The organism is Sunxiuqinia sp. A32, assembly GCF_052690465.1.
Genome location: NZ_JBQYLI010000027.1, coordinates 1 through 57,671 on the forward strand (window position 1 = coordinate 1; position 57,671 = coordinate 57,671).

The following is a 57,671-nucleotide window of genomic DNA, read 5'->3' on the forward strand; positions in this document are numbered from 1 at the left end:
AAAAATAGAACCAGGAAAAAACCAAATGAGAAAGAAAAAAAAACCGTCCCAAAAACTTGTTTTGAGACGGCCTCTTTCTTTTGAATGGAGCACAATTTAACTGTTCCAAAGAATGTAAAAGAGTAATTTGGGGAATAAATACCTATTTATTGGTAATTGGAAAACATTGTCGTTAAACGAATCTGTAGAATTATTCTGTTAAGTCTTGCCTGTTGAGATGAAGTTCTCTTTCTTGGTAAATCAGATCTCTTAAATTGATATTCGCCTATTTATATATTGCGTAATCTCAAATTTATATTTTACTTTTATCCCGGAGCTTTACTTCGGATATGAAAGATTTTCAAGCAAGTCAAAAAAATAACATTAATGATCTTCAGCTAATTGAAAAAATTAGAAATGGGGATTATCGTGCTTTTCGATTATTGTTTGAAACTTACCATACTCCTTTGTGTAATTTTTCAGTCTCTTATGTCAGTCAATATGTAATAGCTGACGATATCGTTCAGGAGGTATTTATAAAGATATGGGAAAAGAGGAGAAAGCTTTTTATTTCTGGTTCCGTGAAGTCTTACTTGTATACTGCTGTAAAAAATCATAGTCTCAATCGCTTAAAATCCGAAGCAATCAGGCAGGAACACACCCATTTGTTTTCGGTTATCCAGGATGAATCTATTGTTGATTCTGAAATTGAGCTGGAAGAATTCAGAAATTATCTTTTTCAATGTATCGAACAATTGCCACCTCGGTGTAAAGACGTATTTCTGGAAAGCCGTTTTAAGGGATCTAAACAGGAAATGATTGCTAACACTTACGACATTACAGTTAAGACGGTTAAAGCACAAATTGGGAAAGCCCTAAAAATGTTAAAAGACTGCCTTCAAATTTCCTACCCTGAATATTTTTAATCAAATAATTCCTATTGGTTTACCATTTGATATCTTTTTATTCTCCCCTGAATTGGGACAGAGAGGTGAGATAATGAAAATTCGATTTTTAATCTTTTTCGCAGAAATAATCCCGAAATTTATAGAGGCGTACTAGTCTTAGGTTTTAACACGGGGATAGTCTAGGATTTGTTCAATCCGAAATAGATTTCCTAATGCTTATTCCGAGTTCAATATTCTGGTTGAAAAGAATAACAATGTCCATTCGGCGCATGCCAGCAATTGTCCTTTTTGCAAAGCTATCCCGTGCACCTGAGATAGATCATTTATTTAATCCCGGGGTTACACTCCTAGGTCGTTTACCCCGGGCTACAAATATTTCACACCGCTGGTGTGATTAATACTTCGAACGTTATCGCATTGAAGTTAGAATTTTGCTTTTGAGTTGGTCGCAGGGATGGCCGTCAAAATGCCGGGACAGAATTGGAGGGAACGATTTTTTGCGGGGATTCAGGGATGTGAGCCAGAAAGAAAAAATCGTGAGGCGGGCTGAAGGTTCATTTTGACAAGATTTTTTCATCCTTTTCATCGACTGGAAAAGGATGAGCCCATCTGGCTTGAAGATTTTAAAAAATATTGGACTTTATATTAGTAGAATACCTATTCCTTCTATTATAGTAGTGGTCTCAATATTCATGAATGGAATTTACAATCCACTCTAATGTTAGATTGATCCATAGTCAACTTTAAGAGTTTTTTTATTTTTTTTCGAGTAGACGTACGACCTTTTCTTTTTAGAACTGTCATAAAGGTAAAGTGACAGATTAATACAATGAAAAAATTCGAACTTATTTACTCAATTCTTTCTGAAACTGCTTCCAGCGAAGATAAAAAGGATTTTCAGAACTGGGTGTCGGATGAAAATAATCTTGAATTATTCGAGCAGATCAAGCGAATTTGGCAAGAGAGCCCAAAAGTAAAATCATACAAGAAACACCATGCCGTTCAGTCTTTCTATCAAATGAATAAAAAGATTGAGTCCCGAAGGCAACTTCAAAGACGGTATTTTATCACCACACTTTCAGGAATAGCAGCTGGTTTATTAATTATGTTTGGATTATTCAAATTTGTTGGTACGGAGATGTTACAGCCAGAAACAACACAATTGGTTCATATGCAAACCGATCTTGGTAACCGCACTCTGGTATATTTACCCGATGGAAGCAAAGTGTGGCTGAATGCAAAAAGTGATTTAAAATATGCTTCGAATTTTGATGCCTCAACACGCGACGTTTTTCTTCAAGGCGAAGGGTATTTTGAGGTTGAAAAAGATACAAAGCCGTTTATTGTCCATGCAAATGATTTCAAAGTAAAAGTATATGGCACAAAATTCAATGTGTCTGCATACAATGATGATCGTCTGGTACAAACATGCCTGGAAAGTGGGAAAGTGAGTTTGCAGGAAAAAGATGGTAAAGAATATTTTATAAAGCCGGGTGAACTCGCCCTGTTTGACAAGACATCCACGGAACTAAAAATTAAAAAGGTGGATCCACGGGAATATACGGGATGGATGGAAAACAAATTGTACTTGCACAATGAACCTATTGGAATTCTTGCAAAAAAGTTAGAGCGTCAGTATAAAGTCACGATTGGATTTACCCCTTCTAATATTGGTGAAAAAATTCACTACACAGGAGTGTTCGGTAATGAAAGTCTCGAAGAGATTTTGGATGCAATTGCCGTAGCGAGTGAATTGAGATATAAAAAAGAAGGCACCCACTACCAAATTATCCAGTAATTGAAAATTTTAAAACGAAGTAATATGAAAAATAAAAAAACAACCGGCGGAAGGTGAGAGCTCCGGCGGCTGTTCAAACCCTAATGAAAACATTAGGATAGTTAATAATTAAACCATTTCAAAAGTATGAAAAAAAAACTAAACGTGGGGATTTTTAAAAGTCTCCATCTAAAAAAAATGTTGGTAATCATGCGGTTAATTGCAGTATTTATTTTGATTGTAACAGTACATGTTTCTGCGAACGTTTATTCACAGCAAACAAAGTTGTCACTGGACTTTAATAACGTGACGATTCGGGAAATACTAAACCAGATCGAAAAACAAAGTACTTACAAATTCATTCTTCAAAATGAATTGCTTGACATTGACCAGAGAGTATCTATTAATGCCAAGAATAAAACAATTGATCTGATCTTAGAGGATATTTTTTCAGATCAGAAAGTAGATTTTGTTATTACGGAAAAGAATTTAATTATCATCCGGCCAGATTCAACTGGGAATTCGTTTCAACAAACAACTACAGTAAATGGCATAGTGACCGACTCTTCCGGCTCACCTCTGCCAGGTGTAACTGTATTGTTAAAAGGAACAACTCAAGGAACAATTGCAGACGGTGATGGAAATTACTCTCTGTCTGACATTCCATCTGACGCTACACTGGTCTTTTCATTTGTTGGGATGAAAACTCAGGAGATTCCTGTCTCCGGAAAGGCAACCATAAATGTTGTCCTGGCAGAAGATGCCATTGGAATTGAAGAAGTCGTTGCCGTTGGCTATGGTACACTTTCAGGAAAAGAAGTAACCAGTGCAATCTCTAGTGTAAGGTCTGAAGATTTTATGGAAGGGGCGATAACAGATCCGGCCGAACTCATTAGGGGACAGGTCGCAGGATTGCAGATTGGCAAACCGGGTGGTCGTTCAACAAACACTTCAGAGATATCGCTACGTGGTGTATCTACCTTAAGCTCCAGTTCAAGCCCCTTGATTGTTATTGACGGGATACCGGGCAGCTTAAATGATGTGGCCCCGGAAGACATTGAAAGTATCGATATTTTGAAGGATGGATCGGCAGCTGCGATTTATGGCACACGTGGTACCAATGGCGTGATTTTGATCACAACAAAAAAAGTGAAAGACACAAAGCCTAAAACAACGGTGGAGGTCAATTCATACTATGCAGTATCTCAGACAACTAAAAAAGTGAATGTGATGAATGCAAGCCAATATAGAGAAGCCATGACAGAAATTAATGGACTGTATGGAACAGATGAAGGATATTCTACTGACTGGCAAGATCTCGTATTACGAACACCTTCTACTTATAGCACCAACTTAAGTATACGCTCCGGCAGTATCGAATCAAATTTTATAATGAATATTAATTATAAGGACATTTCTGGTATTGTGCTTAATGATAATACTAAAATACTGAACACTCGTCTCGAAGGCAATTATTCAATGTTTAACGGAATAATAAGGGTAAACGGAAATTTGGCAATGCGTAGCCAAAACAGCAATACAGGTGATTTTGAAAGCGCCTATTTCAACTCATTAATATATAATCCGACTGATAGACCCAAAGATGACAATGGCAATTGGACACATCGTCCACTTAACAATTATGCCAATCCAATGATGTTATTAAATGAAGTGACTGGAAATGACCAGAATGAGACTGCAAGGATGTTTGGAACCCTTACAATTAATCCTTTCGAGGGACTAACTGGCAAAGTGCTTGTTTCTCGAGATTCATATAACGACTTGTCTGGATGGGCACATTCTAAGCAACATGAAAGCACTACCAAAGATAATATTAATGCACAAGCGGGAAGGAGTAGTAGTAAATGGATTACTGAGTTGGTTGAAACGACAATTGCATATGATAAAACCTTTGGTGCTCATAAAATAAACGCCATTGCAGGTCACAGTTATCAAACTAGTGTCGGCGAAGGATTTAATGCTTTTAACAAGGACTTTCCAACTGATGGTATTACCTACAATGATCTTGGTGCCGGAAAAGCTTTGATAGACGGAGAAGCCGGTATGGGAAGTTGGAAAACAGGAAACAAACTGGCGGCATATTTTATAAGGGTAAATTATAACTATAAATTTAAATACATGCTAATGTTGAGCATGCGTCGCGAAGGTTCCTCTAAGTTTGGTACTAACAACAAATGGGGTAATTTCCCAGGTATTTCGGCTGGTTGGAATATTAAAAACGAACCGTTTATGGAAAACGTAAGCGTTCTTTCTCAAGCAAAATTGAGAGCTGGTTTTGGAATAACCGGTACATTGCCAAATGATAATTATGCGCAACTGTCAAGAATGAGTTTTGGTAATAAGATATATATCAATGGCGAATGGATTCCAGGAATGGCTCCAAGTTCCAATCCAAACCCTAACTTGCAATGGGAAACAAAACAGGAATATAACATCGGGCTGGATGCCGGACTGTGGGACAATCGCCTGACATTAAGCGTGGACTGGTATAAGCGTATCACCAACGATATCCTTTGGAACTACCCGGTTCCTTCGCCTCCTTATGTGTATCCATACATCTTGGCCAATGCTGGTACTATGATTAACGATGGATTCGAAATAAAACTATCAGGCACCCCGGTTCAAACAAAAGATATTTACTACAACACTTCTTTAGTTTTTTCAACCAACAACAACAAGCTCACAAATCTGAGTAAAGGAGAATTCCAAAATGCTAATGGTTATATTAACCTGGGAGTAACTGGAGAGCCGATTCAAACCTATATTTTCAGGTTACAGGAAAATGGTCCGGTAGGTGATTTCTACGGGTGGAAATCCATAGATGTTGACGAGAATGGCTATTGGATCGTAGAGAATGAAGCCGGAGAGCCTATTCCGATTTCCCAAGCTACAGAAAATGACAAAAAAGTTATCGGGAATGGTACGCCTAAGTATTTTGTAAACTGGAATAATAATTTCTCTTACAAACAGTTTGATGTGGCAATTAATGCTCGGGCAGTACTCGGTTTTGATATACTTAACATGTCCGATATGTTTACAGGTGTTCCTTCTGGTATGTCAAGGGGCAATATCCTGGAAACAGCCTTTGATCCAAGGATGGATGGCAAGACTCTGAATGTTATGCAGAATCAGTATTATGTGAGCGAGTTTGTACAAGATGGATCATATGTTAGGATAGACAATATTACCTTGGGGTATACATTTGATTCTTTATCAAATATACTAAAAACTGCCAGGGTATATTTGAATGGTGGTAATGTGTTGACCTTTACAAGATATAAAGGGATTGATCCTGAAGTAGGTGTTTCAGGATTACAGCCTGGTATTGATAACCGTATCAGGTATCCGCAACAGAGAACCTTCACATTGGGTGTTCAACTTACATTTTAATTATTAAGAATTAAAAATATTTAATATTATGAATAGGATTATAAAATATCTAAGTATATACATTGGAACACTCCTGTTGGGTGTATCATGCTCTGACCTTGATCAGAATATATATTCTGAACTGGCAGTAGACAGTTATAATTTTACTGCTGACGACATGAACAAACTAATTGCTCCTGCTTACTCAGGTTTTGCCGATGTCATCTTAGGCTTTCACCCGTCATTAACACAGGCAATATGTACTGATCAGATAGCCATTTGTTCAAATGCAAGTGGATGGGATGATGGCGGTGTTTTTAAACGTATGCAGCTACATACATGGAATCCAGAACAATCGCATGTCTCTGCTGAATGGTATTCATATTACCAGTCCATCACTAATGTAAACAGGGTACTCGACCAATTTGAAAAAATGGATGCACTCAGTGATGAGCTTAGGTTGGCATACACCAGCGAAATGCGTGCCGTACGTGCATATTCTTACTGGCGCCTTGTTGATCAATTTACGGAGATGCCCCTCGTAACCTCATTTACAGACACAGAGCTGCCGTCTCCGGTTTCGAGGCAGGATGTGTATAATTTTGTAGAAAGTGAATTACTGGAGGTCATTCCTAACCTTTCAGAAGAAAGTAATGCTACCACTTATGGGAGATTTAACCAATGGGCAGCCCGTGCTGTATTAGTTAATCTCTATCTTAACGCAAAGGTATATACCGGGACTGCGCAATGGTTCAAATGTACCGAGCAGTGCGATGCCATCATCAATTCCGGCAAGTACTCACTGGAGCCTGACTTTAAAAACTGCTTTAAAGTGAATAATGAAGGGTCTAAAGAATTGATTCTAGCGATACCTTGTGATGATGCTATCAAAGGAACCGTGATTCATATGACTTCTCTTCATGCACAAATTAAGTTTAAATATGATATGGATGCTACCCCATGGGGAGGTGGTGGGGCCAAAGGTATTACTCAGTGGCTGGACACTTACGATGAAGCAGATAAAAGGTTGGCAGCTACATGGGAAATGGGGCCTCAATTTGCAAAGGACGGTTCTACACTACTCGGACTATACGAGCAAAAAGGTCAGCCTTTAATTTTCTCAAGAGCCATTCCAAATAGTTTACGTACCGATGAAATGGCAGGCTACCGCCTTGGGAAATATGAGATTGTAGCTGGCACAAAATCCATCTTGAGCAATGATATCCCGGTATTCCGCTATGCTGCTATACTGCTTGCCAAAGCCGAATGCCTACTTCGGACAGGACAAGCTGGCGCAGGCGTACTGGTAACCCAGGTAAGGAATAGAGATTTTGATAATGCAGCTGATGCCGTTGTTACCGATGCCGAACTTGCACAAGACAGTAAATATCGTTACGGATATTATGAGAAGGATTTTGGATATGATGTGGCACTTTGGCTCGAAAGTGGTAAATCAGATAGTGCAAAAAGGCCCTATGGTGTTTCTGATGATGTGTATGCAGCAGCAGCGAATGCGAATGTATCAGATTATTTTTATGAATCTGAAGCAGACCTTCAGGATATAGAATTTGGGCGGATGCTTGATGAATGGGGATGGGAAATGGCCTGGGAGCATACCCGCAGGATGGATCTTATACGCTTTGGGGTATTTACCACAAAGCAATGGGCATCACATAAACCCAATGGAGATTACAGAACTACCTTCCCGATTCCTCAATCGGCTCTTGATGCTAATACCAACCTAAAACAAACAGCAGGTTATTAAATATTAAATATCGGAAGGGATGAAATTTATTCCTTCCGGTATTATTACTTAATTCGTTTTCCATCGAATCTATTAGCAAGATTCTAATTTTCAATATTGATTTTATTTCCAGATACAACTGGTACCTTACCTCAACAAAAAGTAAACATCATATTCGTTTTGAGAGATTCATATGAATAAGGATCTAGATGAATTCTGGCATTAGAAATATCACAATTCATTTGCATTAGCTCAGGGAAAAGGAAAGCTTAATGGAATGAGTTTGATTGAAACCAATATTGATAGGGAGTTACTAACTTTTATCCCATACATTTTATGGGATAACCGTGATGCCAGAACTATGAAAGTGTGGATTAACTTTAATAACGAAACCACATTATATTGATAAAAATGAGAACACAATATATTCTATTTTTTGTTTTATTAAGTAGTATTCTACTATTTTTAAATGGGTGCAAAAGTAAAAGCTTTCCTGTGAATGATACTGAGAAAATGTCTGTTGAGAATGTTCTTGCATGGAATAATTTCAGCATCTACATCTCAGAATTCAATGAAAAGGATGAAGAGATATATGCGAATTATATTCCCAACAGTGATGCAGAACTGTTTCTAAAAGAAAATATCCCATATTTCAATTGTCCCGACAAGGAATTGGAAAGAACGTATTATTTTAGGTGGTGGATTTTTCGTAAACATATAAAAAAGAGTCCGGAAGGTTTCGTGATAACCGAATTTCTTCCAGAAGTCCCATGGGCTGCGAAATATAATACGATCAGTTGTCCAGCCGGACATCATTTTTATGAAGGCCGCTGGCTGCATAATTCCTCTTATTTACATGACTATGCCAATTTTTGGTTTAAAGGAGGGGGTGAGCCACGGAAGTACAGCTTTTGGGCTGCCAATTCAATTTTAGCATTTGCCTGTGTTCACCAAGATAAAGATTTGCTTATTAATTTACTTCCATACCTTGATAAAAATTATCAGGAATGGGAAAAAGCGAATTTGTGCGATGATGGTTTGTTTCAACAAATTGACGACCGCGACGGAATGGAAGTTTCAATTGGCGGGTCAGGTAAAAGGGCTACAATTAATTCGTATATGTATGGTGATGCTAAAGCCATAGCCGTTATTGCAGGGCTTGCCGGTGATATTTCTATGGGAAAAGCGTACAACGAAAAAGCCTCCATGCTCCAAGCGCTAATCCTGAACAAATTATGGAATGTTGAGGACAATTTCTTTGAAACGCTTCCTCTAAATTCAGATAAACTTGTTAATGTAAGGGAACTTCATGGATATACTCCATGGTACTTCAATATCCCTGAAGAAAAACACGCTATTGCTTGGAAATATTTATTGAGTAACGAGGGGTTCAAAGCCCCTTATGGGCCTACATCGGCAGAACAAAGCCACTCCGGGTTTAAGATTTCCTATGAAGGACATGAATGTCAATGGAATGGCCCGAGTTGGCCTTTTGCAACATCTATAACTTTGAAAGCAATGGGTAACCTTTTGCGAAACAATAGCCAGTCAGTAATAACAAAAAAAGATTTCATGGAACAGTTACTGACGTATTCGAACAGTCATCGGAGAGTGAATGAGAGAGGGGAAAATGTTTGCTGGATAGATGAGAACCTTAACCCATTTACTGGTGACTGGATATCAAGAACAATATTGAAAAGTAGGGGAAGCGAGCCTAAACAGAGAGGGAAAGATTACAATCATTCCGCTTTCTGTGATTTAATTATTAGCGATTTGATTGGAATTCAACCTTCAATGGGAGATAAGCTGGTTGTATGTCCCTTGATTTCGGTTGATTATTGGGGCTGGTTTTGTTTGGATCGGGTTAAGTATCATGACAAAATAATTACAATTATATGGGATAAGGACGGGACGAAATACCAAAAAGGAAAAGGATTCTCTGTTTTTGTCAACGGCGAGTTAATGAAAAATTTGCCAACAATAGAAAAGTTAGTATTAGAAATCTAACATTTTGAAGAACCTGTTTTAAATTTTTAATATTTCCTTTTTTGTTTGTGGCATCCTCTTCAAATTTTTAATGTACTGAAGAATGTCAAGATTTCAATGAGGCAAGGAGCGTATTCCAAAATCAATGCTTGCATATACACTAATTATGTGCCAACCCAATCCGTTTCGAATTTACTTGAATCAGGGAACCAGCTGAAAAATGACTGCGAAATTGTGTTTTCAGGAATGGAGAATGGGATGCAGCATTTCAGATCAAGTTTCGTGATTCTCGAATTTAGTTAGATATAAATTATTTAGGTATAAATCAAAAGTTATAATATGAATAAAATCATTTTGTTTTTTCTTATACATATCTCATTGTTTAAGGTTTACGCGCAAGATTTTGAGAGATACAATAATTTTAATTCGAGTTGGAAATTTCATTTGGGTGAAGTTTCCGGGTTCATGACTCCCAATTTTGATGATCAGTCGTGGCAGGTTCTTCAGTTACCGCATGACTGGGCAATTTCGGGTACTTACAACGAGCAGAACCCAGCAGGAGAATCCGGCGGATTTTTGAAAAACGGGATTGGTTGTTACAGAAAAGCCTTTAGTGTTCCTGAAACCCTTAAGGGAAAACGCATATCGATTCGTTTTGATGGAGTTTACATGAACAGCAAGGTATATATCAATGGCATTTATCTTGGTAACCGTCCATATGGGTTCAGTACATTTGAGTATGACCTCACTCCCTATTTGAAATACGGACAGGAGAAGAACCTGATTGCCGTTAAAGTTGATCATTCGCTGGAACCAAGTTCGCGATGGTATTCCGGATCGGGGATAAACCGAAACGTTTACCTGCTGGTGAAACCTCAGCAACATTTTAAGTCTAATGGTATCTTTTTTCAGACGGAGGCCCTTTCGGATCGCAAGGCAGAGGTAAAAATAGATGTGGACTTGATTTCTAATAATTATCAGGAGAGTCAAGTCGCCAATTTTCAAGCTAAGCCAGAAGATATTAATCGAATAGTTAAATCTTGCCGGATTGTCTCGATACTTATTGCTCCGGATGGGCAAATAAAGTCAAAAGCTGAGACGAGCACGAACCTTTCTGATTATACCACATTCCATTGTTCGCTTAAAATGGAGGTAACTGATCCGGAATTGTGGTCCCCAGTTAATCCCTTTTTATACAAGTTGAAAAATCAAATAGTGATTGATAATGAAATTGTTGATGAAGAAATAATCAATGTAGGCATACGTCAAATTAAGTTTGACAATGTTAACGGAATGCTGGTTAATGGGCAAAAGACGATTATAAAGGGCGTTTGCCTTCACAAAGATGCCGGATCATTTGGTACGGCTGTTCCGAAGGATGTCTGGAGGTATAGGTTGCGGAAGTTGAGAGAAATGGGTTGTAATGCGGTACGTGTACATGGTCCGGCAGATCCTGTATTTATTGATGTCTGTGACGAGTTGGGCTTTTTGATGATGTCTGAAGCATTTGATGAGTGGAACAACACCTGGCAATGGGGACTCTCGGAAAATCCTGAAGGGAAACGTCAGTACGGTTATCACCTTTTCTTTAACCAATGGGCAGAAACTGATTTGAAAGATATGGTTTGTCGGGATCGGAATCATCCTTCGGTATTTATTTACTCAGTGGGCAACGAAATACCGGATCAGCGGATTCCCGACGGTCCGCATAAGTTAGCAAAACTAAAATCGTGGGTCAAGCAAGTAGATTCAACCCGACCAGTGGTGGCTGCCTGTGACTGGGCGCCCTTTGCGAATCAGTCAGGTTTTCTAGATACTATGGATCTGGCTGGATATAACTACATCGACCGTTATTTTTCAAATCTTTACGCAGATGAACACAAAACTCATCCTAACAGAATTTACTTGGGAACTGAGACCTTCCCGAACCTCAAAAACTGGTTGGCAGTGCGCGATAATCCATATGTAACTGGCGAATTCCTTTGGGTAGGAATTGATTATATGGGAGAAGCAATAAAATGGCCAAGAAAAGGCTGGGAGTGGGGGCTAATCGATATTGCAGGTTTTGAAAAACCGACTTATTATATCCGTCAGAGCTATTGGTCTGAAAAGCCGATGGTGCATATCACTGTAAACCTTAAAGAAAAGTACAATTTTCCATGGAATTGCTATGATGTAGCATCGCACTGGAATTTCAAAAAGGGTGAAGTTGATTCCGTTTTTGTTTATAGTAATTGCGACGAAGTTGAGTTATTTCTTAACAATAAGAGTCTTGGTAAAAAGAAGGTGGATAAAGATACTTATTACGCATTATACCATGTGGAATATAAGCCTGGAACATTGAATGCGGTAGCCATTAATAATTCTACAAAAGTGGCGGACCATGTAATCCGGACATCAGGGGCTCCGAGTGGCTTGGATATAGTTTCCAATAAAGAAGAACTCGAATTGACCAGTGGCGAGTTATTGTATCTTCCCATTGTGGTTCAGGATAAAAATGGGATACGTTGCCCGAAAGCGACGAATAACGTTCAGGTGACTGTTGAAGGCGCAGGCGAGTTAATTGGGCTGGATTCGGGAGATCAGTCCAGTCACGAGGTTTATAAAACGAACCATCGAAATGCCTTTGAAGGGCGTATTCTTGTTACAATTAAACCACTAAAACAAGGGAAAATCAAGATAACAGCACATTCTGACGGATTGAAGCCTGATGTGGAGGAATTTGTTGTCAAATAGTTTATTAAAAACTAATACTATAGGGTCTTTATATTGAAAATTAATCACACTCACAATGAAAATAAACATAAAAAATATTTTAACTTATTTGGCATTAAATGCTGTTTTAAGTTTTAACTGTATTGCTGAAGTTAATCTACCTGCAATTTTTAGTGACAACATGATATTGCAACAAAAGTCCGAAGTTGCCATATGGGGATGGGCGAAAGCTAATACTAAAGTTATTGCGACTGGTTCGTGGAATAAAAGGACTATTTCAACTAAAAGTGATGCAAAAGGATATTGGAAATTGAGTATGCAAACGCCACAGGCTGGCTATACCCCTTATACACTCACCATTAGTGACGGGAAGGCTGTTGTTTTGCAAAATATTCTTATCGGAGAAGTTTGGCTTTGTTCAGGACAGTCTAACATGGAAATGCCGATGAAGGGGTATCCTGGCCAACCTGTTGACGGAGGTCCGGAGGCAATTGTGAACTCATCAAACAACGGAATAAGATGTTTTACTGTAAAGCATGTATCAATATCCACTCCGCAAGACGATTGTGAGGGTACATGGGAGATAGCTGGGCCAGAAACAACGCCTGATTTTTCAGCTACTGGTTACTTTTTTGGCAAGATGATTAATAGGGTGTTGAATGTGCCAGTTGGATTGGTCCATACTAGTTGGGGAGGTTCACGTATTGAAGCCTGGATGACACCATATTCATTGAAAGATATCCCAGAAAAGGAAATACCCGAATCGGATAGAGACATAAAAATACCTAATGGAACACCAACTGTCTTGTTCAACGGTATGTTACACCCGCTTGTAGGCTACGGAATACGGGGTGCGATATGGTACCAGGGGGAGTCAAATCGTGAAGAGTCGGCGCTTTATGTGAAAATGTTTGATAATATGGTTCATGAGTGGCGCCAGTTGTGGGGAGTTGGAGAATTTCCATTCTATTATTGTCAGATAGCCCCTTATGATTATGGAGATAATCTTAATTCGGGTTACATTCGTGAAGCACAGACAAAAGGCATGTTGACGCCGAATACAGGCATGGCCGTTCTAATGGATGCCGAAAGCCCTGATTGTATCCATCCACCCAAGAAAAAGGACGCAGGAGAGCGTATGGCGCTTTGGGCGTTGGCTAAAACTTACGGTATGGGAAAGATGCATTACCGCAGCCCGGAAGTTAAAGCTCTCGAAATAGAAGGACGGGTAGTCGTCGTTTCGTTCGATTATACAGGATCAACCGGACTTACAACATACGGCAAAGAAATTACGAGATTCATAGTTTCAGGCCCAGACAAACGTTTTTTTCCGGCAAAAGCGGCTCTAGTAGGAGACAAGGTCTACCTTTTCTCTCCATATGTGGCCCAACCTGTTGCCGTGCGTTATTGTTTTGACAATTCATCGGCGACAGAAATATTCACGGTGGAAGGCAATTTGCCATTACCGTCATTCCGCACTGACGATTGGTAAATATTCACATTGCATCTTCTGCGTTAGAAACAGAACCTAATTTAACTGGGCACAGATGCATTGTTTATAGCGAAGGTTGAGAGTTATCAAGTAGTAAAATAATATTTTAAAGATTATGAAATACTTTTTTATCGTTCTTTTCTTTTTGTCAATTTCTATGTGCGGGAATAGTAAGATTATTAAAATGAAAATCCCGGACAAGCTTGTTGTTCTTACGTTTGATGATGCTATTGCCAGTCATTTTTCGTTTGTCGCTCCCTTGTTAAAGCAGTACGGATTTGGTGCCACATTCTACGTATGTGAATTTCCTCCAAATTTTAACGATAGCACAAAATATATGAACTGGAGGCAGATAAAGCAACTTGATAGAATGGGATTTGAGGTTGCAAACCACACTCGCGATCATCCACTTTTATCGCATTTAAATTCAGTGCAGATATCCGATCAGTTAGAATATATTGAGCAAAAGTGTGACTCTTTGAAAATTATGAAGCCTGTGACTTTTGCCTATCCAGCTTACGATCTAAATCAGCAGGTGTTGAGGATATTAACGGAAAAAGAATATTCATTTGCCCGAGTTGGGGGAGACCGACCATATGATCCTTTGGCAGACAATCCGTTGTTAATTTCCAGTTGGTCGATGAAAAGCACTAATAAAGAACAAATATACAAAGCCTTCAAGGAAGCTAAGGGAGGTAAAATTGTGGTTCTAACCATTCATGGCGTACCTGACGTTGAGCATCCTTGGGTCAATACGTCTCCGGAGCTGTTTAAAGAATACATGCAATACTTGTCTGATAACCATTATAAGGTAATATCGCTTAGAGATTTAAAAAAGTATATTAATGCACGTGAGGCATTGGAGCAAATCTCTCCCAGCTTTGACAAAGTGCTACGAAATTGATCACGCAAAAGTGATCTTTTAATATCGGAAATATCAATTATTAAATTAATGTAATTCATGACCTCAATGAAAAAAATAGGTTTTACATGCTTGTTACTATTACAACTCATCATTTCTGTAGAAGCGCAAACCGTGATACCGCTTTATTGCGGTTGCATTCCGGGAGAAAAACCTCACGAGGATAAGGAGTATAGTGAAAATGGGATTTATTTTGCAGTTTCAAAACCGGATCTTACGATCTATCTGCCTCAAAATGAGAGTCGAGATAGAACGGCTGTTCTGATTTGTCCCGGCGGTGGGTATCAGGCTGTTTGCGCTAGTTATGAAGGGCATAAGATTGCTCGGGAAATGAATAAAAAAGGAGTAGCAACTTTTGTGTTAAAATACCGCTTACCCAGTGACAATACTTGCGATAATAAATCGTTAGCAGCTTTGCAGGATGCACAGCGAGCTGTTAAAATTATTCGCGATAATGCGGAGGATTGGGGGATTGATCCCAATAAAATTGGAATTATGGGATTTTCGGCTGGAGGTCACTTGGCTTCAACTGCGGGCACACATTTTTCAAAAACTTATATTGAGAACGAGGAAGAAACCAGTCTGCGACCTAATTTTATGGTGCTTGTTTATCCTGTCATTTCTATGCAGAATGGATTAACTCACAGCGGTTCACGCGAGGCACTTCTCGGCGTTAGCCCGGATGCTGAATTAGTGAATCTCTTTTCAAATGAAAAACAGGTCACAGAAAATACTCCAAGAACGTTTTTAACGCATGCTGAGGATGATGATGTGGTTCCGGTTGAAAACAGCATTCGTTTCTATGAAGCATTAAAAGTAAATAATGTTTCGGTGGATATGCATTTATTCTCAAAAGGTAAACATGGTTATCCACTAGAACCGGCAGCTTCGAATTGGCTGGGATACGTGTTTAAGTGGATGCAAGAGCAGCAACTTCTCAATAAAAACGAAAGCACGAATTATGGCAGACTGGAAGGAAAACAGGGGGTCAGTGGGGGCTATTCCATACAATGTTCAGCATTACGATCAACTATTGCCTGATGATGTGGATATTGAGTTAATTCCATATGGGTGTACAACGCTAAGGATTACCGAATTTCCAATAAGATAAGTTGACAGCTTTAAACACTTTCCCAAAGTTTAAAACTTTGGGAAAGTTACATGCCAAGCACACATCCATTTGCATAGAGCGACGCCATTTTTATACTAAGCAACATAAGAATTGCCCAGAGCGACCCCTCAAATGGCCGGAGCGACCTCAAAAATAGGTTGAGCATACATATTTTTGTTCGGAGCGACCTCTAAAATGCCAAAAGCAAGCACACTTTTATGTTTTTTAATAAATAGAAGGGCAAGTTGTTTATAGCATTCATAAATGTATTGATCATAATACACGAGAAATAATCCCGTTTATGAATTAAAAATAGGTGTTCATCAAAAATACAGGGGTGTTCATGTATTTTTCATAAAATACAACGATCAATAATATGTATGGTGTTAACTTGACATATGTTTAACCCCTAAAATCAGTCAATATGGGAAAAAGTCAAAGTATTAACGACTTTATGGAAAAATGCCGGATCGTAATCTGGAATGCCTCAAGTGATGAAATCATCCGCACCCGTATGGAACCATTTGGTTTTGATGAAGCACGGCATGAAGCCAATAAGAACCTGTTCAATGAAACAACAGCATTGATCTCAGAAAATGAGACGGAACATGCTGAGTGGAAAACTGCCAGCGAAGCCTTCAATAATGCACAGGATTCAGCGAGGGAGGCGTTTAGTAAAATTAGGCAATCCTTAAAATTCTGGTTTGATGCCAGTTCAGCAGAGGCAATTGCACTGAACCTGTACAATGACAAGATTAGTAAATACACTGATTTTACACAGGCTGCCAGTTCCTTTTATACAAACTTGCTAACAATGGAAGAAGTTCTGGGCAAACTTGCGCCTTTTGGCTTTACACCTGAGTCAATACAACAGTTGCTGGATGACATTTCAAATTTGGATATTTTGAAGGAAAACCGCGAAAAAGAAAGTGGGGATGCCCAATACACGGTTAAGGAACGAAACAGCAAAATTGATCAGCTTCGTGAGACCGTTTCGGATATAATCCGCCTGGCTAGATTAATTTTTCTGGACGACGAAGCTCAGTACCTTGAAAAATTAGGTGTCATGGTACGTTCATAAAACGCCTTGGTTAGGAACTCTGCCAAACCTCATCTTAAATTAAAACGCTCCTCAGAAACACATTCTGAGGGGCGTTTTATTTTTTTTACAATTTGCTACCGCGTTAACTTTCGTATGTTTTATTCTTTCAATTATAAATATCCGCAAAAGCAGGTTTTTAAATACAAATGCGATATGTTTTTAAGTTACTTCCCTCATTATCGTCATTTTATTTATATTCGTAAATGTATTTCGTGTAGGCAATAAAGCAACTCACGTTGACTATTTAAGATATAACCGACTTTTGCATTGGAAAGTAAAGATCAAAATAGCACGCCCTTAAATTTTATTATATCTGACTATTCTTCTTTTAATCAGATATTCAATCTCTACTATTCTCGTCTTTGTGCCTATGTGTTCGAAATAACTCAGAATGCAAATGCATCAGAGGATATTGTGCAGGAGGTTTTTATCAAACTTTGGAATGGGCGGGACAAGCTAATTATTACAGAAAGTATTTTTGCTTACCTATTAAAAGCATCACGTAATGGAGCTTTCAATTATTTGAGAGGGGAAGCGTCTCGAAAAAAGACAATGGAAGAGTTCCCTCAAGATACTGGAAGTTCTATAAATGATGCGCTTGAAGAGCAGGAGTTTATCGATTTTGTAAAACAATGTATTGACGAGTTACCCGAACGAAGTAAACAAGTTTTTCTAATGAGCCGATTTGAAGGGTTCAAACAAAAGGAAATTGCAGAAAAGTTGGGAACATCGATAAAAACGATTAAAAATCAAATCTGGAAATCACTCCAGTACCTAAAATCTTGCCTCGAAACGAAGGATGCTATCTAATTATTTCAAAAAAAACTTACCATTCGAATAGGACCATTTTTGTTGAGCTGTGTCTTTCTTGTAAACGCATGAAAATGGAACCAGAAGGGACAGTTGTAGATCAGATTGTTGATGAGCTTACAGGAGAGAGAAACTCAAAGGCTGAAACAGAGGGTTGGCTGAATAAATCACCTGAAAATAAAGTTACTTATTCCAGACTTCAGAAAATTTGGAAGGCTGCAGGATTTATTTCAACTATGAATCAATTCAATAATGATCATGCTTGGACCAATCTTAATCAGTCAATACAGAATCAGAACTATAAGAAGTTGAAAATGCAAAAAATTGCCTACGCACTTTCAGGAATGGCAGCTTCATTAATTCTTATTCTTAGCTTGGGTTTTTATACAGGACTGCTTTCTGTCGAATCGAATCATATGCAGTTGGCAACTGGTTATGGAAGCCAAACATCACTTACTCTTCCTGATGGATCAGAGGTGACATTGAACTCAGGATCAGAAATAGATTACCATTTTAATAAAGTTTCAGGTACAAGGGAAGTTTCGTTTGGAGGCGAAGCTTTTTTTGAGGTAGCAAAAAGTAAAGCGCCCTTTATTATTCATACTTCGGAAGGTATGAACGTGAAGGTGTTGGGTACCAGTTTTAATTTGTCTGCTTATCCGGAAGATATATTTATAGAAACAACTTTGGTGGAAGGGAAAGTAGAACTTACCAATTCCATTTGTGAAAAATTAATACTGTTGCCGGGTCAGGTTTCATCTTATAACAGGTCAACAAAAGAACTTACGTCAAAAGAAACGAACCTTACATCCAAGATGGGATGGTTAAATCATAAAATATACCTGGATAATACTTCATTATCTAATCTTTCTAAAAAACTTGAACGACGATTTGATGTGCAGATTAAGTTGATACCAAGAGGAATAGGAGAAGAAATTCATTATACTGGTGTATTGGAAGAGGTTACTGTTATGGATGTGTTTAACGCACTATCCGTTTTAAGTGATATAAATTATGAAATAAAAGGAAGGGAAATTATAGTTATGAAAAAATAGATGTAAAATGAAATACGGAGAATGTTGGAGCATCCTCCGTATCAGTCAGATAATAACGCCTGATGCTGTAACATTAGGCAACTTTATTAACTAAAAGCGAATCAAATTTATGAAAAAAAAATGTGAATTGAAGAGCCCTTTGATTAGGCTCCTTAAAAAGTTAATGTTTATGGCAAAGCTCACTAGCTTGTTAATTCTCGTTTTTAGCATTCATTTGTCGGCTTCTGTGTATTCACAGAATACCAGGTTAAGCCTTGAATTGAAGCAAAAAACAATCAAAGAAGTACTTCAGCAAATTGAACTTGAAAGTGAATTCAGATTCATTTATGAAAATGAAAAGATCAATCTGGACCGAAAGGTGAATGTTCAGGTGACTAATCAAACGGTTGGTGAAATTTTAAATGATCTTTTTAAAAATGAGCCAGTTGAATATACAATTACAAAGAGTAACCTGATTTTAATTAAGCCAACAGGTGGGCAATTTAATAGAAACGGAGAAAGTCAGCAGGCTAAGACAATTAACGGAGTCGTCACCGACGAAACTGGAGCATCTATGCCCGGGGTTACGATACTAATAAAAGAAACGACAAATGGTACAATCACCGATTTTGAAGGTAAATATTCGATTAGTGACGTGCCTCCGAATGCTGTTCTTATATTCTCATTTGTTGGTATGAAAACACAGGAAATTGAAGTAGGAACACAGTCGAGTATTGACGTTGTTATGCAGGAGGATGCAATTGGGATTGAAGAGATTGTGGCAATTGGCTATGGAACTCAGAAAAGAAGGGATCTTACTGCTGCAATTTCAACAGTAGATAGTGAACAACTAAGCAACCGACCGATAACAAATTCCACACAAACACTTCAAGGTACAAAAGGTATTTACGTAAATCAATTGGGTGCACAGCCCGGAAGAAGTGATGCAACAATCCGTATTCGCGGTTTGGGTACTTTAAATAATAATAATCCGCTGGTTTTAGTAGATGGAGTAGAATTTTCTTTGTCAGATGTTAATCCGAACGATATTGAAAGTATTTCGGTATTGAAAGATGCAGCAGCTGCAGCAATCTACGGATCAAGAGCTGCAAGTGGGGTTGTTCTTGTTACAACTAAAAGTGGTGAAAGAACAACAGGCTTTCATGTCACCTACAATAACTATTTTGGAATGGAACAAGTTATTGGTTTGCCGAATTTTATAACTGATCCGGTTCGGGTTCTCGAGTTAACAAACCTGGCAAAAAGCAATGCCGGTGAACAACCCTGGTACAGCAACGATTTGATCGAGGAATACAGACAGGGAATGGAAACGGATCCAATTGTTTATCCACACAATGATTGGTTTGACATCATGTTTAATACCGGGTTTATACAAAATCATAATGTTAGATTTTCTGGATCCGCTGATAAATACAATTTCTCATTATCTGTAGGATACCAGGATCATGATGGTGCTTTGATGGGTTCCAACTCGGACAAATACTCGATCTCATTAAATTCAAGAGCCCAAATAACTGACAAATTCTCCATTGGTATGATTTTTAATGGGCAACTTAATGTATTCGATGAAGCTTTGGCTGGCTCTTCATATCTTATGAACATGATATTTAAAAATGCAGGTTTGGGATATGAACCTACTTATACAGCCGACGGGAAATATGCAAATCACTGGTTTATTACACCTGGGCACTATCAATTCCGTAATCCTATAGCAGTAGCTACTGAAGGTATTAATAATCATCGAAATGAACACTATTATTTTATATTGGATGCCCAATATGATTTGCCGGGAAATTTCACCTACAAGGTAAAAGGTTCATATTCAAAACAAAACAATTTAAATACACAATTTGAACCTCTGGTGTATCAGTATGATGCCAAAACCGGTGCAAGCAAAACAATATTAATTGCTGATGCTTCTGTTCGAAGGGCTGAAAAAAGTATCGTAAACAATTACGATATAAATTTTAATCAAACACTTGCATGGAACAAGTCTATTGATGCCCATACGATGAATGTATTGGTTGGGGGCGAAGTGAAAGAATTTAATTACAACAATTTGTGGGGTTATATCGAAGGCTTTTTAGGTAATGGACTCACCACATTAAATGCAGGATCGACTGGACCTCAAACTTCAGGTACCAATTCCCGAAATTCACTGATGTCTGTATTCGGACGTTTGGAATACAATTATGATAGCAAATACCTGTTCCAGGGGAATTTCAGATACGATGGTTCTTCGAGATTTGCAGAAGGTCGAAAATGGGGGATGTTTCCATCGTTCTCAGCCGGTTGGAGAATTGGACAGGAAGATTTTATGGAAGATGTATCCTGGATGGATGATTTAAAAATCAGAGCTTCATGGGGGAAGCTAGGTAACGAAAGAGTGCCATCCTTCCGCTATGTGAATTTGGTAAATCTTGGATATGACTACAGTTTTGGTAGCACAATTGAGCCAGGTGCTGCTATTGCGATGTATAACGATCCAAAACTTACATGGGAAACAACAACTACATCGAATATTGGAATCGATGCCTATTTGCTTAATAATAGTTTGAATTTTAGTTTCGAGGTTTTCAAGAAAAGAACTTCTGACATTTTGCACAATGTGAGTATACCTACTCAGGTTGGAGATTTAACGGGTCCAATTAAGAATATTGGCGTTGTCGATAATAAAGGATATGAATTTGATCTAACATACAGAAATAAAATTGGTCCTGTTTCTTATGAGGTTTCAGGTTCAATTACCAGCATAAAAAATAACGTGGTCGACTTAAATGGTGAGGTTGTTTATGAATACGGTGATCGTTCTCAGGGAGGTACAATTATTAAAGAAGGCTATCCAATACAATCTTATTATTTGTTGCACGCCATTGGTATTTTTGACAGTCAGGAAGAAATAGATAATAGTCCGTTCCAAACAGAGGACACCAAACCAGGTTATTTGAAATTTCAGGATACAAATAATGATAAAGTTATCAATCAGGATGACAGGGTAATTATGGATAAAAATCGTATTCCGGATTACACTGGTTCATTTAATTTAAGTTTGACATACAAGAATCTACAAGTGTCTGCATTTTTCAATGGCGTAAAAGGCGTTTATACTTTCAGAGCTCAACCGGGAGATGTGCCATTCTGGTATGGTACCGGAGTTACGGAAAAATGGGTAACCGACTCATGGACACCTGAAAGGAAGGATGCAAAGCTACCCATATTAACAACCTATGAGGATGGTGTAAACACAAATTTCAGAAGTTCTGATTTCTTGCTACAGGATGCTTCTTATTTGAGACTTAAGAATCTGCAAATAAGCTACAATTTACCGTCTCGTATCACAGAGGCAATAAGGGTTAATTCTGCTAAGATTTTTGTTAATGGTGAAAACTTATGGACGCTGACAAAAATGGATACGTACGATCCTGAAAGGGATATGGGAACTGATAATTCATTTTATGATTATCCAAGTGTGAAAACGTTTACTTGTGGAGTTGAAATTGACTTTTAATTTTTTTAAAACTAAAGAATCATGAAAAAAATATATATAATTCCAATATTTATAAGTATCCTACTATTTTCAGCTTGCGAAGATTATTTAATAACAGTTCCTTCTGATCAGTATACTGTAGAGAATTTCTGGAGTTCTGAAGAAGAAGCTCAGGCTGGATTAACAGGTGTTTACCAGGTTTTGAGAGGATATCATGCGAATCAAATTTTATACAGTTCGCAATTAAGTCCAAACTCTTCCCGATTTGATGACCCGGGTGGATGGAGGAGTCTTGCCCGAGGAGTTGCTCAAACAACCAACCCATTATTTCAATCAGCCTGGGATGCCAATTACAGAGGAATTGGTAGAGCAAACACTGTTATTGATAATGTGAATCCAGAAAACCTTGCAGACACTGATCTTTCTGTTATTACACAGATTATAGCTGAGGCAAAATATTTGCGTGCTTTCTTTTATTTCGATTTGGTAAATAAATTTGGAGGTGTTCCATTAATTCTCGAAACTCCAGATAACGCAATACATGGAGAAATGGGGCGTAATGAAAGAAGCGAAGTTGTCACTCAAATTTTAAAAGATTTGAATGATGCCATTGCAGCACTCGCTAACGACAATGATCCTGGTAGGGTTACAAAAGGCGCAGCTTTAGCTTTAAAAGCGAGAGTTCTTTTGTACGAAGAAAGTTGGGCGGAAGCTGCAAGTACAGCTCAACTGGTAATGGACTTAGCTAAATATTCATTGTTTCCAGACTACAGAGGTTTATTTATGTTGGAAAATGAAAATAATTCTGAAGTTATTTGGGATATACAGTTCAAATTGACTGAATTTGGTCATGGGTATGATGACGCAGTGGATCGCCACAGTAATAATTCGCCATTGAAGGGACTGGTTGATTCCTACTACATGACCGACGGAATGTCAATTCAGGAATCATCAATGTATGATTCTGCTGATCCGTATGCAAACAGAGATCCGCGCTTGTATCAAACAGTCCGCTTGTTGGGGAATATGTATAATGGAAATATCGACACGGAGCAGCAACTTGATCAAACAGGATTTGGTACAAAAAAATTCACTACTTACAGCGATAACAATCAAATAGCTGAGATTCCCGGTGGGAAAAGTGAGGTAAATCCAATCGTAATAAGATATGCAGAAGTTTTACTCACTTATGCCGAAGCAAAAAACGAAGCTGAAGGGCCGGTAGAGTCAGTTTACAATGCTCTTAATCAATTACGAAATCGTCCAACAGTTAATATGCCTGATTTTCCAGCAGGGTTGACTAAGGATGAAATGAGACAGGAAATTCGCAATGAACGAAGAGTAGAGTTGGCAATGGAAGGAAAATATTTAGAGGATATTAAGCGATGGAAAACTGCTGAAGTAGAAATGAATGGTCCGGTGTATAATTCGGAAGGTGATGTATATGAGGTTCGCAAATTCGATCCTAATCGTGACTATTTGTGGGCAATTCCTTCGCAGGAAATAGATCTGAACTCAAATTTGGACCAAAATCCAGGTTGGTAGATTTGAAAACCTGAAAATTTTCAATGGAATCTGTATTGTCATTCGGAGATTTTATAAAAATATTTTGAAAGAAGTATCAATTAAAATTTCTGAATGGCAATATTTTTCTTTCGAGCTTTAATTTTGTTATCGATGATTAATTTTCAGAATTTTGAAAACAAACTATATGTATTCAAAACAATATGAAACAAACATAAATGAGGGATAGGCTTTTTTTATTGTGAATTCTAATAACTAATTTCCCAACTCAAAAAAAAATCTGAATATCATGAAATTCTCAAAACGTATGTTATCTGCATCTTTGTTTATGCTGGCGGGTGTTTTTTTATTTAGTAGTTGTTCAATGAAAGAGAAGGATCGAAGCGCTCCAAATATCGTTTTAATTTATCTGGACGACATGGGATACGGTGATTTAACTATTACCGGTGCTAATGATTATAGTACACCAAATCTCGATAAAATAGCCAATCATGGAATGTTTTTCTCCCATTATTATTCGCCACAGGCAGTATGTAGTGCATCTCGTGTCGGTTTGCTTACTGGCTGTTATCCGAACCGTGTAGGAATAAGCGGAGCGCTAAGCCACAGGTCAAAAACCGGAATTTCAGATGACGAAGAAACGATAGCACAGGTGTTGAAAAAGAAAGGATATGCTACTGCTATTTTTGGTAAGTGGCATTTGGGTTACCAAAAGCAATTTCTTCCAACAAACCATGGTTTCGATGAATTTTACGGTATTCCCTATTCTCACGATATGTGGCCACTTCATCCAACAGGAACATATCCGGAGCTTCCTCTTTATGAAAACGAAACCATTGTTAATTCAAATTTGCAACCTGAAGATGTAGCTCATTTTACAGCCGATTTTGTAGATAAAACTATTGATTTTATGAAACGAAATCAGGATAAGCCGTTTTTTGTGTATTGGCCCAATCCGCTGCCACACGTGCCGCTTTACGCTTCTGAGAAATTTAAAGGAAAATCAAAACAGGGAATTTATGGCGATGTCATGATGGAAATAGACTGGGGAGTTGGGGAAATTATGAAGGCACTTGAAGAAACCGGTTTGGATGAAAATACGCTTGTTATATTTACCTCAGATAATGGCCCATGGCTGAATTATGGCGATCACGCTGGCAGTACCGGTGGATTGCGTGAAGGAAAAGGCACATCTTATGAGGGAGGGCAGCGTGTGCCTTGTTTAATGATGTGGAAAGGTGTAATTCAGGAAGGGGTTGTGTGTAACAATCTCGTTTCGGGTATTGATATTTTACCTACGTTGGCCGCTATTACAGAAGCTCCCCTTCCAAAAAACAAAATTGATGGAGTAAACATTTTACCGCTCTTGAAGGGCGACTTTGCGGCAAATCCACGAAAGGATTTTTACTATTATTATCGTCGAAATAATTTGGAAGCTGTCCGCAATGAGTCATGGAAACTTGTTTTTCCACACCCTGGCAGAACATACGAAGGCTTTCAGCCTGGGAAGGACGGAATGCCGGGGGCATTGAACGAGAACTTTTCACATGAGGGTGGGTTATACGACCTGCGCCGCGATCCGGGTGAGCGATACGATGTTAGTGAATCTAATCCGGAGATTGTTAAAATGCTTGAAAAAATTGCAGAAGAGGCCCGTATTGATTTGGGAGATGATTTGACTGACAGTCCCGGGAAAAACCGTCGTAACCCAGGACGAGTTACTGACTAACATTGAGCGTTGAATAGTATTGATAAAAACAAAATAGTTGTAGAATGAAACTTACAAGTAAATTATTTGCGATTGCTGTATGTCCTTTAATAACTGGTGTTTCCTTTGGACAAGGAAGTCAGGACGCTGAAAAACCAAATGTCATCATTATTTATGCTGATGACCAAGGGGCGATCGACTTAAATTGTTACGGAGCGAAGGACTTGGTCACTCCGAATATGGATAAATTAGTTACCAGTGGTATAAAATTCACGCAATTTTACGGTGCGCCGATTTGCTCACCTTCACGTGCAGGTTTGTTAACAGGGAAAACACCTCAACGAGCTGGAGTTCCGTCGAATGTTGGCCCGTTAAATGGAATGCCAACAGAGCAATATACAGTTGCTGAAATGTTTAAAGATGCCGGTTATAAAACTGCTCATATTGGTAAATGGCATTTAGGTCATACGGAAGACAGGCTCCCGAATGCGCAGGGATTTGATTATTCCTTTGGACATCACGGTGGATGTATCGATAATTACTCTCATTTTTTCTTTTGGGCAGGTCCGAACAGACATGATTTGTATCGAAATGGAGAGGAAGTCTACTATCCGGGACAATATTTCCCCGATTTAATGGTCAAAGAAGCTTCTGCATTTATTGAAGAAAATAAAGCAGCTCCTTTCTTTATGTATTATGCGATGAATACTCCCCATTATCCGTATCAGGGATATGAAAAGTGGTTGGACTATTACCGGGAAAAAGGAGTTGAATATCCGCGTGATTTGTATGCTGCATTCATTTCAACGATGGATGAAAAAGTTGGAGAACTAATTCAAAAATTGGACGAGTTGGGATTGCGAGAAAATACAATTATTGTATTTCAGTCAGATAATGGGTATTCAACAGAGGAACGTGCTCACTTTGGTGGAGGAAATGCCGGTGTGTTGAGAGGATCCAAATTCAGTCTTTTTGAAGGAGGGATTCGTGTTCCGGCAGCTATAAGCTGGCCTGGTAAATTAAAGTCAGAAGAAGTACGAGATCAGATAGCTGTTAATGCAGACTGGATGCCAACTTTGGCTGAACTATGTGGAATAAATTTGAATGGAGATGATTTGGATGGGAAAAGCCTGGTTCCGGTCATTGATAATGAAAATCAAGAGTCATTTCATAATCAGTTTTGCTGGAAAAATGGAAAGCACTGGGCTTCCAGAAAAGGGAATTGGAAACTACTTGGAAATCCGATGATCGAACATTTTAAGTTTGAGGCCAAAGACTCGCTTTTCTTGGTTAACCTGACTGAGGATCCGGGAGAAATGACTAACCAGGTTAATCAATTTCCAGAGAAAGTTAAAGAACTTAAAGCTCAATATGAGAAGTGGTTGCTTCGCAATCAATAAAAAATAATTGCCTATTCCTGTCTTTAATAAGAAGGCTGGAATAGGTTTTTTCTTTTTTAAACGTGTGTTTTAATCTCGTTAACGATTTTCTATTTTTTATTCCAATTTCTCTTTCTCAATATCACTTTGATTGATCCAACCAGCTTTGATATCTTCGCCAGACATAAAGCGATTATAAAAATTCCGGGACGGTTCAGAGTAGGGGTAGCTGTCAAAAATATCGCCGTTCCCGAAAATACGAGGGTCACCTTCTGCTTTTAATTCTGAAGTCATTTGTTCCACTAATTCTGCTTTTATTTTTTCGAACTCAGGATTATCAACCAGGTTATTTAAACATTCAGGATCTTCAGATATTTTATACAATTCCTCTGCCGGGTTTTTGCCAAAATTCAAATCCCAATATTTACTTTTTCCGTTGCTTCTGCGGTCATTTAAAATCCAGCTTTTGGTTGGCGAACCGTCACAATTCATATAGCCTGTTTCAGGGTTTCCTGCAGGCCATCTTTCCGGGTGGAAGTTGCGAAGATACAGGTACTCATCTGTTACTATTCCCCTGATCGGATACCCCTGATCATCCGGCCGCCCCAAGTCATGACGTTCCTTTCCGATTACCATAAAATCCCGTCCTTTTGCATCTGTTTCATCAAAAAGCAGAGGAACCAAACTGTTCCCTTCCAATTTTTGCATGCCGCTTTCACTTTCGAGCAGGCCTGCAACATCCAGAAAGGTTGGGGCAAAATCTGTGAAACTTACAAAATCCTTGATAACTCGCCCCGGGTTTTTTATCCCTTTTGGCCACATAATTGCCAGTGGCAGGTGATTTGAAAGTTCGTATTCCTGACCTTTAATTCTGGGGAAAGGCATCCCATTATCAGCGGTAACAACTATGATCGTATTGTCAAGCATTCCTTTTTCTTCCAAAAATCCAATCATTTTATTTAAATGTTTGTCAAAATGCTCAATCTCAAAAGCATAATCCAGCATATCGTGTCTTACTGTGTCATTGTCAGGCCAGAATCCAAAAACGTGATCAACATCATCGAGATTTTTCCCTCCCAGTTCAACACCGGTTTTAAATTCGTACCGACGATGTGGTTCGTGAGATCCATACCAAAAACAGAAAGGTTGCCCTTCCTTGTTTGCCTCCAGAAATTTTTCAAAATTGGCTGCATAGTCTACATTCGAAATGGATTTTGTTGGTGGAGTAAGCTTAATGTTGCTAAATGAGGGACCTAACAGTTGCCGTTGCTTGCCATCAACTTCGCCGGGATCGCCGGGAGCCCAGCCTTTTGCCGTGTATCCAATAAAATATCCAACATCTGTTAGAGCTTCAGCATAGGTCTTGAATTTTACTGGGAAGTAAGGAACGTGATTGGCTGCTTCTTCCAATTGCCACGAGTTACGACCGGTAATAATGCATGCCCTGGATGGGGCACATTTCGCATTGGGAGTATAAGTATTGGTGAAAAGAACACCCTCGCGTGCGACCCGGTCAAATGCCGGGGTTTTAACCCAGTTACAGCCATAAGCGCCTGCATGAGGGAAAGATTGGTCATCAGCTATACAAAATAAAATATTGGGGCGTTCATCTGTTACTTTTTGCTGTTTGCACGAGATAAAATTAACGGCAACTACAAAAAATAAAATTGTGATTTTAATTTGGTTCGTTTTCATCGTTTGGATTTGTTGACTACTAAGATAATAGCAAAGTTTTATTTTACACTGCCAGTTCCGATGATTGTTCTTTTGGATATTAATACTACAGCCTAATTATTCTCCAAATTATCTCCTCTTTTTCTACCTTTGGGTTCAAATTAAAATTTGCATAAAAATGGCTGAAATTTTATTCTGGATTATCATCGGTATTTTGATTTTTGATTTTGTGTTGGAGCGTTTCCTTGATTATTTAAATACAACTCGCTGGAGCGATCAATTACCGGATGAAGTGAAAGGAATTTATGATGAAGAGAAATATCGAAAGCAACAGGCATATTCAAAGACCAATCATCGATTTGGAATGTTAACCAGTTCTTTCAGTTTTGTGTTGATTCTGTTGATGTTTTTTCTTGGAGGTTTTGCAATGGTTAATAACTGGGCGCTTTCCGTTTCCGATAGTCCAATTTGGTCTGCTTTAATTTTCTTTGGCATTTTATTGCTTACATCAGATATTTTAACGACTCCATTTTCTATTTACAGCACATTTGTTATCGAAGAGAAATTTGGGTTTAATAAAACCAAAGCCAAGACTTTCATTTTGGATAAAGTGAAAGGTTGGTTGCTAGGTGGAATTATCGGCGGTGGATTAATGGCGCTGATCATTTTTATTTATATGAAAACAGGTGAGATGTTTTGGATTTATGTTTGGCTGGTGATTTCGGGGTTCTCCATTTTTATGGCGATGTTTTATTCCAGCCTCATTGTTCCTCTTTTTAACAAACAAACTCCGTTGGAAGACGGAGAACTCAAACAGACCATTAATGATTTTGCAAACAAAGTTGGTTTCAAATTGGACAATATTTTTGTGATTGATGGCTCTAAACGTTCGACCAAGGCAAATGCCTATTTTACCGGTTTGGGCAAAAAGAAACGAATTGTATTGTATGATACTTTGATCAACGATATGGAGATTCCTGAGTTGGTTGCAGTGCTTGCTCATGAAATTGGACATTACAAAAAGAAACACATCATTTGGAGTCTCATTCTTGGAATCATTCAGACTGGATTTATGCTGTTTATTTTCTCATTGGCAATTGATAGTCCCGAGCTTTCGCAAGCCCTGGGAGTAGAGAAAACAAGCTTTCACATTGGGCTGATTGCGTTTGGTATTTTGTATTCGCCATTGTCTTCTATTATTGGAATTGGGATGAATGTCTTTTCAAGGAAAAATGAATATGAAGCAGATGCTTTTGCCGCTCAAAATTATGATGGAAAGCCATTAGCAAACGCCTTGAAAAAATTATCAGTGAAAAACCTAAGCAATTTACGGCCTCACCCAGCTTATGTATTTTTTCACTACTCGCACCCAACGCTTTTACAACGATTAAAAGCATTAAGGGAGGAGAAGACGAGAAGATGAGAGGGTGAGAACGTCGGGATATAGAGCGAAATATTATTCACCTCATTTTAAAATAATATGGAACTAATAAAAACTCACAGGGATTTGAAAGTATATCAGCAATCATTTGAATGTGCGATGAATATCTTTGAACTATCAAAGTCATTTCCCAAAGAAGAAATTTATTCTTTAACCGATCAAGTTAGAAGATCATCTCAATCGGTTAGTAGTAACATCGCAGAGGCTTTTAGGAGGAGAAAATATCCAAAATCATTTTCCAATAAATTGAATGAAAGTGAAGCAGAGGCGGCTGAAACTCAAAATTGGTTGGATTTTGCATTGAATTGTGGTTATCTTGATAAAGATAATTATCAAAAGTTAAATAGTGAGTACGACCATGTTATTGGGATGCTTGTAAATATGCAAAAGTATCCGGAAAAATGGAGCATTTAATTAAAATTTTGAGAAGATAACAACTCACATTTTCACATCTTCTCAAAGCACATTTTCAATCTAGAGATATGAAGGCAGAAATAATTACCATTGGAGATGAAATATTAATCGGACAAGTTGTCGATACTAATTCAGCGTGGATCGGGGAGCAACTTAACCTGAATGGCATCGAAATTCACCAAATAACTTCTATTCACGACGATCTGACGCAAATACTTGAAGCTTTTGAAAATGCAAAAAAGTATGCTGATTTGGTTTTGATTACCGGAGGACTTGGACCAACGAAGGATGATATTACAAAAAAAGCTCTCTGCGATTATTTTGAGTGCAATTTAGTTTTGAATGAACAAGTTTTGGAGCATGTAACCAGCATGCTTTCCAGAAGAAATGTTTCAATTAATCAGTTAAATCGCGATCAGGCATTGGTGCCGGAAGCTTGCACGGTTTTGCACAATCCGAATGGCACAGCACCCGGTATGTGGTTTGAAAAGGATGATACTATTTTTGTTTCAATGCCTGGAGTTCCTTTCGAAATGAAAGAATTAATGCAGCTGGAAATTTTACCTCGGTTGCGTGAAAATGGGAAACTAAAATCGATCTATCACCAAACAATTCATGTACACGGAGTGCCGGAATCAATGCTTGCAGAGAAAATTGAACATTGGGAAGATGCGCTTCCTTCCTTCATCAAATTAGCCTATTTGCCCGATCAGTTAACAGTTCGTTTGCGACTAAGTGCATATGGAACTGACATGAATTCATTGAAGAAGGAAGTAGACGAACAAATTCAAAAATTACAGAAAATTATCCCCAATGATATTGTTGGCTATAATGGAGATTCGCTTGCGAGTGTTACAGGCGAATTATTAAAAAAATACCGTAAAACATTGGCATTGGCTGAAAGTTGTACCGGAGGAAATATTGCCCATTTTTTAACTTCAAATGCTGGGAGTTCGGCTTATTTCCTGGGAAGTATTGTAGCATATGCCAATGCAGTAAAAATAAATCAGCTGGGTGTTTCTCCGGAAACACTTGAAAAATATGGTGCAGTAAGCAAGAATGTTGCAGAGGAAATGGCAGTAGGTGTTAAAAGAGCGTTGGGAAGTGATTATGCCATCTCCACTACAGGAATTGCAGGTCCTGATGGAGGCACTGATGAAAAACCGGTTGGAACTGTTTGGATTGCAATTGCAGGACAACAGAATGTGTATGTAAAACGTTATAATTTTGCACATAACCGCGAACGCAATATATTGCGTTTCACGCAGGCGGCTATCAATTTTTTACGTCAAACCATGTTAACAGAAAACGATAATAACCATGAAAACTAAAAGGATTTTTATTGCTCTGATTTTAATAATTGCAGTGCTTCTGGCAGCTGTTATTATTTTGCCTGTATTATTTAAAGATGAACTGGTGCAAAGAGTTAAAAGTGAAATCAACAACAATGTGAATGCAAACGTTGATTTTGCCGATTTAAACATCAGCTTGTTCCGAAGTTTTCCAAACGTTCAAATTGAATTAGAAGCGCTTTCAATTACTGGCAAGGAACAATTTCAGGGAGATACATTGTTGGCAATCGGTTCTGTTGCAACCGATATTTCCTTGTCTGATTTATTTAAAATGAAGAGCAATGGTATGCAAATATCAAGTTTGTATGTCACAGCAGCTCAAATTAATTTGCTTTCTACCGCTGATGGATTTTCAAATTGGGATATAACGCTTCCGGTTGAGGCTACAAAGGATCAGCCGCAAGAGGAGAGTAGTTTTTCTGTTTCATTGAACGACATACAGATTACGGGTTTGAACCTGAATTATGAGGACGAGATTTCCACTGCAGTTGTTCGGTTGAAAGATTCGAAGATGAGTGCTACCGGCCTGTTAAAAGGAACTGTAACTACTTTTGATTTTGATGCAGAGGTTGGCGAATTTGTTGTTGAATACGATTCTGTACAATACATTGCCAATACAACTTTAAAGGCAAAAAGCCAGCTTGAAGCCGATTATGAAAAGATGAGCTTTATTCTTGGCGAGTCAACTTTATACTTGAATGAACTTCCGTTGGATTTAGGCGGCAAGATTGAAATGCCTTCAGATAGCATCTATTTTGATATCCAGTTTAAACAACCCGGAAGTGATTTTGAATCGTTGCTGGCAATGATTCCCAAAGATTATCAATCTTATTTGGAGGGAGTTAACACTTCTGGTGATGCAGGCTTTGAAGGAAGTGTAAAAGGATGGTATTATGAGGATAATTATCCCCAGATTAACAGTCACTTATTTATTAAAAATGCCAGTTTGCAATATGCTGACCTCCCTGAGAAGATTCAGCAAATCAACCTGGAAACTACGATAGATAAACCTCAGGGAGACTTGAATTTGCTGACTGTACTAATTGAGAATGCTCATGCTCAAATTCGCGACAATCCGGTAAGCATGAATTTGAGTTTGAAAAATTTGATTGAAGATGCAGCGTTTGATGGTAATTTCAATGGGAAGATCAATTTTAATAACCTTTCGAATGCGATACCCATGGACAGTATTGAGTTGAAAGGAGTGATGGAAGGAAAACTGGCTCTTAAAGGAAAGATGTCGGCAGTTGAGAAAAATGACTTTGCGCAAATCGCTTCTTCCGGGAACTTTAATTTTAGCAACTTTAGTGTGTTGACTCCTCAGATTTCACAACCTGTTGCAGTGCAATCCGGGGCTGTGGTGATTAATTCACGAACGATTCAATTGAAATCTTTTAAAGGAAATATCGGGCAAAGTGATTTTGTGGTGAATGGCGATATTACCAATTACCTGCAATACTTATTTAACGATCAGGAACTGAAAGGGAATTTCAAGTTGAATTCGAATTTGATGAATTTGAATGAACTGGCAAATCTAATGGTTGATGAAGCCCAAACAGAAGCAGCTGCAGAGGATGAAATGCTTGCATTTAGTGTTCCTGGTAATCTTGATCTGACTTTTGCGTCAACAATAAGCAGGGCACTTTTTGATAGGATGGATATTCAGAATATTGATGGAGTGATAATTGTTAAAAATGAAAAACTCAGTTTGAAACAACTGGATATGGATATGCTTAGAGGTAAATTAACAATTGATGGTTCGTATCAAAATAACCCTGAGAACAAGCCACTATTCGACTTTAGCATGAATATTAAATCTTTTGATATTCATGCAGCATATCAGTCGTTGAGCATGATGCAGCGTTACATGCCGATTGCTGCAAAAAGCCAGGGAAATATCTCGTCTCAAATAAAGTTTAATGGACGATTGAATGAGAAACTGGAGATTATTGCTTCGACCATGGATGGAAATGGTTTTTTCAATACGCAAGATTTGCAAATACTCGACTCTCCAACTTTCGATCAAATTAAGAACTTCATAAAAAAGGAAAAGCTTAAAAATGTTCGTGTTGAGGATTTTACAGCGAATTTCAATATTGAAGATGGGAATTTATTGTTGAAACCATTTCAAACAAAAATTGCAGATCAACAAGCTACCATTTACGGAAATTTGAATGTTGAGAACCTGTTAAATCTAAATATGGATTTCAAAGTAAATAAAGACGATCTGGGGGCTGATATTACCAGTGCTCTTGGTTTTTTGCCTGGAACCGAAAATATAAAGCTTTTGGATGTGTCCGTTAAATTGACCGGACCGGTTAAGGAGCCAGAAGTTAATTTGGATTTAAGCAAGGCCCGAAAGCAAATTCAAGAAGAAATCAAGAAATCATCTACTGAGGAAATTCAAAAATCAGTGAAGAAAATAGGTGATCAATTAAAGAAAATATTTAATTAATAGTCATATAATCAACATCATTCAATCAAATGAAAAATTACTTTTTGCTACTTATAGTAGTCGCTTTATGGTCTTGTTCTGCACCGCAGGAAGAAAAAATGTCAGGTAACCCGATATCTGAAGGTTGGTATGCTGATCCGGAAGTTGCAATACTGGACAACCAATATTGGATTTTCCCAACTTTTTCAGCAAAGTATGAAGAGCAGGTTTATCTGGATGCTTTTTCATCCAAAGACTTGGTTAACTGGAAGAAGCATGAGCATGTAATTGATACAGCTATTGTGAAATGGGTGAACAAAGCCATGTGGGCGCCATCTATCATCGAGAAAGATGGCAAGTATTACCTGTTTTTTGCGGGGAATGATATTCAAAATGAAACGGGCCCGATGTATGATGAGAAACTTGGTGATAAAAATAAGCAAGGTGGAATTGGAGTTTGCGTAGCTGATAATCCTGCGGGACCTTATAAGGACTTATTAGGGAAGCCGTTGATTCAGAATTTTTATAATGGAGCACAACCAATCGACCAATATGTATTTAAAGCGTTGGACGGAAAATATTACATTGTTTACGGTGGTTGGGGGCATTGTAATATCGCACAGATTAGTGACGATTTTACTTCGTTGATCCCATATGAAAATGGCGATTTAGTGAAAGAAATCACTCCTGAAGGATATGTGGAAGGACCAACATTCTTTACACGTAACGGAAAATATTATTTTATGTGGTCTGAAGGTGGATGGGGAAATTCCAGTTATAAAGTTGCCTATGCAATTGCAGATACTCCATTTGGGCCATTTAAACGATTGGCAACGGTTTTAGAGCAGGATCCTGAAATTGCGACTGGTGCGGGACATCATTCGGTAATGAATATTCCGGGTACCGATGATTGGTATATTATCTATCATCGCAGGCCAATTCCAAATCTCGATCGTGACCACCGCGTTGTTTGCATTGATCGCATGTATTTCAACGAAGATGGTACGATAAAACCAGTGAAGATGACCTTTGAAGGAGTAAAACAAAGAGAGTTCGGTAGGTAAAATAGAAAGGAGGTTCCAACGCTGGAACCTCCTTCACTTTTTACCTAAAGCTCTAATTAACTCCCCAATGAAATATATTTTAAGAATTCTTCCTTTCTATCTTTCTCTTTAAAAATTCCCCCATATTCAGCAGTAACTGTCGAACTGCTTTCATCTTCGATTCCGCGAGAAGATACACACATGTGCTTTGCATCAATCAACACAGCTACATCTTCTGTTTTCAGTATTTTCTTTAACTCATCTGCAATTTGAACAGTTAGTCTTTCCTGCACCTGGGGCCTTCTTGCAAAATAATCAACAATACGATTAATTTTAGATAAGCCAATTACCTGCCCACTGGAAACATAAGCTACATGTGCTTTTCCGACAATTGGCAAGAAATGATGCTCGCAGGTGGAATTGAGATTGATATTCTTTTCCACCAACATTTCACCATATTGAAATTTGTTATCAAATACCGATATTTTCGGTTTGTTCGCTGGATTCAATCCATTGAAAATTTCCTGTACAAACATTTTTGCAACACGATGAGGTGTTCCATTCAAACTGTCATCAGTTAGGTCAAGCCCAAGGGTATCCATGATGTCTCTAAACTTGTCTTCAATGATTGCCATTTTTTGTTCGTCCGATAAATCAAATGCATTCTTTTTAAGCGGAGTATCTATCGATGTACCAATATGATTATCACCAATTATGTCAAATCCATTAGTTCCATTTGCATGAGTTGATTTATTTTTCCCGTTCAATCGAACGTTTGAGTTATTTGTTTTTACGAATCCACTTACTTTCATATCATCCTCCAATTCTTTTAGTAATTACCAGAACACTGTAGTTGCGGAAAATGTTTAATCATTTGGGTGAAATAATAAACAAAAATGAATAAAAATCTATTTCACAGTGTCTTAATATCAAGTTAAAAACAAGAAATTATCATTAAAGTTTAATGGTTTTTGACTGATTGTAGAACGTGTTTTACAGGTTGATGTACTATTGAATGGAATTTAATACCTTTGTGTCTGATATTAAGCTTGTTTGGAAGTAGTTACTTAAACTTTTGAAATGCTATGGAAAATAAATTAGTTGCAAATATCGGAGGTATATTCATTCATTGCGAGAATCCTGAAAAAGTTGCGAAATGGTATAAGAACAATTTAGGTATTCAATATGAGTTTGCGGAAGAATATGGAACTAGATTTTGCATGTTTTTCTATCTGGAAGAAGATACCAAGCGTAAAGCCTATCTGGTATTCTCCTATATGAGATCAGATCATCCAATTCCCAAAAATCGCTCTTTTACACTGAACTTACGGGTTAATAATTTAGGTGAAGTCATTGTCCGCTTAAAGGAAAATGGAATTGATGTTAAAGGGCCAAAGGTTTTCCCGGAAGGAAAATTTGCCTGGCTTACTGATCCTGAAGGTACACCAATTGAACTCTGGGAAGATACCACTCTCAAATAGTGAATTTTTGACGGAAAATAGTAGGGGGCTGATTCAAAATATTTTGTAATTTAGTCAGCACAACACAGCACAGATTAATCTAAATAACTAAACCATGAACAAACTAACTACATTTATTTTTTTATTTGTTTTAAGTATTACTGCTTTGGCTCAAAAGGATTATACACCTGCTAAAGAAAATCTTGAGAATCGCGAGTGGTTTCAGGATGCAAAATTCGGCCTGTTTATTCACTGGGGCGCCTATTGCACAATGGCTGGTGGCGGAGATCAGGGAATTGCGGAATGGATTATGAACCAAAAGAAGATTCCAATCAGCCAATATGAAAAATTACCCACATTTTTTAATCCTATAAAGTTTGACCCTGCCGCATGGGTATCAATGGTTAAAAAAGCTGGAATGAAATACATTACCATTACCAGCAAACATCATGAGGGATTTGCAATGTATGACTCAAAAGTTAGCGATTATAACATTGTAGATCGCACACCGTATGGGAAAGACGTCATTAAAATGCTAAAAGATGAATGTGACAAACAAGGAATAAAATTGTTTTTCTACTATTCTCAACTAGATTGGCATCATCCAGACTATTTCCCAAGAGGAAATACAGGTCGCGGCTTTACTGGTCGCCCACAAAGTGGTGATTGGAACAAATACATTGACTACATGAATGCTCAACTAACTGAACTGCTTACAAATTATGGTGAAGTAGGTGGAATTTGGTTTGACGGTATGTGGGATCAATGGGATGCAAATTGGAGATTGGATGAAACGTATGCATTAATTCACAAGCTCCAACCTGGTGCCATGATCGGTAGCAACCACCATAAAGCGCCAATCCCAGGCGAAGACTTCCAAATGTTTGAGCGAGATTTGCCTGGTGAAAATACGATGGGATTTAATCAAACTGGTGCAATTTCTGATCTGCCTCTTGAAATGTGCGAAACACTGAATGGAAGCTGGGGATTTAATTTGGTCGATCAAAATTATAAATCGTCTAAAAAGTTGATTCAAACTATGGTGAAAGCAGCAGGTTATGGAGCAAACTTTCTTTTAAATACTGGTCCAATGCCTAGCGGACTGATTCAACAGGAAAACATTGATACTTTAATGGTAATGGGGAAATGGATGGATAAATATGGTGAAACAATTTATGGAACCAGAAAAGGGCCAATCAAACCTTTAAATTGGGGCGCAACTACCCAAAAAGGAAACACTGTATATTTGCATGTGATTCAGTTGGCTGAAGAAAACTTATTAATTCCCAATTTGGAAAGCAAAATCAAATCAGCTGTTTTCTTTGATGATAACTCCAAGGCAAAAATAAAAGTTACCGAATTTGGTACGATGATCCACATTCCGTATGATAAACGCAATCCAGTAGATACCATTATAAAAATTGAAATTTAGGATTTTATAGCGCATAAGAAAGAGGCTGTCCAAAAAGTCGATTTATCTTCTGATGATTTGAATATTTAGAAACAGAATCAGATAGGGATACAAATAAAAGGCTGTCCAATTTTACTTTTTGGACAGCCTCTTTTATTTTGGTGTGATATACTTTACTATTTAAACCATTCGGAAACGTTTTTCTCAATACGATTATTGAGGTCTGTTAAATCAGACTTTACAAACTGATCGCCTGTAATATTTTCAAAAAGTTCGATGTAACGCTCAGAAACTGAATTTACAAACGCTTCGTCCATTTCAGGAACTTGCTGACCGTCTTTTCCCTGAAACCCATTTTCAATTAGCCATTGGCGAACAAATTCTTTTGATAGCTGCTTTTGTTTCTCTCCTTTTTGCTGACGCTCTTCATAACCATCAGCGTAAAAATAGCGGCTCGAGTCTGGAGTGTGAATTTCATCGATTAGGTAGATTTTGCCATCTTTTTTACCGAATTCGTATTTGGTGTCAACTAAGATCAATCCTTTATCTGCAGCCATTTCAGTACCACGCTGGAACAACTTTTGAGTATAATCCTCCAACATTTCGTACTCTTCCTTGCTTACCAAACCTTGTGCAATAATTTCTTCTTTAGAAATATCTTCATCATGACCTTGGTCAGCCTTTGTTGTTGGCGTAACGATTGGATTCTCAAATTTTTGATTTTCAATCATTCCATCAGGCATTGGTACACCACACAAACTTCTTTTTCCATCACGATATTCTCTCCATGCATGTCCTGTTAAATAGCCACGAATGACCATTTCCACTTTAAACGGTTCACAATGATGTCCAATGGTTACATTTGGATCAGGAGTTGCCACTTTCCAGTTTGGGACAATATCACTGGTTGCATCCAAAAATTTTGCAGCAATTTGGTTCAATACTTGTCCTTTGAATGGAATTCCCTCAGGAAGCACAACGTCAAATGCAGAAATGCGGTCGGAAACAATCATCACCAGGTATTCATCGTCAATGTTGTAAACATCGCGGACTTTACCATGGTAAACACTTTTTTGGTTTGGAAAATTGAAATCAGTACGAGTTAATGCTTTTGTCATTTTTCTGTGGTTTTGTCTTTTTGTTTTGCTTCTTCTTTTTTTGCCATTTCTTTCGAATGGTGTTTGTCGTAGGCTTCTACGATTTGACGAACCAAACGATGGCGAACAATATCTTTAGTGTTGAAATAAACAAACGAAATGTCATGTATGTTTTTCAGAATTCGCTTAGCTTGAACTAATCCGGACTGGCTTGCTGTTGGCAGGTCAATTTGCGTTTCATCTCCAGTGATAATAAACTTTGCATTCAAGCCCATTCTAGTCAGAAACATCTTTAACTGGTTGAGGGTGGTGTTTTGGGCTTCATCCAAAATAACGAAGGCATTGCTCAACGTTCGCCCTCGCATAAAGGCAAGCGGTGCAATTTGAATGGTGCCATCCTTCATAAATTCTTCCAGCTTCTTGGTTGGGATCATATCCTGCAGAGCATCATATAAAGGTTGCAAATAAGGATCGATCTTTTCTTTTAAATCACCAGGAAGAAATCCCAATCGTTCGCCCGCTTCCACAGCTGGACGGCTCAGGATGATGCGTTTAATTTCGCGGTTTTTTAGTGCTCGAACAGCCAGGGCTATTGCAGTATATGTTTTACCTGTTCCGGCTGGTCCAATCGCAAATATCAGATCAGACTTTTTTGATTCTTCAACGAGCACTCGTTGATTAGGTGTTCTTGCCCGAATTGGTTTCCCATTGTTTCCGTGCAACAAAACATCCTGCATTCCACCATTTGATGCTTCCAATGCTTCCAAATCATTATTCATAATTTGGTTGATTGTATCTTCCGGTAGAATATTGAATTGGTGATAATGGTCTAATAGAAGTTGAAACTTTTGTTCGAATGCAGAACTTTCTTTTTCATCACCCTGGATAATGAGCTGATTGCCTCTGCTTATGATTTTAAGTTTTGGAAAATAGGCTTTGATCAGGTCAATTTTGTTGTTATTAACGCCATAAAATTCCAGCGGATCAATACCTTCCAAATAAATTTGTTTTTCAAACATAGATTGCTCTTGACTCCTTTCTCATGCTGCAAAAATAAGCAAAAATGTTTGGATTTTGATGATTGGCGTGCTATTGTGATCTAAGGTAAAATAATCATTTCTTTTAGAAGTATTTTTGATCCTTTTCGCAATTGTTTTGTTGTTGTGACGAATATAATATTCAACTTTGCCCACTAATGAAGAATTTATTCTCGAATACTGTTTTCCTGGCAATTGTTGCCTGCCTTTTATGGTCTTCTGCTTTTGTAGGGGTGAAGATAGGACTTCAATATCACAGTCCTTTTCAGTTTGCAGGTGTACGCTTTTTCCTTTCGGGTATTATGCTGATTATCTACTTTAATAATATCGGTCGTTATTGGCAACAAGTAAAGGAAAATTGGAAATTCATCGCATCGATATCCATTTTACAGACTATTATTCAATATATGCTGTTTTATTCAGGAATAAATTTATTGCCAGCATCAGTGGCTGCAATGATCATTGGATCGTCGCCATTATTTATTTCGGTGGTTTCTCATTTTAGTTTTCATAATGACAAGATGGATTTTTTAAAAACGCTCAGCATCTTTTTTGGGATACTGGGAGTGGGGATCATTAGCTTTGGGCCCGGGAAATTACCATTGGGAGTGCAGATCAGTTTGTTGGGTGTTGGATTGCTATTGCTGAATAATCTGGTTTCCGGAGTGGCAAATGTGCTGGTCGCAAAAAGACCTTCCGGCATTTCACCGGTTGTTTTAAGTTCTTCTTCCTTACTCTTTGGTGGGGCAGGGCTTATTCTTATTTCTATTCCTATTGAGGGGTATGGTTTACGGGCTGTTTCTCCGGAGTACTTTGTTGCCCTGGGATGGTTAAGCTTTCTTTCAGCTGCTGCATTTTCTATTTGGTTTGGTTTATTGCAACGGCCGGGTGTGAAAGTTTCTGTTTTAAATACCTGGAAATTCCTGATACCAGTTTCGGGTGCAATCTTGAGCTGGCTTATATTACCTGATGAATCGCCCAATTGGATATCTGTTTCTGGAATGATCGTTATTGCGATAGCTTTGCTGCTGATGAACTATTCAAACAGAAGAAAAGTAGTTTGATTTTTATAAAAACATTGTTTTCTGGTGAATTAGGTGTTTGAAATGATCTTTGATATTCTTAATTTTAACAAAAAAATAATTAAGAACCCCTATCATGATCCTATCGATCCTTCCTGTTTGGCAAGATTTAAGCTTAGTTGAACAAATCTATTGGTTAGTTACAATTCCAGCCACGTTATTATTTTTAGTTCTTCTTTTTACTACTATGTTTGGAGCCGATGTTGATGTAGATGTCGAAACAGACATTGATGCAGCTTTGGCTGATGGTGATAGTATCCCCTTTCAGTTTTTATCCCTAAAAAATATTGTTGGCTTTTTTACCATGTTTGGCTGGTCTGGATTGGGATTTATGAATTCCGGATTAGATATTTGGTTGGTCATTTTACTTTCCACTATATGTGGATTATTAATGATGTTTGCAATGGCATCCTTGTTCTACTTTATGTCAAAGTTGGCTGAGACCGGAAATTTGCAACTAAAAAATGCAATAGGGAAATTAGGAGAAGTTTATTTGACCATCCCCGCTAATAGAGCTGGTTTTGGCAAGGTACAGATTACCATTCAGGGGACTCTTCAAACATTAGATGCGATTACCGATGAAAATGAATCAATATCCACCTCTTCAATTATTAAAGTATTGGATGTAATTGATGATCAACTTCTCTTGGTAGAGCGTAATTCGAAAAAATAAACAAAAAAACAACTAAGTTATGGGCGACTATTTTGTAATTCTGGTCAGCATTGCTGTCCTGTTTGTATTTATTATCATTGTTGCAATGATAAAGCGTTATAAACGCTGTCCTTCCGATCGTATACTCGTCGTATATGGAAAGGTTGGGAAGGGGATTAATAGTGAATCTCGTTCTGCAAAATGTATCCATGGTGGAGCCGCATTTATATGGCCAATTATCCATGCTTATGAATTTCTGGACCTGACTCCAATATCGATAGAAATTAACCTGAAAAGTGCATTGAGTAAGCAGAATATTCGGGTTGACGTACCATCCAGATTTACGGTTGGTATCTCAACAGAACCAAGTATCATGAATAATGCAGCAGAACGTTTATTGGGTTTGTCTCAGGAATCAATCAGCAATTTGGCAAAAGATATCATTTTTGGACAATTACGTTTAGTGGTTGCAACTATGGATATTGAGGAAATCAACAGTAACCGCGATAAGTTTTTGGCTGCAGTTTCTTCAAACGTGGAGGCTGAATTGAAAAAAATTGGTTTAAAATTGATTAACGTAAACGTTACTGATATCAATGATGAATCTGGTTATATTGATGCCTTAGGAAAAGAAGCTGCTGCAAAAGCGATCAACGATGCTAAGAAAAGTGTAGCGGAAAAGAATCGTGATGGAGAGATTGGTCAAGCTGATGCCCACCAGGAGCAGCGTGTTAAAGTTGCAAAAGCCGATGCAACTGCGGTTGAAGGGGAAAACATTGCTAAAGTTACTATTGCTAATTCAGATGCCGATCGTAGGGAGAAAGAAGCAGAAGCTCGTCGTAAAGCAGTTGCTGCTGAAAAAGTAACAGAAGCGAAAGCATTGGAAGAAGCTTATGCAGCGGAGAAAGAAGCAGAGGTTGCACGTGCACAGCGTGATAAGGCTACTCAGATTGCGAATGTGGTCGTTCATGCAGAAATTGATAAGCAAAAAGTGGAGATTGCTGCTGAGGCGATTGCAGAGCAAACACGCAGGGAAGCCAAAGGTGATGCGGATGCGATCTTTATGAAGATGGATGCTCAGGCAAGGGGTATATACGAAGTATTAAGCAAGCAGGCTGAAGGTTTTGAAATGTTGGTTAAAGCAGCAGGAAATAACTCGAAAGACGCTGTGATGATGATGATTGCTGATAAACTACCTGAATTAGTTAAAACGCAGGTGGAAGCAATTAAGAATATAAAAATTGATAAAGTTACTGTTTGGGAGACGGGTAATGGTAAAGATGGTAAGACTTCAACGGCTAACTTTATGCAGGGTATGCTCGGATCAATTCCTCCACTGGATGATGTGTTTAAATCAGCAGGAATGGAACTTCCGGATTATCTGAAAGGAAAAACTACAGAGGACGTAAAAGTGGATGTGACAGAGTCGAAACCTGAATCTGAACCAAGCGAGCCTACTGAAAATAAAGAAGAAGAGAAATAAGAATACAGAGGGTAGCATTATTTTGCTGCCCTTTTTTACTTGGGAAAATTTTCTGCTTCAATTTTTAATTCGTACAAATTTTTGGTAATTCCTTCTACCAAGGCTTTTTGCATCATTCCAGCCCCCAGCCCTTGTATGCTTTCTTTTACTATTACTAATGTAGATGATCCACTTGGTGTTAAGTGCCAGTTGTGGATTGCTTTTATCCAAAATATAGAACCAGTCCAGCCAATTTCTGTATTTGGGGTTGCTGTATGAATTTTTGATTTTATTTTAAAGCCACCTGCGTTCCAAACAAATTTTGTTCCTGCTTTAAAATCTCCAAAAACTTTTGCGTGCTTAACGTCTTCTTGCCAGTGTGGCCACCTGTTTATATCGCTTAGTATTTTGTAGATCTCTTCTGCAGATCTGTGAATTTCTATTTTTGCTTCGTGGTATGCGGGAGCTTTTTTATTGACTTCAATATTCATAGTTACTGATTTTGAATAATATAACAAAATTGAATATTTCTTGTTTTTGGAAAAGATATAGTATTTGTAATGTGCATTCAATTAGTTCGTTATAAAAATAATTAACCAAGTGGTTAAACTTATTGGTTGATTTGTTTGGATATTATTTTTCAACTCCATACATTTGGCCACATGATTTAACCAATTAGTTAAACTTCTGATTAAATGAATGCTCAAAAAGACACTACGGAAGACAAAATTTTAGATGCAGCAACTGAGATCTTCTTGGTTAAAGGGATGGATGGAGCCCGAATGCAGGAAATAGCTGACAAAGCAAACATTAATAAGGCATTGTTACACTATTATTTTCGGAGCAAAGAAAAGCTGTTTGATGCTATTCTGACGAAGATTGTGAGTTTCGCATTTCCAAAAATTGGAAAGGTTTTTGAATCTGATCTGCCATTTCCGGATAAGTTAGACCAAGTTATCGACATCTATATTTCGATGTTGCTAAAACATCCACAATTTCCTTCTTTTCTAATTAAGGAAATGAATCGGAAAGGTTCTGTTCTATTCCAGTTTATTGACAGACAGCATGTAGATATTCAGCCTATTTATGACGTTATTGAAGATGCAATGGATAAAGGCGAGATTATTCGAATGAATTCAAGGCATTTAATTATTAATGTTTTGGGCATGTGTGTTTTTCCTTTTGCTGTTCAGCCGATGATTAAAAATGTAGCTTTTAACGGTGGGGAAGATCAGCTGTTGGAGTTTTTAAACGAAAGAAAAACTGAAGTAAAAAAATTTGTAATGAGGGCTCTTCAACCCGAGTAAAAAAGATATAATATGAAAATTAAGAAACGATTTTACTTGCTTTGGTTTTTGTTACCGGTACAACTGGTATTGGCACAAGAACCTGTAAGTTTAGAACAATGTCAGGAATGGGCCAGAACTTATCATCCCTTGCTTAAGCAAAAAGAGCTTTATCAGAAAATGACAGAACTGAAGTTGGAAAACAACGAAACAAATTATCTTCCAAAAGTGGATTTAAATGCACAAGCCACATATCAGTCTGATGTCACTAAAGTTGGAATTTCATTGCCAAATGTTAACATCCCCGAGCAATCGAAGGATCAATATAAAATGTATTTGGATGTGAAACAGAATATCTGGGATGGAGGATTAACCAAAGCCAATGCAATACTGGAAAAAGCGAGAGAAGAAACCAACTTGCAGGGCGTGGAAGTTGAGCTATATAAGGTTAAAGAGCAAGTCAATAGTTTATTTTTTTCCAGCTTCCTGATTCAGCAAAACCTGGAACTGTTATCAAAAAAACAAGAAACACTTCAGACACGCAAAGTTCAGATTGAATCTGCAGTGAAAAATGGGGTTTTACTATCTTCTGAATTGGATCAAATATTGGCCGAATTGGTGAAAGTGACACAACAACAAGTTGAATTAGAATCGCATCAGGAAACAGTTTTGGCTGCTTTGGGAATTTTAACAGGGAAAAATGTGGATGATTTGCGAAATCTGGAGATAAATTCTCTGAATATAAATATTGACAGTGAATTGAAAAGGCCCGAACTAAATTTGTTTGAAACCCAAAATGATCTTTTAGCTGCATCATCTGATTTGCTTCAGAAAAAGAGAAATCCGAAACTCTTCGGTTTTGGACAAGCTGGATATGGTCGGCCGGGATTAAACATGCTAAGTAACGAATTTGACACTTATGCGTTGGTTGGTGTGGGCTTAAACTGGACTGTTTTCGACTGGAAGAATAATCAGCGAGAGCGGGAAATAATTCAACTACAGCAACAATTGGTAAATACACAAGAACAACAATTTGAACGAAATATCACAATCGCATTGGATAGTGAATATCGAAAATTAGAAAAATTAGAAAAGATTTTGGAAAGTGACCGGGAGCTCATTGAACTGCAAACGCGAATAACAGCAAGTTCTGCCTCAAAGCTAGAAAACGGAACCATAACATCTTCGGATTATATTCAGGACTTGAATGCAGAGATGGCTGCCCGGATCACTTTTGAAACACATAAAGTTCAGGCGGAGGCTGCCAAAATCAACTATCAAACAATCAAGGGTATTAATAATTAAATCAGACAATAATGAAATTTCAATATTTATTTGCATTGACATTGGCCGTATTAATGTCGTGCAATGAGAAAGATGACCAATCAGATGCCTATGGCAACTTCGAAACAGAGGAAGTTATCATGTCTTCTGAAATGGCAGGCAAAATAATCAGTTTTAATATTGAGTTGGGCGATCACGTCAAGAAAGGTGATTCATTGGCAATTGTCGATACTACACAACTGAGTCTGCAAATCAAACAGTTGAATGTTCAGATGGATGCAATTGGCACGAAGAGAATAAATTTAAGTGCACAGGTTGAAGTGCAGAAAGAACAGATTCGAAATTTAAAAATTCAGCAAGACCGGATTCATAAATTATTTGCAGACAAGGCAGCTACTCAGCAGCAAGTGGATGAGGTTGATGGACAAATGCAGGTTTTGGAGAAGCAATTGAAAAGCACAAATACCCAATTTATTTCAATCAACAGTGAAATAGAGGTTCTTAAAGCGCAATTGGCAATAGCAGAAGATCGCCTGAGTAAATGTTTTATCACTAGCTTGATGGATGGAGTGGTGCTAGAGAAGTATGTTGAACTGGGAGAACTGGCAGCTCCAGGGAAAGCTGTTGTGAAGTTGGGCGATTTATCTGAACTCGATTTGAGGGTTTATGTAAGTGGTGCACAACTGCCAAATATTAAATTAGCTCAGCAAGTTGAGGTGTTAATTGATTTGGATAAGAGCGAAAACCAGGCATTAACTGGGGAAGTGTGCTGGATCTCATCAGAGGCTGAGTTTACTCCAAAAATCATACAGACAAAAGAAGAACGTGTTAAGTTGGTTTATGCCGTGAAAGTAAAAGTCAAAAACGATGGCCGCCTGAAAATTGGAATGCCTGGAGAAGTTAATTTTTAGTGACCAGTTAGCTTCCTTTAACAGTTTGCAGTGTATTTAATATTTAAAATATTCAATATGGATTTTAGGGATTTACAGGCATATAAAAAGGCATTTGCACTTGCCATGGAGATTTATAAGATCACAAAAGAATTTCCAAACGAAGAAAAGTATTCATTAATCGACCAAATCAGACGATCATCAAGATCTGTTTGTAGTAATATCGCTGAATCTTACCGAAAAAGAAATTATCCCAAACACTTTGTAACTAAGCTTATTGATTCCGATGGTGAGAATAGTGAAACACTAGTCTGGTTGGAATTTGCTCTGGCATGTAATTACATTGATAAAGAAAGTTTTCAAAACTTAGAAAGTGAAAACAAGGAAATTGGGGAATTAATAAATTATATGATTTTAAATCCTGAAAAAATTGGAAGTAGCATATTGATCTAGCTGATTATTGTGATTGATCCCTGAATACTGATTTTATGATAAAAGTTGAAAATATAAGCAAGTCCTACGACGAAACAGTTGCTCTGAAAAACATCTCGTTTGAAGTGAGTGAAGGCGAATTGTTTGGTTTGATAGGTCCCGATGGTGCAGGAAAAACCACCTTGATGAGAATACTGATGACCTTATTGATTCAGGACGAAGGCGATGCTGCAATGAGTGGTTTGGATGTGATTAGTGACTATAAGAAAATCCGCCAGTTGGTTGGGTACATGCCTGGCAGGTTTTCACTTTATCAGGATTTGACTGTGGAAGAAAATCTGGAGTTTTTTGCTACCGTTTTTGGGACCACCATTGCTGAAAATTATGACTTGATTAAAGATATTTATGTGCAGATTGAGCCTTTTAAAAGCAGGTTGGCAGGAAAGCTTTCAGGAGGGATGAAGCAAAAGCTGGCACTTTCTTGCGCATTGATCCACAAACCAAAAATTTTGGTGCTCGATGAACCAACAACAGGAGTTGATGCTGTTTCTCGGAAAGAATTCTGGGACATGCTGAAAAATCTCCAGAAGCAGGGAATTACGATGTTGGTTTCCACGCCTTATATGGATGAAGCCGGACTTTGTGATCGAGTCGCCTTGATGCAGAAAGGGGAAATATTGAGTATTGACACACCAACCCGCATTGTAGAAAATTATACACGTACCTTGCTTGCTGCCCGTTCGGAAGAAATGTACCGATTAATAAATGACCTTCGTGAATGGGATCAGATTGATTCTGCCTATGCTTTTGGACAATTTGCTCATGTGACTCCGAAAAACGACAAAATGGAAGCTGTTGAATTGGAGCAATTCCTTTTAATAAAGAAGCATAACAAGTTGCAGGTACATGAAATTACACCGGGAATTGAAGATGTTTTCATGGCATTGATGAGGAATGAGCAATGAGTTTAGAGCTATAGATTAAAGTTTATACAACCCCGAAAGGGCGATATAATTATTTGAAGCGATACAGCAAAATATGAATCAACAAATACCTGTCATAACAGTAAAAGATCTTGTCAAAAAGTTTGGAGATTTTGTGGCCAATGACCATTTAAACTTTGAAGTTTACAAAGGGGAGATCTTTGGGTTTCTGGGAGCTAACGGTGCCGGAAAGACCACAGCAATGCGTATTCTGTGTGGATTGTCAAGTCCAACGAGTGGTGAGCTGTCTGTTGGTGGTTTCGATGTGTATAAGCAAACGGAGCAAATCAAGCGAAATATTGGTTATATGAGCCAAAAATTTTCGCTGTACGAAGATATGACGATCGCAGAAAATATTAGATTTTATGCTGGTATTTACGGAATCTCTGTCAAGAAACGGAAGGAAAAGGAACAGCTATTGCTTAAAAAATTAGGGCTGGAATCTGAGCGTGATAAGCTCATTTCATCTTTGCCTTTAGGTTGGAAACAGAAGCTTGCTTTTTCCATAGCTCTTTTACATGATCCTAAAATTATTTTTCTGGATGAGCCAACCGGTGGAGTTGATCCGATAACCCGAAGACAGTTCTGGGATTTTATCTACGAAGCAGCTGCAGAGGGGAAAACCATTTTTGTTACAACCCACTATATGGATGAAGCCGAATATTGCAATCGGGTATCCATTATGGTGGATGGACGAATTGCTGCACTTGGTACACCTGAAAATCTGAAAAAACAGTTTCAGGCGGAAGATATGAATGGAGTCTTTTTGAAAATAGCCAGAAGCTGTTAGCTTTTAGCGATGAGTTATTTTAAATATAAAATTGATGGGTATTAAAAATTATAAAAGGCTGAAAGTTTGGGAAAAGAGTATTGAGCTAGTTGTTGATATTTACCGGATAACTGAATCCTTCCCAAATTCTGAACAATATGGATTAATTAGCCAAGTAAGGCGTTGCTCTGTTAGTGTTCCCAGTAATATAGCTGAAGGAGCCGGAAGGCAGTCTGAAAAGGAATTCAATCATTTTTTTAACATTGCAAAAGGGTCAACTAATGAATTAGAAACACAACTTATAATTTCCCAAAGATTAAAATTCATTACTGAAGATGATTTCAATGATTGTATTACTAAGATTGAAGAACTTCAAAAAATGATATCAGGTTTACAGAAATCACTAACGGCTAATAGCTAAAAGCTATGAAAAGATTTTTCGGATTTGTTAAAAAGGAGTTTTTCCACATTTTTCGTGATGTGCGGACGATGATTATTTTGTTTGGTATTCCGATTGCCCAATTGATGCTTTTCGGAACGGTAATTACGAACGAAATCAAGGATGCTCACATCGCTATTTATGATCAGTCGAAGGATGAGGTTACTCAGGAGATAACTTCAAAATTACTTTCGTCAGGTTATTTTTTGTTGGATCAATACTTGGAAAGTACCGAAGATGTGGAAGCGATATTCAAAAAGGGGAAGGTGAAGGAAGTATTGGTTTTTGAACCCAATTTTGCACAAAACCTGGAAAAAGAAGGAAAAGCCAGTGTGCAGGTAATTGCCGATGCTTCTGACCCAAATATGGGGAAATTGTTAGCCAATTATACAACTGGAATTATCAACGATTATATTCGGAAGGAGATGGGCGAATTGCAACTTCCAATGCAAATTGAACCGGAAGTTCGCATGTTTTATAACGAGGGTTTGAAGTCGGTATACATGTTTGTGCCTGGAATTATGGCCATGATTCTAATGCTGATTTCTGCAATGATGACATCAATTTCCATTACCCGTGAAAAGGAATTAGGAACCATGGAAATATTGTTGGTTTCACCGTTAAGGCCAGTGCAAATTATATTGGGGAAAGTTGCACCGTATTTAGGCTTATCAATTATAAATGCCATTGTCATTTTATTGATTGGTCACTTTATTTTCGGCGTACCTATTGAAGGAAGTTGGGTGTTGCTTTTAGGAGAAAGCATCCTTTTTATTATGATGGCACTATGTTTGGGAATTCTGATTTCTTCCATTGCAAAAAACCAACAGGTAGCAATGTTCATTTCTATGATTGCTTTAATGTTGCCAACTATTTTGCTATCAGGTTTTATTTTCCCTATTGAGAATATGCCAATACCGCTTCAAATACTTTCGAATATAATGCCACCAAGATGGTTTATTGTGATCTTGAAAAACATCATGTTGAAAGGTACTGGCTTTGGTTTTGTTTGGAAAGAAACAACGATTTTGCTGGGAATGGCAGCCATATTTACAGCTATTGCTGTGAAGAAGTTTAAAACAAGACTTGAGTAGCCTTGAGCTTCAAGCCTCAAGTTACAAGAATGAAAATAGAAACAGTTGATAAAAATAATAGCCATGAAAAATTTTAAGAAATTGAAAGTTTGGCAAAAGGCGATCGATTTAGTTGAAAGTATTTATACGGTATCAAAATCGTTTCCTCAGGAAGAACAATTTGGATTAACTAGCCAGATAAGGCGTTGTTCAATCTCTGTTCCTTCAAACATTGCAGAAGGAGCTGCCAGGAACTCTGATAAAGATTTTGATCGTTTTCTGGAGATCTCTATGGGGTCATGTACGAGATGAAAACACAACTGATCATAGCGAAAAAACTTGGCTATTTGTCTGACAATGATTTTAAAAAATTATCAGAAGCTGCACAGGAGGTTCAAAAGATGATTTCAGGCCTTCAAAAAAGTATTAACCGTTAATTTGCAAATACCTGCTTGCAGCTTGTGGCTAGCAGCTAAAAGCTAAAGAAAATGAGAACACTTCGATACATATTACAAAAGGAATTCATCCAGATTTTTCGGAACAAAACCATGTTGCCGATGATTTTTGTGTTACCGATAGTGCAAATGTTGATATTGGTTTTTGCCGCCACTTACGATTTAAAGAATGTCGATATTTATGTGGTGAATCAGGATCAATCTGAAACTTCCCGGGAAATGATTTCCAAGTTTGAGGCCTCACCGTTCTTCAGGATTTATGATGCTTCATTTGATATAGACGATGCGGAGAGCAGTTTCAAAAAGGAGAAAGCCGATTTTGTGATGGTTATTCCACAAGATTTTGAGCGTTCACTGGTTCGGGATGATGAGGCAAAAGTGGAGTTGTTGATTAATGCAATTGACGGCAATAAGGCATCCTTAATTTATTCTTATACACGAGGAATTTTGTCAGGCTTTAATAAAGAGATAATAGCCGAGTGGAAAAGTTTACCCGAATTTAATCCACCGATGCAGGTTGAGGTAAAAGACACCTATTGGTTCAATCCAGAGTTGGATTATAAATGGTACATGGCCCCGGGAATTTTATCTATTCTGGTAACGATTATTGGTATGTTTTTGTCTGGAATGAATTTGGTGCGCGAGAAGGAAATAGGTACGATTGAGCAACTCAATGTCACGCCAATTAAAAAGTATCAGTTTATTTTAGGGAAGCTCTTGCCATTTCTTGTAATTGCCTTATTTGATCTTGGCTTTGGGCTGATAATTGCCCGGCTTGTTTTTGATTTACCAATTGTTGGTAGTCTGGTTATTTTATTTGGCTTTGCTGCGCTCTACCTGGTTGGCGTGTTAGGATTGGGATTATTTATTTCAACGGTAACCGAAACACAACAACAAGTGATGTTTGTCACTTTCTTTTTCATGATGTTATTTATTTTGATGGGAGGAATCTTTACGCCGGTCGAAAGTATGCCGAATTGGGCTCAAATGTTGGATCGCATCAATCCCATCTATTATTTCATGCGAATTATGCGAATGGTTGTGTTGAAGGGGTCCGGATTCTTCGATTTGTTCCAAGAGTTTGTGTCATTGACTATCATTGGTATTTCATTTTTAGGACTATCGATTTGGCGTTACCGAAAAACAAGCTAAGTGACTAACGATTTGACTGTTTTCAATATTCCCTATATTTCATAAGTCGCGCGGACACATTTTCTTCATTTTAGTACCTTATTTTTATTTATCACGTATATTATTTTGTTCTAAAAGGAAATTCCTATTTGAAGTTTATAGATATATTTTATTCGTTCCTTTTTGAACTTGTTGATAAGAAGGGAAGCAATTTTTTCTTACTGGTTCAAATTGACTCTAATTATAAAATCAATTTATAACTCATAATGTATGAAAAAAGTAGTCATTTTCCTCTCGCTGTTATTTACTGTATTAGCAGTAAATGCACAGAATAATGCTCCGTTAGATCAGCCTGATTTAATTATTGCTGAATCATCTTCAATCCAACTTAGCGAACAAGACACCATTTATCAACGAAATGGAGAAAAGATTATTTGTACAATAAAAGAGCTAGGAGTAACTGAAATAAAGTACAGTTTGGAAGAGTACAACGAGGGGCTGTTATTTGTAATTGGGAAAAAGGATATTGAAAAAATCGTTTTTTCAAATGGTAAAGTTCAGACATTTGCACAGAATAATAATTTGGAGGAAACTGCAGAGCAAAATTCAGGTGAAATTTTCCAAACACAAAAGAAAGATGCGCTTAAAATTGATTTTTTAAGTCTTGTTGCTAATACCACCAGCTTAACTTATGAAAGATGTTTAAAACCAGGGCGATCAGTTGAATTTTCGATTGGCGCTGTTGGGCTGGGGTTTGCAGATATGGAGGACAGGGCATCAGGAATATTGTTAAGAGGTGGTTATAAGTTTATTAGGTCTCCAAATTTTTACATGGATGGAATGAGGTATGCTCATATTTTGAAAGGCTCATATGTGAAATTGGAGTTTGATTTCGCATCATACAAAGTTACGGGCAAGGATTTTTTGGATATCTTCAATGACCAAAAAGAAAGGTATACGCTTACAAAATTTGCTTTTTTGGTGGTAATCGGTAAACAATGGGTGTTTGACAATTCATTTGTTGTGGATTTATATTCAGGTGTTGGTGTAGGAAATAACAATCTGGATGATTTGGATAATACTTACCCATATGGTTTCACAACCTTGGGTGACAGTTTCCCGTTGGCATTATCGCTAGGTTTACGGCTAGGCTTATTAGTTAAATAATAATAAAGCATATTGAGCATTAAACCGAATGTTGCGATTGGGGCTAATTGCTATAACTTACAATAATTGTTTCTACCAATTGCCTATTGTTTCGCTTTCAGCAAAGTAATGGTTCCGATCCAGTGATGATGGGAATTAGTATCTTGGGAGCTATTGTAATCATCCGTTGTGCCGCTTCCGGTTGCACTTTCAAAACGACCCGTTCCACCAATAATAGTAAATGGATCTTTCCAATATGAAGTGACAAATTCAGGATGGCTATCTTCTCGTCCTTCAACTACCTTTCCTTCGCAAGAAATAAACAAACTATCCCCATTTTCAGCAATTATGAATGAATCAGTTGGCCCATATTCTCCCTCTGGTCCACAGGCGCAGAAGTTGAAGGTACCTGAAAAATCTCCTAGTAGTTTTTCGGCTCCATTGAAATCTACAATGACACGGCAATTATACTCATCGGGGCAATCGACAACCTGGTCTTCAGTATAAACATGTACATATTCACCCGAGAACTCTGCATCAAAAGTTTCGGTTACTGTCTTTGAGCAAGATGTGATTAAAAAAAATGTTGCAAATAAGAAAAGATGGAATAGTGTTTTCATGATATTGATTTTTATGGTTGGTATCATTTTTTATTTGCAATATGAAAGATCTGAACAGAATTCATCGCTTCCCATGTTGATGAAATGGTAGGTTGACCAATAGCGATAGATATAATCCTACCGACTATATCATTACGATAATGGAATATGAAAAGTTTTAGCTTTTATTTTTAGGAGGGGAAGTGAGGCCGTCAATTACAGAATGATTACTTCTTCAATTCTTCCAACTTTCTCGGTCACTTCAATAATTTGGTCCGCATCTTCCATTACAGCCACACACGTAATGGCAACATGTTTAAGATTTGAAGTGTGTTTAAAGGAAATTTTTCCATGGTCCGGAAGGATTGCTTTTATCTGCTCCACTTTTCCACCGTTGTTTGGAGTAATAAATTTAAACATATATTCCAATGGCCATTCTTCAGTCTCCATTAACCGGTAGCGTAAATTTTTGTAGGTATCCCTCATATAATTCTCCTTCGTATTCTATAAACATATTTGCAAACCTATTGTTTGTGCCAGATGAAAGTTCAGAAATCTTTCCTGATTTACTTCTATTAAAATAATGAAGGGCAAAAATACCACTTTTGATGAAACTGTGTATTGTCAGTCATCCCAAATGAAAATTATTAATTCTTTGATTCGCGATGGTTGAAGCCAATAAGTAATTCAATGTTTGCGGCGTTTTTTCTTATTGCTATAAATCAATGAAGTAAAAGCCATATCTGGGTAGTGAAGAAGGTTACTATTAGTCCTAAAACAATTGGCAAAAATGTAGAAACCAAGGTCCATTTTACACTCTTCGTTTCTTTATAAATAGTCATAATGGTTGTTGAACAAGGATTGTGTAATAAGCTAAATAACATTAAATTAACGGCTGTAAGTAATGTCCATCCTCCGGCATGTAAAACATTTGCAGTATCAGCAACGGAATCCAATTCAAACATAACTCCTGATTCTCCACCAACACCGGTAAGTTTTGTGCTTAATACCGTTAACATTAACACCGTTGGTATTACTATTTCATTTGCAGGTATAGCGATAATATACGCCAAAAGTATTACTCCATTTAACCCGAATATTAGAGCAAATGGATTTGACCAATCTATAAAATGCTCTGCCAGGCTCAAATCACCAATGTGAATATTTGCCACTAACCAGATAACAACCCCGGCAGGAACCGCAAAAACTACTGCACGCCAAAGAACAATTATTGTGCGGTCGATTAAAGACGTGTACAACGTTTGTAGGACCCGTGGTGGACGATAGGGTGGTAACTCCAGGCTAAAGGATGATGCTTCTCCTTTTAAGACCGATCTGCTTAGTCCCCAGGATACCACTAAACTGAAAAATATACCCAACAAAGCAATTCCAACAACGGCACCAGCTGATACAATCCCTGCCAGGCTTGCAGGAACAAGCCCGCCAATAAAAATAGAGGCAATGAGAATTTGGGTGGGCCAGCGTCCGTTACACAGCGAGAAATTATTAGTAATTATGGCAATTAAACGCTCTCTGGGGCTATCAATTACTCTGGCAGCTACGACCCCGGCAGCGTTACATCCAAAGCCCATACTCATCGTCAATGCTTGTTTTCCATGTGCACCGGCTTTACGAAAAAGATTATCCATATTAAAAGCAACACGTGGCAAATACCCAAGGTCTTCAAGTAGGGTGAAAATTGGAAAGAAAATAGCCATAGGAGGTAACATCACAGCAATGACCCATGCCATCGACAAATATGCTCCGTCAATTAATACTCCATCGAGCCACCACGGCAGATGTATGGCTGCTGCCAAATCTTTCAACAAAGGATGCATTGCATCAATTAGGAATGATGCCAGTAAGCCGGATGGATAATTTGCCCCGGCAACGGTTAACCAGAATACAATGGCCAGTATGAGGAACATTAAAGGAAATCCCAGCCATTTGCTGGTGACCATTTTATCTATTTTCAAATCAAAGCTGTAGGCTTCTTTTTCGCCTAATTGTTTGACGGTTTTTTTGGCGATGCGTGATGCATCTTCATAGATTGATTCAATAATTGTGTCGTGAAAATCAGTTCCCAGATCCCACCTGACCGCATTTGCAATCGATACAATTTCTTCACCTTTCAATTTTATTTTTGTGTTTTCCATTTTGTACAATCTAATTTTGAATGGCTAAATCGTCATCATTCAGATTCCCCAATTCTCCGGAACGGACAGCTTCAATGATACTGTTATCACCTTCAAGCAAGCGCATGGCTACCCAATTCACATTTGGAAGTCCCGGATAGATTTCCCGAATGCTTTCAGATAGGGTTTGAATGGCGTGATTAAGTTTTTTTGAACGACTTTTTATTTTTGGTGGTTTGCAGATATATCTTCCGGTAGCCACCTCTTCAATTGCCTGCAGCAATTCATCCATTCCCTGTTTTCTACGCGCTGAAGCCGGTATTACCGGAATTCCTAACTCTTTTGAAAGTGCGCGAATATCAATTTCCAGGTTATTTCGCTTGGCTTCATCCATTAAGTTAATGCATAAAACTGCCCGGTCGGTAAGTTCCAGAATTTGCAATACCAAATTAAGGTTGCGTTCTAAACGGGTTGCGTCAGCAACAATGACCGTCACATCAGGCTGACCAAATAGGATAAAATCACGTGCTACTTCTTCATCGGTACTTGTTGACAATAGGGAATAGGTTCCGGGTAAATCAACCACTTTGTAGTGTTTCTCATTGAAGATGAATCCTCCTTCGGCCCTTGAAACCGTTTTTCCCGGCCAGTTTCCTGTGTGTTGGCGAAGCCCCGTTAAGTTATTAAAAACAGTACTCTTTCCTGTGTTCGGATTTCCAGCCATTGTGATAACATAGTCTACATTTTCAAGATTCAATCCTAGTTTAACCAGATTGGCCTTGTTGTGAGCCGGACAATTTTCACAATTATTTAGTGCACTCATTTTGTTTAAATTTTTCGGTTGATAAATACGTGGTCGGCATGTTGCTTTCGGATACCGATGGTCGTGCCCATCACCCGATAGCCAACGGGATCACCTGAAGCACTTTTCATTACTGCTGAAATAGAACTTCCGGGAATAATACCTAAATCCATCAACCGCCTGCGTTGTTGACCTCTGCAATTGGGAGAAATACCCAGTACTTCAGCTTGTTCTCCAATGTTTAAGGAAGATAGCAACTCGTATTTTGGCGTTTGAACTGCTTCTGCAGCTATTTCTTCAACTGTTATATAGCTGGCAAAAAGAGGTGTTAATATGCACTCTTCGCCATTGGCAATGAAGGTGATTTTCTTGTCGGTTACGTCGGTTACATAAACTTGCATTCCTGGGTATAGGCCAAGTACAACCAGTTGTTCATAAATACTTTTGGGCTCATCCTCCAAATGAATGATGCGTCCCATTCCTCCTTCCTGCATTGTGCTTAAACTTATTCCTTTTGATTTGGGCAGTTCTCCATCAGCGCTGGGAATTGGGTCTCCATGTGGATCGAATACCGGATTTCCCATTTGTGCCGCCAGTTT

At 38.0% G+C, this 57,671-nt stretch carries 47 protein-coding genes and 1 pseudogene (1 of these 48 running past the window's edge); 38 read left to right on the forward strand and 10 right to left on the reverse strand.

Annotated features, from left to right (window positions below):
- Positions 1-329: 329 nt before the first annotated feature.
- The 17 genes from ACUNWD_RS19490 to ACUNWD_RS19570 all read left to right on the forward strand — a co-directional run bounded on the left by ACUNWD_RS19490 (position 330) and on the right by ACUNWD_RS19570 (position 27,110).
- The gene (locus ACUNWD_RS19490) at positions 330-905 is read left to right on the forward strand and encodes an RNA polymerase sigma factor (RefSeq protein ID WP_445589540.1); all 576 of its coding nucleotides are present in this window, start codon (positions 330-332) and stop codon (positions 903-905) included.
- Positions 906-1,716: 811 nt separating this feature from the next.
- Positions 1,717-2,685, forward strand: coding sequence for a FecR family protein (locus tag ACUNWD_RS19495; protein WP_445589541.1), 969 nt, complete (start codon positions 1,717-1,719; stop codon positions 2,683-2,685).
- Positions 2,686-2,811: 126 nt separating this feature from the next.
- Positions 2,812-6,075 (forward strand): SusC/RagA family TonB-linked outer membrane protein, encoded by a 3,264-nt coding sequence (locus tag ACUNWD_RS19500; RefSeq protein ID WP_445589542.1) that lies wholly within the window; start codon positions 2,812-2,814, stop codon positions 6,073-6,075.
- Positions 6,076-6,103: 28 nt separating this feature from the next.
- Entirely contained in the window at positions 6,104-7,819 is a 1,716-nt protein-coding gene (locus ACUNWD_RS19505; RefSeq protein WP_445589543.1) for a RagB/SusD family nutrient uptake outer membrane protein, read from the forward strand.
- A 256-nt stretch (positions 7,820-8,075) separates the two neighbouring features.
- Positions 8,076-8,204: a hypothetical protein gene (locus ACUNWD_RS19510; protein WP_445589544.1), complete on the forward strand. Its 129-nt coding sequence runs from the start codon at positions 8,076-8,078 to the stop codon at positions 8,202-8,204.
- An 89-nt stretch (positions 8,205-8,293) separates the two neighbouring features.
- Positions 8,294-9,805 (forward strand): MGH1-like glycoside hydrolase domain-containing protein, encoded by a 1,512-nt coding sequence (locus ACUNWD_RS19515; protein ID WP_445589545.1) that lies wholly within the window; start codon positions 8,294-8,296, stop codon positions 9,803-9,805.
- A gap of 318 nt (positions 9,806-10,123) precedes the next feature.
- Positions 10,124-12,520 (forward strand): sugar-binding domain-containing protein, encoded by a 2,397-nt coding sequence (locus ACUNWD_RS19520; RefSeq protein ID WP_445589546.1) that lies wholly within the window; start codon positions 10,124-10,126, stop codon positions 12,518-12,520.
- A gap of 55 nt (positions 12,521-12,575) precedes the next feature.
- Positions 12,576-13,991 (forward strand): sialate O-acetylesterase, encoded by a 1,416-nt coding sequence (locus ACUNWD_RS19525; RefSeq protein WP_445589547.1) that lies wholly within the window; start codon positions 12,576-12,578, stop codon positions 13,989-13,991.
- A 115-nt stretch (positions 13,992-14,106) separates the two neighbouring features.
- A complete protein-coding gene (locus ACUNWD_RS19530; RefSeq protein ID WP_445589548.1) occupies positions 14,107-14,895 on the forward strand; it encodes a polysaccharide deacetylase family protein in 789 nt (262 codons plus the stop codon).
- Positions 14,896-14,952: 57 nt separating this feature from the next.
- On the forward strand, positions 14,953-15,954 hold the full coding sequence (locus ACUNWD_RS19535) for an alpha/beta hydrolase (protein WP_445589549.1): 1,002 nt from the start codon (positions 14,953-14,955) through the stop codon (positions 15,952-15,954).
- Between the two features lie 494 nt (positions 15,955-16,448).
- On the forward strand, positions 16,449-17,105 hold the full coding sequence (locus ACUNWD_RS19540) for a hypothetical protein (protein ID WP_445589550.1): 657 nt from the start codon (positions 16,449-16,451) through the stop codon (positions 17,103-17,105).
- 288 nt (positions 17,106-17,393) lie between these two features.
- Positions 17,394-17,936 carry an RNA polymerase sigma factor gene (locus ACUNWD_RS19545; RefSeq protein WP_445589551.1) on the forward strand — a complete coding sequence of 181 codons (543 nt, stop codon included), beginning with the start codon at positions 17,394-17,396 and terminating at the stop codon, positions 17,934-17,936.
- A gap of 74 nt (positions 17,937-18,010) precedes the next feature.
- Positions 18,011-18,991, forward strand: coding sequence for a FecR family protein (locus tag ACUNWD_RS19550; protein ID WP_445589552.1), 981 nt, complete (start codon positions 18,011-18,013; stop codon positions 18,989-18,991).
- 169 nt (positions 18,992-19,160) lie between these two features.
- Positions 19,161-22,499 carry a TonB-dependent receptor gene (locus ACUNWD_RS19555; RefSeq protein ID WP_445589553.1) on the forward strand — a complete coding sequence of 1,113 codons (3,339 nt, stop codon included), beginning with the start codon at positions 19,161-19,163 and terminating at the stop codon, positions 22,497-22,499.
- 21 nt (positions 22,500-22,520) lie between these two features.
- Positions 22,521-24,023, forward strand: a complete 1,503-nt coding sequence (locus tag ACUNWD_RS19560) for a RagB/SusD family nutrient uptake outer membrane protein (protein ID WP_445589554.1) — start codon at positions 22,521-22,523, stop codon at positions 24,021-24,023.
- Between the two features lie 268 nt (positions 24,024-24,291).
- The gene (locus tag ACUNWD_RS19565) at positions 24,292-25,731 is read left to right on the forward strand and encodes a sulfatase family protein (protein WP_445589555.1); all 1,440 of its coding nucleotides are present in this window, start codon (positions 24,292-24,294) and stop codon (positions 25,729-25,731) included.
- Between the two features lie 44 nt (positions 25,732-25,775).
- Positions 25,776-27,110, forward strand: coding sequence for a sulfatase family protein (locus ACUNWD_RS19570; protein WP_445589556.1), 1,335 nt, complete (start codon positions 25,776-25,778; stop codon positions 27,108-27,110).
- 96 nt (positions 27,111-27,206) lie between these two features.
- On the opposite strand, the gene ACUNWD_RS19575 is transcribed toward ACUNWD_RS19570, so the two are convergent.
- The gene (locus ACUNWD_RS19575; protein WP_445589557.1) at positions 27,207-28,784 is read right to left on the reverse strand and encodes a sulfatase family protein; all 1,578 of its coding nucleotides are present in this window, start codon (positions 28,782-28,784) and stop codon (positions 27,207-27,209) included.
- 157 nt (positions 28,785-28,941) lie between these two features.
- Here ACUNWD_RS19575 and ACUNWD_RS19580 point away from each other — a divergent pair, with 157 nt between their 5' ends.
- The 5 genes from ACUNWD_RS19580 to ACUNWD_RS19600 all read left to right on the forward strand — a co-directional run bounded on the left by ACUNWD_RS19580 (position 28,942) and on the right by ACUNWD_RS19600 (position 35,468).
- Entirely contained in the window at positions 28,942-30,186 is a 1,245-nt protein-coding gene (locus ACUNWD_RS19580; RefSeq protein WP_445589558.1) for a M48 family metallopeptidase, read from the forward strand.
- A gap of 57 nt (positions 30,187-30,243) precedes the next feature.
- Complete coding sequence (locus tag ACUNWD_RS19585; RefSeq protein WP_445589559.1) at positions 30,244-30,618, forward strand: four helix bundle protein; 375 nt, start codon at positions 30,244-30,246, stop codon at positions 30,616-30,618.
- A 68-nt stretch (positions 30,619-30,686) separates the two neighbouring features.
- Complete coding sequence (locus ACUNWD_RS19590) at positions 30,687-31,949, forward strand: competence/damage-inducible protein A (protein ID WP_445589560.1); 1,263 nt, start codon at positions 30,687-30,689, stop codon at positions 31,947-31,949.
- A complete protein-coding gene (locus tag ACUNWD_RS19595) occupies positions 31,939-34,425 on the forward strand; it encodes a hypothetical protein (RefSeq protein ID WP_445589561.1) in 2,487 nt (828 codons plus the stop codon). The genes ACUNWD_RS19590 and ACUNWD_RS19595 overlap by 11 nt, the downstream gene beginning before the upstream one ends.
- Positions 34,426-34,454: 29 nt before the next feature.
- Entirely contained in the window at positions 34,455-35,468 is a 1,014-nt protein-coding gene (locus tag ACUNWD_RS19600) for a glycoside hydrolase family 43 protein (RefSeq protein WP_445589562.1), read from the forward strand.
- A gap of 56 nt (positions 35,469-35,524) precedes the next feature.
- On the opposite strand, the gene folE is transcribed toward ACUNWD_RS19600, so the two are convergent.
- Positions 35,525-36,259 carry a GTP cyclohydrolase I FolE gene (folE, locus tag ACUNWD_RS19605; protein ID WP_445589563.1) on the reverse strand — a complete coding sequence of 245 codons (735 nt, stop codon included), beginning with the start codon at positions 36,257-36,259 and terminating at the stop codon, positions 35,525-35,527.
- Between the two features lie 273 nt (positions 36,260-36,532).
- Between folE and ACUNWD_RS19610 the strand changes: the two genes are divergently transcribed.
- Together ACUNWD_RS19610 and ACUNWD_RS19615 are read left to right on the forward strand one after the other, a co-directional pair.
- Complete coding sequence (locus ACUNWD_RS19610; protein ID WP_445589564.1) at positions 36,533-36,928, forward strand: VOC family protein; 396 nt, start codon at positions 36,533-36,535, stop codon at positions 36,926-36,928.
- A gap of 94 nt (positions 36,929-37,022) precedes the next feature.
- Positions 37,023-38,339, forward strand: a complete 1,317-nt coding sequence (locus tag ACUNWD_RS19615; protein ID WP_445589565.1) for an alpha-L-fucosidase — start codon at positions 37,023-37,025, stop codon at positions 38,337-38,339.
- 155 nt (positions 38,340-38,494) lie between these two features.
- On the opposite strand, the gene ACUNWD_RS19620 is transcribed toward ACUNWD_RS19615, so the two are convergent.
- Together ACUNWD_RS19620 and ACUNWD_RS19625 are read right to left on the reverse strand one after the other, a co-directional pair.
- Positions 38,495-39,436, reverse strand: a complete 942-nt coding sequence (locus ACUNWD_RS19620; RefSeq protein WP_445589566.1) for a phosphoribosylaminoimidazolesuccinocarboxamide synthase — start codon at positions 39,434-39,436, stop codon at positions 38,495-38,497.
- Positions 39,433-40,434, reverse strand: a complete 1,002-nt coding sequence (locus tag ACUNWD_RS19625) for a PhoH family protein (RefSeq protein ID WP_445589567.1) — start codon at positions 40,432-40,434, stop codon at positions 39,433-39,435. Before ACUNWD_RS19625 ends, ACUNWD_RS19620 begins: the two co-directional genes overlap by 4 nt.
- Before the next feature lie 176 nt (positions 40,435-40,610).
- Here ACUNWD_RS19625 and ACUNWD_RS19630 point away from each other — a divergent pair, with 176 nt between their 5' ends.
- The 3 genes from ACUNWD_RS19630 to ACUNWD_RS19640 all read left to right on the forward strand — a co-directional run bounded on the left by ACUNWD_RS19630 (position 40,611) and on the right by ACUNWD_RS19640 (position 43,669).
- Positions 40,611-41,516: a DMT family transporter gene (locus ACUNWD_RS19630; protein ID WP_445589568.1), complete on the forward strand. Its 906-nt coding sequence runs from the start codon at positions 40,611-40,613 to the stop codon at positions 41,514-41,516.
- Between the two features lie 94 nt (positions 41,517-41,610).
- Entirely contained in the window at positions 41,611-42,207 is a 597-nt protein-coding gene (locus tag ACUNWD_RS19635; protein WP_445589569.1) for a hypothetical protein, read from the forward strand.
- A 19-nt stretch (positions 42,208-42,226) separates the two neighbouring features.
- Positions 42,227-43,669 (forward strand): flotillin family protein, encoded by a 1,443-nt coding sequence (locus ACUNWD_RS19640; RefSeq protein WP_445589570.1) that lies wholly within the window; start codon positions 42,227-42,229, stop codon positions 43,667-43,669.
- Between the two features lie 35 nt (positions 43,670-43,704).
- Here ACUNWD_RS19640 and ACUNWD_RS19645 read toward each other — a convergent pair whose 3' ends face one another.
- A complete protein-coding gene (locus tag ACUNWD_RS19645) occupies positions 43,705-44,139 on the reverse strand; it encodes an SRPBCC family protein (protein ID WP_445589571.1) in 435 nt (144 codons plus the stop codon).
- Between the two features lie 204 nt (positions 44,140-44,343).
- Here ACUNWD_RS19645 and ACUNWD_RS19650 point away from each other — a divergent pair, with 204 nt between their 5' ends.
- From ACUNWD_RS19650 to ACUNWD_RS19700, 11 genes and pseudogenes are all read left to right on the forward strand, one after another.
- Complete coding sequence (locus ACUNWD_RS19650; RefSeq protein ID WP_445589572.1) at positions 44,344-44,955, forward strand: TetR/AcrR family transcriptional regulator; 612 nt, start codon at positions 44,344-44,346, stop codon at positions 44,953-44,955.
- Between the two features lie 12 nt (positions 44,956-44,967).
- Positions 44,968-46,239, forward strand: coding sequence for a TolC family protein (locus tag ACUNWD_RS19655; protein WP_445589573.1), 1,272 nt, complete (start codon positions 44,968-44,970; stop codon positions 46,237-46,239).
- An 11-nt stretch (positions 46,240-46,250) separates the two neighbouring features.
- Positions 46,251-47,129, forward strand: a complete 879-nt coding sequence (locus ACUNWD_RS19660) for an HlyD family secretion protein (RefSeq protein ID WP_445589574.1) — start codon at positions 46,251-46,253, stop codon at positions 47,127-47,129.
- Positions 47,130-47,186: 57 nt separating this feature from the next.
- Positions 47,187-47,561 (forward strand): four helix bundle protein, encoded by a 375-nt coding sequence (locus tag ACUNWD_RS19665; RefSeq protein WP_445589575.1) that lies wholly within the window; start codon positions 47,187-47,189, stop codon positions 47,559-47,561.
- Between the two features lie 35 nt (positions 47,562-47,596).
- Positions 47,597-48,505 carry an ABC transporter ATP-binding protein gene (locus ACUNWD_RS19670; protein ID WP_445589576.1) on the forward strand — a complete coding sequence of 303 codons (909 nt, stop codon included), beginning with the start codon at positions 47,597-47,599 and terminating at the stop codon, positions 48,503-48,505.
- 73 nt (positions 48,506-48,578) lie between these two features.
- A complete protein-coding gene (locus ACUNWD_RS19675; RefSeq protein ID WP_445589577.1) occupies positions 48,579-49,313 on the forward strand; it encodes an ABC transporter ATP-binding protein in 735 nt (244 codons plus the stop codon).
- A 34-nt stretch (positions 49,314-49,347) separates the two neighbouring features.
- The gene (locus ACUNWD_RS19680) at positions 49,348-49,713 is read left to right on the forward strand and encodes a four helix bundle protein (RefSeq protein WP_445589578.1); all 366 of its coding nucleotides are present in this window, start codon (positions 49,348-49,350) and stop codon (positions 49,711-49,713) included.
- A 5-nt stretch (positions 49,714-49,718) separates the two neighbouring features.
- The gene (locus ACUNWD_RS19685) at positions 49,719-50,825 is read left to right on the forward strand and encodes an ABC transporter permease (RefSeq protein ID WP_445589579.1); all 1,107 of its coding nucleotides are present in this window, start codon (positions 49,719-49,721) and stop codon (positions 50,823-50,825) included.
- A gap of 63 nt (positions 50,826-50,888) precedes the next feature.
- Positions 50,889-51,241: pseudogene (locus tag ACUNWD_RS19690) on the forward strand (four helix bundle protein).
- Positions 51,242-51,292: 51 nt separating this feature from the next.
- The gene (locus tag ACUNWD_RS19695) at positions 51,293-52,411 is read left to right on the forward strand and encodes an ABC transporter permease (RefSeq protein ID WP_445589580.1); all 1,119 of its coding nucleotides are present in this window, start codon (positions 51,293-51,295) and stop codon (positions 52,409-52,411) included.
- A 249-nt stretch (positions 52,412-52,660) separates the two neighbouring features.
- Entirely contained in the window at positions 52,661-53,557 is an 897-nt protein-coding gene (locus tag ACUNWD_RS19700; protein ID WP_445589581.1) for a hypothetical protein, read from the forward strand.
- Between the two features lie 83 nt (positions 53,558-53,640).
- Here ACUNWD_RS19700 and ACUNWD_RS19705 read toward each other — a convergent pair whose 3' ends face one another.
- The 5 genes from ACUNWD_RS19705 to ACUNWD_RS19725 all read right to left on the reverse strand — a co-directional run.
- On the reverse strand, positions 53,641-54,156 hold the full coding sequence (locus ACUNWD_RS19705; protein WP_445589582.1) for a hypothetical protein: 516 nt from the start codon (positions 54,154-54,156) through the stop codon (positions 53,641-53,643).
- Between the two features lie 195 nt (positions 54,157-54,351).
- On the reverse strand, positions 54,352-54,621 hold the full coding sequence (locus tag ACUNWD_RS19710; protein WP_445589583.1) for a DUF493 family protein: 270 nt from the start codon (positions 54,619-54,621) through the stop codon (positions 54,352-54,354).
- A 236-nt stretch (positions 54,622-54,857) separates the two neighbouring features.
- Positions 54,858-56,291, reverse strand: coding sequence for a nucleoside recognition domain-containing protein (locus ACUNWD_RS19715; protein ID WP_445589584.1), 1,434 nt, complete (start codon positions 56,289-56,291; stop codon positions 54,858-54,860).
- A 10-nt stretch (positions 56,292-56,301) separates the two neighbouring features.
- The gene (locus ACUNWD_RS19720; protein WP_445589585.1) at positions 56,302-57,093 is read right to left on the reverse strand and encodes a FeoB small GTPase domain-containing protein; all 792 of its coding nucleotides are present in this window, start codon (positions 57,091-57,093) and stop codon (positions 56,302-56,304) included.
- A 5-nt stretch (positions 57,094-57,098) separates the two neighbouring features.
- Positions 57,099-57,671, reverse strand: the 3' portion of a protein-coding gene (locus ACUNWD_RS19725; protein ID WP_445589586.1) for an iron dependent repressor, metal binding and dimerization domain protein. 462 nt of this gene lie beyond the right edge of the window; 573 of the gene's 1,035 nt are visible here — the last part of the coding sequence; its start codon lies off the right edge, out of view — the gene reads right to left on this strand; it ends in the stop codon at positions 57,099-57,101.

Excerpts from the sequence above, each read along its gene's own strand:
- ACUNWD_RS19490 (WP_445589540.1), top strand. The coding sequence starts at position 330 with ATGAAAGATTTTCAAGCAAGTCAAAAAAATAACATTAATGATCTTCAG.
- ACUNWD_RS19495 (WP_445589541.1), top strand. The coding sequence starts at position 1,717 with ATGAAAAAATTCGAACTTATTTACTCAATTCTTTCTGAAACTGCTTCC.
- ACUNWD_RS19500 (WP_445589542.1), top strand. The coding sequence starts at position 2,812 with ATGAAAAAAAAACTAAACGTGGGGATTTTTAAAAGTCTCCATCTAAAA.
- ACUNWD_RS19505 (WP_445589543.1), top strand. The coding sequence starts at position 6,104 with ATGAATAGGATTATAAAATATCTAAGTATATACATTGGAACACTCCTG.
- ACUNWD_RS19510 (WP_445589544.1), top strand. The coding sequence starts at position 8,076 with ATGAGTTTGATTGAAACCAATATTGATAGGGAGTTACTAACTTTTATC.
- ACUNWD_RS19520 (WP_445589546.1), top strand. The coding sequence starts at position 10,124 with ATGAATAAAATCATTTTGTTTTTTCTTATACATATCTCATTGTTTAAG.
- ACUNWD_RS19525 (WP_445589547.1), top strand. The coding sequence starts at position 12,576 with ATGAAAATAAACATAAAAAATATTTTAACTTATTTGGCATTAAATGCT.
- ACUNWD_RS19530 (WP_445589548.1), top strand. The coding sequence starts at position 14,107 with ATGAAATACTTTTTTATCGTTCTTTTCTTTTTGTCAATTTCTATGTGC.
- ACUNWD_RS19535 (WP_445589549.1), top strand. The coding sequence starts at position 14,953 with ATGACCTCAATGAAAAAAATAGGTTTTACATGCTTGTTACTATTACAA.
- ACUNWD_RS19540 (WP_445589550.1), top strand. The coding sequence starts at position 16,449 with ATGGGAAAAAGTCAAAGTATTAACGACTTTATGGAAAAATGCCGGATC.
- ACUNWD_RS19550 (WP_445589552.1), top strand. The coding sequence starts at position 18,011 with ATGGAACCAGAAGGGACAGTTGTAGATCAGATTGTTGATGAGCTTACA.
- ACUNWD_RS19555 (WP_445589553.1), top strand. The coding sequence starts at position 19,161 with ATGGCAAAGCTCACTAGCTTGTTAATTCTCGTTTTTAGCATTCATTTG.
- ACUNWD_RS19560 (WP_445589554.1), top strand. The coding sequence starts at position 22,521 with ATGAAAAAAATATATATAATTCCAATATTTATAAGTATCCTACTATTT.
- ACUNWD_RS19565 (WP_445589555.1), top strand. The coding sequence starts at position 24,292 with ATGAAATTCTCAAAACGTATGTTATCTGCATCTTTGTTTATGCTGGCG.
- ACUNWD_RS19570 (WP_445589556.1), top strand. The coding sequence starts at position 25,776 with ATGAAACTTACAAGTAAATTATTTGCGATTGCTGTATGTCCTTTAATA.
- ACUNWD_RS19575 (WP_445589557.1), bottom strand. The coding sequence starts at position 28,784 with ATGAAAACGAACCAAATTAAAATCACAATTTTATTTTTTGTAGTTGCC.
- ACUNWD_RS19580 (WP_445589558.1), top strand. The coding sequence starts at position 28,942 with ATGGCTGAAATTTTATTCTGGATTATCATCGGTATTTTGATTTTTGAT.
- ACUNWD_RS19585 (WP_445589559.1), top strand. The coding sequence starts at position 30,244 with ATGGAACTAATAAAAACTCACAGGGATTTGAAAGTATATCAGCAATCA.
- ACUNWD_RS19590 (WP_445589560.1), top strand. The coding sequence starts at position 30,687 with ATGAAGGCAGAAATAATTACCATTGGAGATGAAATATTAATCGGACAA.
- ACUNWD_RS19595 (WP_445589561.1), top strand. The coding sequence starts at position 31,939 with ATGAAAACTAAAAGGATTTTTATTGCTCTGATTTTAATAATTGCAGTG.
- ACUNWD_RS19600 (WP_445589562.1), top strand. The coding sequence starts at position 34,455 with ATGAAAAATTACTTTTTGCTACTTATAGTAGTCGCTTTATGGTCTTGT.
- folE (WP_445589563.1), bottom strand. The coding sequence starts at position 36,259 with ATGAAAGTAAGTGGATTCGTAAAAACAAATAACTCAAACGTTCGATTG.
- ACUNWD_RS19610 (WP_445589564.1), top strand. The coding sequence starts at position 36,533 with ATGGAAAATAAATTAGTTGCAAATATCGGAGGTATATTCATTCATTGC.
- ACUNWD_RS19615 (WP_445589565.1), top strand. The coding sequence starts at position 37,023 with ATGAACAAACTAACTACATTTATTTTTTTATTTGTTTTAAGTATTACT.
- ACUNWD_RS19620 (WP_445589566.1), bottom strand. The coding sequence starts at position 39,436 with ATGACAAAAGCATTAACTCGTACTGATTTCAATTTTCCAAACCAAAAA.
- ACUNWD_RS19625 (WP_445589567.1), bottom strand. The coding sequence starts at position 40,434 with ATGTTTGAAAAACAAATTTATTTGGAAGGTATTGATCCGCTGGAATTT.
- ACUNWD_RS19630 (WP_445589568.1), top strand. The coding sequence starts at position 40,611 with ATGAAGAATTTATTCTCGAATACTGTTTTCCTGGCAATTGTTGCCTGC.
- ACUNWD_RS19635 (WP_445589569.1), top strand. The coding sequence starts at position 41,611 with ATGATCCTATCGATCCTTCCTGTTTGGCAAGATTTAAGCTTAGTTGAA.
- ACUNWD_RS19640 (WP_445589570.1), top strand. The coding sequence starts at position 42,227 with ATGGGCGACTATTTTGTAATTCTGGTCAGCATTGCTGTCCTGTTTGTA.
- ACUNWD_RS19645 (WP_445589571.1), bottom strand. The coding sequence starts at position 44,139 with ATGAATATTGAAGTCAATAAAAAAGCTCCCGCATACCACGAAGCAAAA.
- ACUNWD_RS19650 (WP_445589572.1), top strand. The coding sequence starts at position 44,344 with ATGAATGCTCAAAAAGACACTACGGAAGACAAAATTTTAGATGCAGCA.
- ACUNWD_RS19655 (WP_445589573.1), top strand. The coding sequence starts at position 44,968 with ATGAAAATTAAGAAACGATTTTACTTGCTTTGGTTTTTGTTACCGGTA.
- ACUNWD_RS19660 (WP_445589574.1), top strand. The coding sequence starts at position 46,251 with ATGAAATTTCAATATTTATTTGCATTGACATTGGCCGTATTAATGTCG.
- ACUNWD_RS19665 (WP_445589575.1), top strand. The coding sequence starts at position 47,187 with ATGGATTTTAGGGATTTACAGGCATATAAAAAGGCATTTGCACTTGCC.
- ACUNWD_RS19670 (WP_445589576.1), top strand. The coding sequence starts at position 47,597 with ATGATAAAAGTTGAAAATATAAGCAAGTCCTACGACGAAACAGTTGCT.
- ACUNWD_RS19675 (WP_445589577.1), top strand. The coding sequence starts at position 48,579 with ATGAATCAACAAATACCTGTCATAACAGTAAAAGATCTTGTCAAAAAG.
- ACUNWD_RS19680 (WP_445589578.1), top strand. The coding sequence starts at position 49,348 with ATGGGTATTAAAAATTATAAAAGGCTGAAAGTTTGGGAAAAGAGTATT.
- ACUNWD_RS19685 (WP_445589579.1), top strand. The coding sequence starts at position 49,719 with ATGAAAAGATTTTTCGGATTTGTTAAAAAGGAGTTTTTCCACATTTTT.
- ACUNWD_RS19695 (WP_445589580.1), top strand. The coding sequence starts at position 51,293 with ATGAGAACACTTCGATACATATTACAAAAGGAATTCATCCAGATTTTT.
- ACUNWD_RS19700 (WP_445589581.1), top strand. The coding sequence starts at position 52,661 with ATGAAAAAAGTAGTCATTTTCCTCTCGCTGTTATTTACTGTATTAGCA.
- ACUNWD_RS19705 (WP_445589582.1), bottom strand. The coding sequence starts at position 54,156 with ATGAAAACACTATTCCATCTTTTCTTATTTGCAACATTTTTTTTAATC.
- ACUNWD_RS19710 (WP_445589583.1), bottom strand. The coding sequence starts at position 54,621 with ATGAGGGATACCTACAAAAATTTACGCTACCGGTTAATGGAGACTGAA.
- ACUNWD_RS19715 (WP_445589584.1), bottom strand. The coding sequence starts at position 56,291 with ATGGAAAACACAAAAATAAAATTGAAAGGTGAAGAAATTGTATCGATT.
- ACUNWD_RS19720 (WP_445589585.1), bottom strand. The coding sequence starts at position 57,093 with ATGAGTGCACTAAATAATTGTGAAAATTGTCCGGCTCACAACAAGGCC.